The organism is Roseovarius sp. THAF9, assembly GCF_009363715.1.
In the GTDB taxonomy this organism is placed as follows: domain Bacteria; phylum Pseudomonadota; class Alphaproteobacteria; order Rhodobacterales; family Rhodobacteraceae; genus Roseovarius.
Map to the genome: position 1 here is coordinate 3,657,474 of NZ_CP045404.1, position 54,939 is coordinate 3,712,412.

Annotated in this window: 59 protein-coding genes, 1 tRNA gene and 1 riboswitch (2 of these 61 running past the window's edge); of the genes, 35 read left to right on the forward strand and 25 right to left on the reverse strand. The window is 65.2% G+C overall.

All coding sequences use genetic code 11. The features are described 5' to 3' along the window. On the forward strand, positions 1-295 hold the final stretch of the coding sequence (locus FIU86_RS17935; RefSeq protein ID WP_152476329.1) for a hypothetical protein. Its footprint begins 1,196 nt before the window's first position; 295 of the gene's 1,491 nt are visible here — the last part of the coding sequence; the start codon falls outside the window, past its left edge; the stop codon is at positions 293-295. Positions 296-415: 120 nt separating this feature from the next. Here the strand turns inward: FIU86_RS17935 and FIU86_RS17940 are convergent, their stop codons facing one another. Together FIU86_RS17940 and FIU86_RS17945 are read right to left on the reverse strand one after the other, a co-directional pair. Continuing rightward, positions 416-1,375, reverse strand: coding sequence for a T9SS C-terminal target domain-containing protein (locus tag FIU86_RS17940; protein WP_152476330.1), 960 nt, complete (start codon positions 1,373-1,375; stop codon positions 416-418). A gap of 752 nt (positions 1,376-2,127) precedes the next feature. Beyond that, positions 2,128-2,204, reverse strand: a tRNA-Arg gene (locus tag FIU86_RS17945). A gap of 203 nt (positions 2,205-2,407) precedes the next feature. Between FIU86_RS17945 and FIU86_RS17950 the strand changes: the two genes are divergently transcribed. From FIU86_RS17950 to rpsO, 6 genes are all read left to right on the forward strand, one after another. Then, positions 2,408-2,896, forward strand: a complete 489-nt coding sequence (locus FIU86_RS17950; protein WP_152476331.1) for a hypothetical protein — start codon at positions 2,408-2,410, stop codon at positions 2,894-2,896. 13 nt (positions 2,897-2,909) lie between these two features. Continuing rightward, a complete protein-coding gene (locus tag FIU86_RS17955) occupies positions 2,910-3,302 on the forward strand; it encodes a hypothetical protein (protein ID WP_152476332.1) in 393 nt (130 codons plus the stop codon). 129 nt (positions 3,303-3,431) lie between these two features. Continuing rightward, positions 3,432-4,460: a LacI family DNA-binding transcriptional regulator gene (locus FIU86_RS17960; RefSeq protein ID WP_152476333.1), complete on the forward strand. Its 1,029-nt coding sequence runs from the start codon at positions 3,432-3,434 to the stop codon at positions 4,458-4,460. 90 nt (positions 4,461-4,550) lie between these two features. Further along, a complete protein-coding gene (locus FIU86_RS17965) occupies positions 4,551-5,504 on the forward strand; it encodes an NAD(P)-dependent oxidoreductase (protein WP_152476334.1) in 954 nt (317 codons plus the stop codon). Positions 5,505-5,671: 167 nt separating this feature from the next. Beyond that, on the forward strand, positions 5,672-6,670 hold the full coding sequence (locus FIU86_RS23055; RefSeq protein WP_152476335.1) for a calcium-binding protein: 999 nt from the start codon (positions 5,672-5,674) through the stop codon (positions 6,668-6,670). A 159-nt stretch (positions 6,671-6,829) separates the two neighbouring features. Continuing rightward, positions 6,830-7,099, forward strand: coding sequence for a 30S ribosomal protein S15 (gene rpsO / locus FIU86_RS17975; RefSeq protein ID WP_103762904.1), 270 nt, complete (start codon positions 6,830-6,832; stop codon positions 7,097-7,099). A gap of 80 nt (positions 7,100-7,179) precedes the next feature. Here the strand turns inward: rpsO and FIU86_RS23060 are convergent, their stop codons facing one another. The 9 genes from FIU86_RS23060 to FIU86_RS18020 all read right to left on the reverse strand — a co-directional run bounded on the left by FIU86_RS23060 (position 7,180) and on the right by FIU86_RS18020 (position 13,745). Next, positions 7,180-8,139 (reverse strand): GGDEF domain-containing protein, encoded by a 960-nt coding sequence (locus tag FIU86_RS23060; protein ID WP_152476336.1) that lies wholly within the window; start codon positions 8,137-8,139, stop codon positions 7,180-7,182. Next, the gene (locus FIU86_RS17985) at positions 8,136-8,714 is read right to left on the reverse strand and encodes a methanogen output domain 1-containing protein (protein WP_152476337.1); all 579 of its coding nucleotides are present in this window, start codon (positions 8,712-8,714) and stop codon (positions 8,136-8,138) included. Before FIU86_RS17985 ends, FIU86_RS23060 begins: the two co-directional genes overlap by 4 nt. Before the next feature lie 143 nt (positions 8,715-8,857). After that, positions 8,858-9,418 (reverse strand): F0F1 ATP synthase subunit B, encoded by a 561-nt coding sequence (locus tag FIU86_RS17990; protein WP_152476338.1) that lies wholly within the window; start codon positions 9,416-9,418, stop codon positions 8,858-8,860. Positions 9,419-9,423: 5 nt separating this feature from the next. Further along, positions 9,424-9,975 (reverse strand): F0F1 ATP synthase subunit B', encoded by a 552-nt coding sequence (locus FIU86_RS17995; protein ID WP_152476339.1) that lies wholly within the window; start codon positions 9,973-9,975, stop codon positions 9,424-9,426. A 207-nt stretch (positions 9,976-10,182) separates the two neighbouring features. Next, a complete protein-coding gene (locus FIU86_RS18000; protein ID WP_057790696.1) occupies positions 10,183-10,419 on the reverse strand; it encodes a F0F1 ATP synthase subunit C in 237 nt (78 codons plus the stop codon). Between the two features lie 94 nt (positions 10,420-10,513). Further along, positions 10,514-11,293 (reverse strand): F0F1 ATP synthase subunit A, encoded by a 780-nt coding sequence (locus tag FIU86_RS18005; protein ID WP_103762901.1) that lies wholly within the window; start codon positions 11,291-11,293, stop codon positions 10,514-10,516. Then, positions 11,283-11,645, reverse strand: a complete 363-nt coding sequence (locus FIU86_RS18010) for an AtpZ/AtpI family protein (protein WP_152476340.1) — start codon at positions 11,643-11,645, stop codon at positions 11,283-11,285. The genes FIU86_RS18005 and FIU86_RS18010 overlap by 11 nt, the downstream gene beginning before the upstream one ends. 234 nt (positions 11,646-11,879) lie before the next feature. After that, entirely contained in the window at positions 11,880-12,416 is a 537-nt protein-coding gene (locus FIU86_RS18015; RefSeq protein ID WP_152476341.1) for a prolyl-tRNA synthetase associated domain-containing protein, read from the reverse strand. 30 nt (positions 12,417-12,446) lie between these two features. Then, the gene (locus FIU86_RS18020; RefSeq protein ID WP_152476342.1) at positions 12,447-13,745 is read right to left on the reverse strand and encodes a hypothetical protein; all 1,299 of its coding nucleotides are present in this window, start codon (positions 13,743-13,745) and stop codon (positions 12,447-12,449) included. A 364-nt stretch (positions 13,746-14,109) separates the two neighbouring features. Between FIU86_RS18020 and ffh the strand changes: the two genes are divergently transcribed. The 14 genes from ffh (at position 14,110) to FIU86_RS18085 (ending at position 22,853) form a co-directional block, all read left to right on the forward strand. Further along, a complete protein-coding gene (gene ffh, locus FIU86_RS18025) occupies positions 14,110-15,615 on the forward strand; it encodes a signal recognition particle protein (protein ID WP_152476343.1) in 1,506 nt (501 codons plus the stop codon). A 144-nt stretch (positions 15,616-15,759) separates the two neighbouring features. Next, positions 15,760-16,329, forward strand: a complete 570-nt coding sequence (locus FIU86_RS18030; protein ID WP_152476344.1) for a GNAT family N-acetyltransferase — start codon at positions 15,760-15,762, stop codon at positions 16,327-16,329. Continuing rightward, positions 16,326-16,868, forward strand: coding sequence for a GNAT family N-acetyltransferase (locus FIU86_RS18035; RefSeq protein ID WP_152476345.1), 543 nt, complete (start codon positions 16,326-16,328; stop codon positions 16,866-16,868). Before FIU86_RS18030 ends, FIU86_RS18035 begins: the two co-directional genes overlap by 4 nt. A gap of 1 nt (position 16,869) precedes the next feature. Then, on the forward strand, positions 16,870-17,472 hold the full coding sequence (locus FIU86_RS18040) for a GNAT family N-acetyltransferase (protein ID WP_152476346.1): 603 nt from the start codon (positions 16,870-16,872) through the stop codon (positions 17,470-17,472). Continuing rightward, the gene (locus FIU86_RS18045) at positions 17,465-17,764 is read left to right on the forward strand and encodes a chorismate mutase (protein WP_152476347.1); all 300 of its coding nucleotides are present in this window, start codon (positions 17,465-17,467) and stop codon (positions 17,762-17,764) included. The genes FIU86_RS18040 and FIU86_RS18045 overlap by 8 nt, the downstream gene beginning before the upstream one ends. 80 nt (positions 17,765-17,844) lie before the next feature. Next, on the forward strand, positions 17,845-18,261 hold the full coding sequence (gene rpsP, locus FIU86_RS18050) for a 30S ribosomal protein S16 (protein ID WP_152476348.1): 417 nt from the start codon (positions 17,845-17,847) through the stop codon (positions 18,259-18,261). A 94-nt stretch (positions 18,262-18,355) separates the two neighbouring features. Then, positions 18,356-18,505, forward strand: coding sequence for a hypothetical protein (locus tag FIU86_RS22640; RefSeq protein ID WP_172977550.1), 150 nt, complete (start codon positions 18,356-18,358; stop codon positions 18,503-18,505). After that, positions 18,502-19,008, forward strand: a complete 507-nt coding sequence (gene rimM / locus FIU86_RS18055; protein ID WP_152476349.1) for a ribosome maturation factor RimM — start codon at positions 18,502-18,504, stop codon at positions 19,006-19,008. Before FIU86_RS22640 ends, rimM begins: the two co-directional genes overlap by 4 nt. 2 nt (positions 19,009-19,010) lie before the next feature. Further along, positions 19,011-19,826 (forward strand): hypothetical protein, encoded by an 816-nt coding sequence (locus FIU86_RS18060; protein ID WP_152476350.1) that lies wholly within the window; start codon positions 19,011-19,013, stop codon positions 19,824-19,826. Positions 19,827-19,857: 31 nt separating this feature from the next. Next, positions 19,858-20,658 (forward strand): tRNA (guanosine(37)-N1)-methyltransferase TrmD, encoded by an 801-nt coding sequence (gene trmD, locus FIU86_RS18065; RefSeq protein WP_152476351.1) that lies wholly within the window; start codon positions 19,858-19,860, stop codon positions 20,656-20,658. A 53-nt stretch (positions 20,659-20,711) separates the two neighbouring features. Next, the gene (locus FIU86_RS18070; RefSeq protein WP_152476352.1) at positions 20,712-20,918 is read left to right on the forward strand and encodes a hypothetical protein; all 207 of its coding nucleotides are present in this window, start codon (positions 20,712-20,714) and stop codon (positions 20,916-20,918) included. Between the two features lie 310 nt (positions 20,919-21,228). Beyond that, positions 21,229-21,612 carry a 50S ribosomal protein L19 gene (gene rplS / locus FIU86_RS18075; RefSeq protein WP_152476353.1) on the forward strand — a complete coding sequence of 128 codons (384 nt, stop codon included), beginning with the start codon at positions 21,229-21,231 and terminating at the stop codon, positions 21,610-21,612. 12 nt (positions 21,613-21,624) lie between these two features. After that, a complete protein-coding gene (gene rpmE, locus FIU86_RS18080; protein WP_103762888.1) occupies positions 21,625-21,846 on the forward strand; it encodes a 50S ribosomal protein L31 in 222 nt (73 codons plus the stop codon). A gap of 197 nt (positions 21,847-22,043) precedes the next feature. Next, on the forward strand, positions 22,044-22,853 hold the full coding sequence (locus FIU86_RS18085) for a division plane positioning ATPase MipZ (protein WP_152476354.1): 810 nt from the start codon (positions 22,044-22,046) through the stop codon (positions 22,851-22,853). A gap of 6 nt (positions 22,854-22,859) precedes the next feature. Here FIU86_RS18085 and FIU86_RS18090 read toward each other — a convergent pair whose 3' ends face one another. The 3 genes from FIU86_RS18090 to FIU86_RS18100 form a co-directional block, all read right to left on the reverse strand. Beyond that, positions 22,860-23,522, reverse strand: a complete 663-nt coding sequence (locus tag FIU86_RS18090) for a 5-formyltetrahydrofolate cyclo-ligase (protein ID WP_152476355.1) — start codon at positions 23,520-23,522, stop codon at positions 22,860-22,862. Beyond that, entirely contained in the window at positions 23,519-24,376 is an 858-nt protein-coding gene (locus tag FIU86_RS18095; protein WP_152476356.1) for a DMT family transporter, read from the reverse strand. The genes FIU86_RS18090 and FIU86_RS18095 overlap by 4 nt, the downstream gene beginning before the upstream one ends. A gap of 169 nt (positions 24,377-24,545) precedes the next feature. After that, positions 24,546-26,726 carry a response regulator gene (locus tag FIU86_RS18100; protein WP_152476357.1) on the reverse strand — a complete coding sequence of 727 codons (2,181 nt, stop codon included), beginning with the start codon at positions 26,724-26,726 and terminating at the stop codon, positions 24,546-24,548. Between the two features lie 154 nt (positions 26,727-26,880). On the opposite strand from FIU86_RS18100, the gene FIU86_RS23125 reads away from it, so the two are divergent. Genes FIU86_RS23125 through pbpC form a run of 4 tightly spaced genes read left to right on the forward strand, consistent with a single transcriptional unit; the run spans position 26,881 to position 34,933 of the window. Further along, positions 26,881-28,749 carry a PAN domain-containing protein gene (locus FIU86_RS23125; RefSeq protein ID WP_368373140.1) on the forward strand — a complete coding sequence of 623 codons (1,869 nt, stop codon included), beginning with the start codon at positions 26,881-26,883 and terminating at the stop codon, positions 28,747-28,749. Next, positions 28,721-32,323, forward strand: a complete 3,603-nt coding sequence (locus FIU86_RS18105; RefSeq protein WP_368373165.1) for an alpha-2-macroglobulin — start codon at positions 28,721-28,723, stop codon at positions 32,321-32,323. The genes FIU86_RS23125 and FIU86_RS18105 overlap by 29 nt, the downstream gene beginning before the upstream one ends. Then, positions 32,320-32,898: a putative glycolipid-binding domain-containing protein gene (locus FIU86_RS18110; protein WP_152476358.1), complete on the forward strand. Its 579-nt coding sequence runs from the start codon at positions 32,320-32,322 to the stop codon at positions 32,896-32,898. Before FIU86_RS18105 ends, FIU86_RS18110 begins: the two co-directional genes overlap by 4 nt. Next, positions 32,885-34,933, forward strand: a complete 2,049-nt coding sequence (gene pbpC / locus FIU86_RS18115) for a penicillin-binding protein 1C (RefSeq protein WP_152476359.1) — start codon at positions 32,885-32,887, stop codon at positions 34,931-34,933. Before FIU86_RS18110 ends, pbpC begins: the two co-directional genes overlap by 14 nt. A 62-nt stretch (positions 34,934-34,995) precedes the next feature. On the opposite strand, the gene FIU86_RS18120 is transcribed toward pbpC, so the two are convergent. The 6 genes from FIU86_RS18120 to FIU86_RS18145 form a co-directional block, all read right to left on the reverse strand. Further along, entirely contained in the window at positions 34,996-36,171 is a 1,176-nt protein-coding gene (locus FIU86_RS18120; protein WP_152476360.1) for an acetyl-CoA C-acyltransferase family protein, read from the reverse strand. A gap of 68 nt (positions 36,172-36,239) precedes the next feature. Beyond that, on the reverse strand, positions 36,240-36,938 hold the full coding sequence (locus FIU86_RS18125; protein WP_152476361.1) for a metallophosphoesterase family protein: 699 nt from the start codon (positions 36,936-36,938) through the stop codon (positions 36,240-36,242). A gap of 41 nt (positions 36,939-36,979) precedes the next feature. Continuing rightward, complete coding sequence (locus tag FIU86_RS18130; RefSeq protein ID WP_152476362.1) at positions 36,980-37,591, reverse strand: dimethylsulfonioproprionate lyase family protein; 612 nt, start codon at positions 37,589-37,591, stop codon at positions 36,980-36,982. Between the two features lie 281 nt (positions 37,592-37,872). Then, positions 37,873-39,465, reverse strand: a complete 1,593-nt coding sequence (gene serA / locus FIU86_RS18135; RefSeq protein ID WP_152476363.1) for a phosphoglycerate dehydrogenase — start codon at positions 39,463-39,465, stop codon at positions 37,873-37,875. A gap of 98 nt (positions 39,466-39,563) precedes the next feature. Then, positions 39,564-40,046 (reverse strand): hypothetical protein, encoded by a 483-nt coding sequence (locus FIU86_RS18140; RefSeq protein WP_152476364.1) that lies wholly within the window; start codon positions 40,044-40,046, stop codon positions 39,564-39,566. After that, positions 40,046-41,200, reverse strand: coding sequence for a phosphoserine transaminase (locus tag FIU86_RS18145; RefSeq protein WP_152476365.1), 1,155 nt, complete (start codon positions 41,198-41,200; stop codon positions 40,046-40,048). Before FIU86_RS18145 ends, FIU86_RS18140 begins: the two co-directional genes overlap by 1 nt. A gap of 448 nt (positions 41,201-41,648) precedes the next feature. Here FIU86_RS18145 and serB point away from each other — a divergent pair, with 448 nt between their 5' ends. The 4 genes from serB (at position 41,649) to FIU86_RS18165 (ending at position 46,154) form a co-directional block, all read left to right on the forward strand. Continuing rightward, complete coding sequence (serB, locus tag FIU86_RS18150) at positions 41,649-42,521, forward strand: phosphoserine phosphatase SerB (RefSeq protein ID WP_152476366.1); 873 nt, start codon at positions 41,649-41,651, stop codon at positions 42,519-42,521. A gap of 281 nt (positions 42,522-42,802) precedes the next feature. Continuing rightward, a riboswitch (TPP riboswitch) is annotated at positions 42,803-42,914 on the forward strand. Positions 42,915-42,947: 33 nt separating this feature from the next. Then, the gene (gene thiB / locus FIU86_RS18155; protein WP_152476367.1) at positions 42,948-43,940 is read left to right on the forward strand and encodes a thiamine ABC transporter substrate binding subunit; all 993 of its coding nucleotides are present in this window, start codon (positions 42,948-42,950) and stop codon (positions 43,938-43,940) included. Next, positions 43,916-45,472 (forward strand): thiamine/thiamine pyrophosphate ABC transporter permease ThiP, encoded by a 1,557-nt coding sequence (locus FIU86_RS18160; protein ID WP_152476368.1) that lies wholly within the window; start codon positions 43,916-43,918, stop codon positions 45,470-45,472. The genes thiB and FIU86_RS18160 overlap by 25 nt, the downstream gene beginning before the upstream one ends. After that, a complete protein-coding gene (locus tag FIU86_RS18165; RefSeq protein ID WP_152476369.1) occupies positions 45,459-46,154 on the forward strand; it encodes an ATP-binding cassette domain-containing protein in 696 nt (231 codons plus the stop codon). Before FIU86_RS18160 ends, FIU86_RS18165 begins: the two co-directional genes overlap by 14 nt. Positions 46,155-46,340: 186 nt before the next feature. Here FIU86_RS18165 and FIU86_RS18170 read toward each other — a convergent pair whose 3' ends face one another. Both FIU86_RS18170 and FIU86_RS18175 read right to left on the reverse strand, forming a co-directional pair. Then, positions 46,341-46,574, reverse strand: a complete 234-nt coding sequence (locus tag FIU86_RS18170; RefSeq protein WP_152476370.1) for an EF-hand domain-containing protein — start codon at positions 46,572-46,574, stop codon at positions 46,341-46,343. A gap of 258 nt (positions 46,575-46,832) precedes the next feature. Then, on the reverse strand, positions 46,833-47,831 hold the full coding sequence (locus tag FIU86_RS18175; RefSeq protein WP_254703880.1) for an asparaginase: 999 nt from the start codon (positions 47,829-47,831) through the stop codon (positions 46,833-46,835). Between the two features lie 202 nt (positions 47,832-48,033). Between FIU86_RS18175 and FIU86_RS18180 the strand changes: the two genes are divergently transcribed. Beyond that, complete coding sequence (locus tag FIU86_RS18180) at positions 48,034-48,561, forward strand: hypothetical protein (protein WP_254703881.1); 528 nt, start codon at positions 48,034-48,036, stop codon at positions 48,559-48,561. A gap of 13 nt (positions 48,562-48,574) precedes the next feature. Here the strand turns inward: FIU86_RS18180 and FIU86_RS18185 are convergent, their stop codons facing one another. Beyond that, positions 48,575-49,531: an L-threonylcarbamoyladenylate synthase gene (locus FIU86_RS18185; RefSeq protein WP_152476371.1), complete on the reverse strand. Its 957-nt coding sequence runs from the start codon at positions 49,529-49,531 to the stop codon at positions 48,575-48,577. A gap of 133 nt (positions 49,532-49,664) precedes the next feature. Between FIU86_RS18185 and FIU86_RS18190 the strand changes: the two genes are divergently transcribed. The 4 genes from FIU86_RS18190 to FIU86_RS18205 all read left to right on the forward strand — a co-directional run bounded on the left by FIU86_RS18190 (position 49,665) and on the right by FIU86_RS18205 (position 53,104). Then, entirely contained in the window at positions 49,665-51,380 is a 1,716-nt protein-coding gene (locus FIU86_RS18190; protein ID WP_152476372.1) for an acyl-CoA dehydrogenase, read from the forward strand. Then, complete coding sequence (locus FIU86_RS18195; RefSeq protein WP_152476373.1) at positions 51,380-52,414, forward strand: MBL fold metallo-hydrolase; 1,035 nt, start codon at positions 51,380-51,382, stop codon at positions 52,412-52,414. The genes FIU86_RS18190 and FIU86_RS18195 overlap by 1 nt, the downstream gene beginning before the upstream one ends. Before the next feature lie 13 nt (positions 52,415-52,427). Beyond that, positions 52,428-52,883, forward strand: coding sequence for a hypothetical protein (locus FIU86_RS18200; protein ID WP_152476374.1), 456 nt, complete (start codon positions 52,428-52,430; stop codon positions 52,881-52,883). A gap of 83 nt (positions 52,884-52,966) precedes the next feature. Continuing rightward, positions 52,967-53,104, forward strand: a complete 138-nt coding sequence (locus FIU86_RS18205; protein ID WP_152476375.1) for an aa3-type cytochrome c oxidase subunit IV — start codon at positions 52,967-52,969, stop codon at positions 53,102-53,104. Between the two features lie 96 nt (positions 53,105-53,200). On the opposite strand, the gene FIU86_RS18210 is transcribed toward FIU86_RS18205, so the two are convergent. Beyond that, positions 53,201-53,524 carry an AzlD domain-containing protein gene (locus FIU86_RS18210; RefSeq protein WP_172977551.1) on the reverse strand — a complete coding sequence of 108 codons (324 nt, stop codon included), beginning with the start codon at positions 53,522-53,524 and terminating at the stop codon, positions 53,201-53,203. Then, the gene (locus FIU86_RS18215) at positions 53,524-54,237 is read right to left on the reverse strand and encodes an AzlC family ABC transporter permease (RefSeq protein WP_152476377.1); all 714 of its coding nucleotides are present in this window, start codon (positions 54,235-54,237) and stop codon (positions 53,524-53,526) included. The genes FIU86_RS18210 and FIU86_RS18215 overlap by 1 nt, the downstream gene beginning before the upstream one ends. A 62-nt stretch (positions 54,238-54,299) precedes the next feature. Between FIU86_RS18215 and fdhD the strand changes: the two genes are divergently transcribed. After that, a protein-coding gene (fdhD, locus tag FIU86_RS18220; protein ID WP_254703882.1) for a formate dehydrogenase accessory sulfurtransferase FdhD crosses the window boundary here: on the forward strand, positions 54,300-54,939 show its 5' portion. It continues 245 nt past the right edge of the window; 640 of the gene's 885 nt are visible here — the first part of the coding sequence; its start codon is at positions 54,300-54,302; its stop codon lies off the right edge, out of view.

Genomic DNA, 54,939 nt, shown 5'->3' on the forward strand with positions numbered 1-54,939 from the left:
GCTGAGCCTCGGTCTCGCCTCCTCTTGCCTTGGCGTCGTCATGTCGATCAACCTGATCGACCAGATTCCCAATGCGACGGTCAGTCCGATCGTCTGGCTGATCGCCGGTTCCATGATGGGGCTGTATCAGACAGCTCCGCTGCGGGGTACCACCACAGAGCAGGCTCCCGAGTCCGCGCCGAACACGGATCCAGCGCCACCGCCAGAGCTTGCATACCGCCGAGAGTTCACAAAAGCATCCCGGCGACACGTTTCATCATCGAACAAGACCACACGCTTCGAAAATCGGGATTAACATGACTTTCATGCACAGCTTCTGCTGCAGAGCGTGATCGGCACAATCAAGACCTTCAGCCGTCGGTCAGAACGCTCTTCGTCATCGTGTCTACGCCACGACGCGCGGCGGCTCGGCAGCTCAGCCTCCAAGGGCCGCGACTATTTCGGCATAGTTTGACCGTACAAGTGGATGCACGCTTGGCGGCACGGCAAAATCCGTGGGAGGCAGCTTGCCATAGGTGCCGACATAGGTCACGAGGCTCGCGAGGAAGTATTTTGTCGGCGTTCCGTGTGGGGCGTCATCCTCATAGAGGTCGGTTGGCGACAACTGGTTGAGCGGGCTTTGGGTCAGCAAGGTGGACAGGGCCGATGAGACCGGAATCAACCGGATATCGACATCCGGCCGGGCGGCTTGCAGTTCGCGAACATACTCGAGATACCATTCATGGTATTCGCCGAGATTGTAGGCATGATACTTGGCGAACGCCCTTGGCGACGGTGGAAAGTCGCCCGAAACGAACGGCCCCATATCCGCCCAGCCCTCGTAGATCAGCACCTCGATCCCCGGTTCCGCCGCCGTCACAACGTCGATCACCTCAAGAGTAGCGCCAACTGGCGTTCCGTTGTCGTCCCAGTAGGGCTCGGTCGGTCCGCGCCACTGAACATAGTTGAGCGGGTTGATCTGGACCGAGGTGAAATCCGCATCGCCAAAGCTGACCCCGCCATCAGAATTCCAGGCACTGGTCACGCCGTTGAAGGACCAGGTTGATTCCGGCCCCTTATCTTTGAATTCGCGGAGCAATGTGTAGGTGCCGGCCATCGCATAGGTGTTGCCATCCTGCCGGGCAAGCCGCGCGAGCCAGTAGGGCACCGAGGTCAGGTCCGAACCCCGGCCCGCCTCATGGTTCACCAAGCTGTTGCCGATTATGAAGCTGCGCACATGCGTCTTTGGCGTGGTATTGCCCGACAGCAGGTTGGCCAACACGACATCGCTTGAGCGCGCGCCGTTCTCCGCCGTAAGGGGTAAACGATCCGTAAAATACCCGGCCCCCAGAACGGAGGTTGCGACCGCAATCACTAGCAAAAGAACGACTTTCATCGGATTGGTCCTCTTCGGTATTGTGGCGCCCACGCAATTGCACCATGAATGGCGCAGAGAAAAAGGTATACTGCGCAGATTGGGTCTGTCCACTTTGACTTCTCCCGGCGGCATAGCGCCAACAACCTTCCAACCGCGTGCAGAAGCCCGGTCCAGATCACTCTTTATAGCCCCCGGCTCTACGGCGCCGCTTCGGCCTGAAGCCGGGTGCCATCAAAGGGTGTGGTCTGCCATAGAAGGCTGAAATGTGAATCGGCGACTTATCACAGTAGTTTGCAGAGCCCGGCGTCGCCAGAACAGTGTTATCAAAGAGTTCCACCGGCAGCAGGCCATTATGAAAGGGTTGAAGTCCAATTTCTTGAACGAAAGACTAGCGCTCTTGTGCTAGGCGCGCATGTAGGGTTTATTTAGCTCGACGTATAGCTGATATTCACCGAGCTATCATCTGGTTCTCTAATCTCTGTTGCGACTACCCAATATAGGTTTTGCCGTGGCTTTGTGACCCGCGAAGCTAACACCAATTTTTTGGTACTGCTGTATTACCAAAGCCGACTTTGACAAAACTGCAGCCAAATGGTGCTTCCTCCGCATAGCGGACAGTACCAACCTCCCTAGCGAATGACGGCTATTCGCCCACCCGGCAAAAAGTGAGAACACGATCAGAGACCAATGCATACTTGGCGGAACTATTGGAGGGTCGAAAAAACATATACTATATTTGCTTATAAAATCTGTGTTCTAAATCAAATATCTGGCGACCCCGGCAGGATTCGAACCTGCAACCTGCCCCTTAGGAGGGGGCTGCTCTATCCAGTTGAGCCACAGGGCCGCTGGGGCTTTCCTAGCCCAATCGTGGGCGCGTGTCACGATGGCGCTGACACACTCTTGCCGTGCACCGGCGCCACGGCCACCGGCTGGCAGAGCTAGGCCACGGCGGAGCGGGCACAGGCGTTCAGGCATCTTGCCAGCGCGCGCGCTGTGCGGTCCACGGCGGTCGGGGAAGGTGCCGTCGCGACCGGAGAGCGGTCTCTGTTGTTCGGCAACTTTGCAACGGCGACGGCCATCAACGAAAACCAGTTCGCTCTCGGCAATCCGCAAAACACCTACGCGTCGCCCGGCATCAACTTGGCTGACAGCACAGCGGCTCAAGGCCCCGTTGTGGACTGCCCGACGACGGACGCGGCGGGCAATCTCGCGGTCGACACCTCCGCGCTGCCGACGGCGGCACTGACCAGCGCGGTACAGGCCAACGCAGGATCGATTGCCGCCAAATCCAGGGAGATTGCGTCGAACGCGCGTGGCATCTCAAGCAACAAGGAAGGTATCGCGACGGCGATGGCCCTCGATACGCCTTACGTGTCCAGCGGCCGGACCTTCGCATTGTCGACTGGCGTCGGCGCGTTCGAGGGCAAGACCGCTTTCGCGCTTAACATGGTCTGCCGCGCGAGCGACACCGCGCAGTTCGAGGCCGGTCTCGCCCACGGCTTTGAAGGAACCAGACCGGTGGCCGTGTCGGGGTGACATGGTCTTGGTCATGGTAACACGTCTGGCATTGAAAAGAACATCACAACGCATCGTTGCGGCCCTTTTCGCCCTCGCGCTCATAACCGGGGATGCGGCAGCTCAGGAGATGGTAGAGCGCAGCTTCGCCGTCGCGCTGATCCGGGACATCATGACGACCGTGAACCACGACAACTGGACAGGCAACGATACGGTGCTGAGAGATTATGCCCCGCCCGAGTTTTCCGCCATAAAAGATCCAACCCGGCTTGCCGGGCTTTTCACGCCGGTGCGCGAGGCTGGTCTCGACATGCTGCCGGTCCTTGTGACCGAGCCCGAAATCCTCAGGGCCCAGATATCCGCCGGGGGTCAGCGAAGGTCGGCGTTGAGTCATGCTCGATACTTCGGTGGAGGCTTTCGATCCTAACTCGCCCCCTGCCCCGCACGCGGATGAGGCAGACCCAGACCCGACGCCGGATGCATAGTAAGCCCTGCTTGCAGGGGTAACGCCGGTTCGGCTAGGATCGCCCGACCCCTGACAGGAACGCCCCGTGCAATGACATCACACGACACCCGCCCCCTGACCCTGCGCGACGTCTCCGAGGCTTCGGGCGTGTCGGAAATGACGGTCAGCCGCGTTCTGCGCAACCGCGGCGACGTGTCGGACGCCACACGCAAGCGCGTGCTGGAGGCGGCGCGCGCCCTTGGCTACGTCCCCAACAAAATCGCCGGCGCGCTGGCCAGCCAGCGGGTCAACCTCGTCGCGGTCGTCATCCCCTCGATGTCCAACATGGTTTTTCCCGATGTCATGACAGGCATCTCCGAGGCGCTCGACGAGACCGAGCTTCAGCCCGTTGTCGGCGTCACCGGCTACCGGCCGGAGAAAGAAGAGAAAGTCCTCTACGAAATGCTCTCCTGGCGCCCCTCGGGCGTGATCATCGCAGGGATGGAGCATTCCGACGCGGCGCGCGCCATGCTCCGCGCCTCGGGCATCCCGGTGGTCGAGATCATGGATGTGGACGGCACCGCGATCGACTCGGTGGTCGGCATATCGCACCGCCGTGCCGGGTCGCAGATGGCACAGGCGATCATCAAGGCCGGGTACCGGCGCATCGCCTTTCTCGGCACCAAGATGCCGCTCGACCACCGCGCCCGCAAGCGCTTCGAGGGCTTCACCGAAACCCTCGCAAAGGCCGGGATCGAAATCGAGGACCGCGAATTCTACTCCGGTGGGTCGGCCCTGAAGAAGGGCCGCGAGATGACCCGCGACGTGCTGGCCCGCAGCCCGGACCTCGACTTCATCTACTATTCCAACGACCTGATCGGCGCGGGCGGCCTGCTCTATCTGACCGAGCAGGGCATCGACATTCCCGGCCAGATGGGCCTTGCCGGTTTCAACGGCGTCGACCTGATCAAGGGCCTGCCGCGCGAACTGGCGACGATGGAGTCCTGCCGGCAGGAAATCGGCCGCCGCGCCGCCGAACTCATTGTCGCCCGCGCCTCCGGCACAGATAGCCCGGGCGTACCGTCGCGGATCGTGCTGGAGCCGACGCTCACTTACGGCGATACCCTGCGCCGCCATTAGGGCGCTCCCCGCCCTTGCCCTGTCGCGGACAGGCCAGACCCCGCCCTGTTCGCCCCCCACCATACTTGGAAAGCAATGGGGGCATTAACCATGAAAACCGGCTTTATCGGGCTCGGCAATGTCGGCGGCAAGCTCGCGGGCTCGCTCCTGCGCAACGGCGTCGACCTGACCGTGCATGACCTCGACCCCGACCTCGTTGCCGGCTTCACCGCGCGTGGCGCACAGGCCGCCGAAAGCCCGGCGCAGATGATGCAAGACTGCGATGCCGTCATCACCTGCCTGCCCTCGCCCGCCGCCTCGGACGCGGTGCTGCGCCAGATGCTGCCCCATATGGGCCCCGGCAAGATCTGGATGGAGATGTCCACCACGGACGAGGCCGAGGTCAAACGTCTCGGCAGCCAGGTCATCGCCGCGGGCGGCGCGGCCGTCGACTGCCCCGTCTCGGGCGGCTGCCACCGGGCCGATACCGGCAATATCTCGATCTTCGCGGGGTGCGACCGCGCCACGTTCGACCGCATCCTGCCACTGCTGAAAACCATGGGCCGCCGCATTCTGCATACCGGCGATCTGGGCAGCGCGTCGGTGCTGAAGGTCATGACCAATTACCTGGCCACCGCCAACCTTCTGACCTTGTGCGAGGCGCTGGTGACCATGAAAGGCGCCGGCATGGACCTTGCCACCACGTATCAGGCCATCGCCATCAGCTCCGGCACCTCCTTCGTGCACGAAACCGAAAGCCAGGTCATCCTTAACGGGTCCCGCGACATCAACTTCACCATGGATCTCGTGAAAAAGGATATCGGCCTGTTTCAGGCGATTGCCGACCGTGCCGGTGTGCCGCTGGAAATCTCGCCCTTGATGATCTCTATCCTCGAGGACGGCATCCGCCGCTACGGATTGCGGGCGCAGTCCGATGACATTATCCGCCGGCTGGAAGAGGCCACGGGCCTCGACATCACCGCGCCAGGCTTCCCCGCCGAAATGGTCGATGACGAACCCGAAGAAACTGGCTACGAAGTGTATGCCCCCGGCCGGATCAGCTAACGCAAGAACACGTCTGGAGACCGAGAATTAATCGGATCTTAACGTTTGTTTGACACAGCCGTGCCAAGGATAGAGCCGGCGACCTGTTAACCATGGCGCGCGGTTTGAATTGAAGAATCGTCCCGGCCGTGGCTTTTTCGACCGGGGGTTTTCGTGGGTCTTTTGCAATGCTTTTCCTTGCTGGTCTGATCGGTATGGTGGCCGTTAGCACCGCAGCCATGTGGGGGTTCGAAGAGCTCTCCACGGAAAATGCGCGCGACGAGGTCACCACGCCCGGCGACACAGAACAGCCCGAAATGACGACCAACAGCAGCGCACTGCTCGACATCGCCACCGGACCCGAGGATGCGGCAGACGACCCCGAGGGCGACGACTACGGCGTCTCGCGCGGCACCACCGTAGCAGACACTCTCTCGGGCACATCGATCAACGAATTTCTCGACGGCCTCGACGACGACGACACGATTCTGGCAGGCGACGGCGACGATGTCGCAAACGGCGGTGACGGGAATGACGCCGTTTCGGGCGACCGCGGCGACGACACCCTGCATGGCGGGGCCGGGAATGACACGGTCTCAGGCGGTGACGGAAACGACAGCGTCCTTGGCCACGACGGTGATGACTTGCTTGACGGCGAGGATGGCGACGACAGTCTTCTGGGCGGCGAAGGCGACGACACCCTGTCGGGCGGCGCCGGAAATGATGCGCTGCACGGCTATCTCGACGACGACACGCTCGACGGCGGCGCCGGGTCCGATACGCTCTTCGGCGGCGACGGCAACGATCAGCTCAGCGGCATCGCGCCCGGAGGCACCCCGCCCGAAGACGACCAGGATTACCTGAACGGCGGCGCCGGCGACGACCGGATCTCGCTTGGCGCGGGCGATATCGCCACCGGCGGCAACGGCGCCGACAGCTTTATCCTCCGTGACTGGCTCGATGCCCAGCACCAGGGCCAGATCGTTGATTTCAATACTTCCGAGGACAATCTCGTGCTGCTTTACGACGACACCGGCGATGCCGCTCCGGATGTCTCGATCGAAGGTGGTACGGATGTGCCCGGCCTGCATCGCATCCTCCTGGACGGAGAGGTGGTGGCCGAGGTGACCAGCGACGCCGCCCTGACGCTGGCGCATATCACCCTGATCCCACAGACCGAGGGCTGATCCGCACTCCCAGGGCCGCCCACGCAAATCCCCCTTTCCAAACGGACAAGAATCTCCTATACGCCCGCATCTGCCGCTGAAACGGCAGGTATCTCCACAGGACCTTGCTGGACGACATCCCGGCTCGTGCCCTTCACCCCTCAACCAAAGGAGACCCCGATGTCGATCACTGTCGAAGAAAAAGCCAAGGTGCTGAAAGAATTCGCGACCAAGGAAGGCGACACCGGCTCGCCCGAGGTTCAGGTCGCGATCCTCACCTCGCGCATCACAACCCTGACCGAGCACTTCAAGACCCACAAGAAGGACAACCACGGACGCCGTGGCCTTCTGAAGATGGTCGCCCAGCGCCGCAAGCTGCTGGACTACCTCAAGGGCAAGGACGAAGGCCGCTATCAGGACCTGATCAAGCGTCTCGGCATCCGCCGCTAAACGCACCGATCACCCGGACTTCACGACGAATGCCCGCTCCGCCGAGCGGGCATTTTTCGTCTGAACCCTCCCTTGTCCTGTCAGGCCTCGATCCGGGGAGGCGCTGAACGCGCGTCTGGCCAGTCACAGACCCGCAACCGCGCCTTTTCGGCGTACATCCGCATATCCGCACAGGCCATCAACGCCTCGAAGTCGCCACCATCCTCGGGGGCGACGGCCACCCCGACGGAAACGCCGACTGCCACCTGCTCCCCTTCGCCAAGGGGAAAACGCTCCGCGCAGGACCGCACCACCGCATCCGCGCCGACCGCCGCTTCGGCCCGTCCGACCGCGGGCAGCCAAGCCGCAAACTCGTCCCCGCCGATGCGTCCACAGATCCCGTTCGCCTGGAACACGTCGCGCAACCGCAGCGCGGCCTGCTGCAACACGCAGTCCCCCGCGCGGTGGCCCAGCCGGTCGTTCACGGCCTTGAAATCATCCAGGTCGCAGAAAAGCAGTGCGCCGGGCCCGCTGCGCAGACCGTTGCGCACCGCCTCTTCAAAGGCGCGCCGGTTCAGCAGGTCGGTCACCGGATCGATCCGACCCAGCTCGCGCAGCCTTCGCGCCTCGCGGCGCAGGTCCTCCTCCCGCCGCTTGCTGAGTTGAAGCGCACCATCCCGCGTCTTCACAAGCTCGCTCGCTTTCAGGATCTTGCCGACCATCACCGCGTTCTGATCCTCCAGCATAAGGATAAGCCGATTCTGCGCCGGACACATGCCGTCCAGCCGTTTCAGCTTGAACACGCCCGTCGCATGTCCGTCGCGGCAGAGTCGCAGAAACGACGCGCCCGTGGTCCGCACCACGCGCCTGAGTTCTGCCAGCACCTGCCCGCGCGAAGCGGCGGCCAGATCGACAATCCCGCCGGGCCGCCCCGTCGCGTAGCGCGCCCGCGCCGGCCGATTGTCGAGCAGGATGGTCCCGGTCGCGTCGACGACCATCGCCGCCTGTGACAGCGCGTCCAGCGCGATCCCCACACCTGCCAGCCTTGGATCGGTCGTCATCTGAAGAACTCGACCCCGTCACCTTCCCGGTCATCGACCAATCGGACCCGCACGCGACAGCGGTCATGCGCCATCGCCAGCGATTCCTCGATCTTCACGCTGGCATACCCGTTGCGATCCGCCACCACGCGGCCGAAGACCATGGTCGTCATCATGCAAAGCGAGCTGCGCCCGAAGACCTGCGCGCCGAACGGACACCGCCCGTTGGTCAGGACGATCTCGCCGTCGTCGCAGGACTCGATCTCGAATGTCCCGCCCAGCCTTGCTTTCAAATCCACCAGGATCCGCGCCAGAGCCTCGGGGTCTTGCGACAGGTCACCGCCCGCCGCGCAGGCGTATTTCTGGCTGATGTCCTCGCCCATCTGGTCCCCGACCACACCGACAAAGGCCGATGCATCCTCCAGCCCGATTGTATTTTCCAGCGTTCCGGCCAATGTCGCACTGATCGTGTTGAAAAACCCGCAAGGTTCAAGGGCGAGTGCGGGCGCAGACCCGTCATCCGCCGTCACTCGCACTGGCCCGTCCGCCGCGTCCACCCGCGCCAGACCGTCTTCCATACCGTTTACTCCGTCCAAATCCCTGCTCCTTAAGACACGTTAAGATGCAGAGAAGAGGGTCTTTCTTAAGATCCGGTAAATCGAACTGAGGCCTATGCAGAAAAACAAGACCCGGCACCTTTCGGCACCGGGTCCTTGTCATTTTCGGATTTGCAGAGGCGTCAGTGCAGCTTGGCCTCGACCTCGCCAATCGACTGATCGATCAGCTTGCTGTTGTCTTCCTCGGTCATATTCTTGGCGACCACGTCCTTGGCGGCGGCCACGGCCACGGCAATCGCCTGGTCGCGGACGTCCTTCACGGCGCTGGCCTCGGCCGAGGCGATCTGCTCCTCGGCGGCCTTGATCCGGCGCTTGATGGACACTTCCAGATCCTTCTTGGCCTGCTCGGCGGCTTCGGCGGCTTCGGTCTTGGCATGGGCCACGATCCGGTCGGCCTGGTCCTGCACTTCCTTCTGCTTGCGCTCATAGCTCGCAAGCAAGGTCTGTGCCTCCTCGCGCAGCGCGCGCGCCTCGTCCAGCTCCGACTTGATGCCGTCGGCCCGCTTGTCCAGCATCTCGCCGATCTTGCCGGGCACCTTCAGGTAGACCAGCAGCGCGATGAACAGGATGAAGGCCAGCATCACCACGAAGTTGGTGTTGCCCAGCGACAAGAAAGGCCCGGTAGCGGCCAGCGCGGGGCTGGCAGCAACCATGGCAGTCAGGGTTGCGATCAACTGTTTCATGGCGCTCACCCTTTCAGCCGCGAATTGACGGCCGACGTGACGGTCCGCGCATCGGCCTTGACGCCCATGGCGGCGACAAGCTCCTTGGCGGTGTCCTTGGCCACTTCCTTGACGCTCTCCATGGCGGAGGCGCGGATTTCCGCGATGGCCTTTTCGCCCTCGGCGGTCTTCGCCGCGATCTCGGCATCGGCCTTCTTGGTGGCCTCTTCCAGCTCCGCGTTCATCTCCGCCTTGGCCTCGGCAATGATCTCCTGCGCCTGCGCGCGGGCATCGGCGAGGGCCTTGTTATAGGCGTCTTCGGCGTCAGAGGCCTTTTCCTTCAGGTCTTCCGCCGCGGCCAGGTCGTTGGTGATCGTCCCCTGACGCTCGGCCAGCACCGCCGCGATCCGCGGCAGCGCGATGCGCGACAGGATGAAAAAGATCACGATCAGCGCGATGACCAGCCAAAAGATCTGGTTGCCCATCCAGTCCGGGCAAAGCTGGGGAAGGCCGATTGCTCCACCGCCTGCGTCGACGCAAGCGCTGGCAGCACCTTCTCCTAGGGTATCGGTCGCCATCTGCGTTCTCCTTGTTGCGCCTGCCCCCTTGTATCAGGTTTGCCGGCCAATGTCCGGCACCGGGGCTGCGCAAGGCTCAATGTTCGTGTCGTGGTGCCAGGCCCGCTATACGGACGCGGCAAAAGGCCGGTCGGGCTTTCCTTGCGGACGCCGGGGGACAGGCACAAAGCCCCTCGCCCCGGTCCGTAAGGATCACATCCGTCTGGCTTAGACGGCGAACATCAGCAGAAGCGCGACGAGGAACGAGAAGATCCCCAGTGCTTCCGCGAACGCGATACCGATGAACATGGTCGCGGTCTGGCCACCGGCGGCCGAGGGGTTGCGCAGGGCACCGGCCAGGTAGTTGCCGACCACGTTGCCCACACCGACGGCCGCGCCGCCCATGCCGACAGACGCAAGGCCCGCGCCGATGAATTGACCCATTTGTGCGATATCGCCTTCCATGTCTTTTCTCCTTACGATGGAATTCAGTGATCTGTTGTTGGTTGCAGGCGCCGGAAACCGCCGCCGTAGGGTGGGTGACAACCCACGCTATCTCCTAATGATGCGGGTGCAGCGCGTCCTTCAGGTACACGCAGGTCAGGATTGTGAATACGTAAGCCTGGATGAACGACACCAGCACCTCCAGCCCGTAGACCGCCGTGATCGCCAGGATCGACAGCGGCGTCACCACAAGGCCCACCCCGGTCGAGATCAGCACCAGCGGCGCGAAGGCGGCAAACACCTTCATCACGGCGTGGCCCGCCATCATGTTGCCGGCAAGACGGATCGAGTGGCTGACCGGGCGGACGAAGTAGGAAATGACCTCGATCAGCGCCAGGATCGGCCGCAGCACCAGCGGCGCTGAGCTGATCCAGAAAAGGCTCAGGAAGCTCGCGCCGTTCTTGACGAAGCCCAGCACGGTCACGCCGATGAACACCATCATCGCCATCACGGCGGTCACGCCGATATGGCTGGTCGATGTGAACGATCCCGGGATCAGGCCAAGGAAGTTGGCGAAGACGATGAACATGAACAGCGTCATGATATAGGGGAAGTACGGCAGCGCGTCCTTGCCCGCCACGTCCTCGACCATCTTGCGGATGAATCCATAGGCCAACTCGGCGACCGACTGGATGCGGCCCGGAATCACCGACCTTGCGGACGTGCCCAGCACCATCAGCGCGAACACGGCCAGGCAGGTCAACGCCATCCACAGCGTGACGTTGGTGATCGTGAACAGGCCCACCGGGCCGTCGCCCGCCAGCGGCTTGATGATGAACTGATCCATCGGGTGGAATACCAGCCCTTCGCTTTCGCCATGCGCTTCAGTGGCCATCTGTCATCCTCTTCTCGTCACCCTCTCGGGCTCGCTCTGCGTCCAGCGTTTCCGCCGCATTCTTCAGCTGGATCTCGTTGGCGCTGCGCATCATCGTCTTGATGCCCGCCGCAAGGCCCAGCAATGTAAACAGCACAAGGAAGATCGGGATTGTCCCGAACAGGTAATCCAACCCGTACCCCATGCCAAAGCCGATCCCCAGACCAGCCACAAGCTCGATCACCATCCGCCAGGCCAGCTGCGCCTGGGAATAGTGGTTCTCCATGTGGGGCGTCGGCGCATCCACGCCTTTCAGCGCGTTGATCCTGTCTTCAAGCCGCTTCAGCCGCTCGTGTCGGTCAGGATCATCCACGTTTGCCCCTCCGGAACCGTTGCGCTGTTGCTATGCCGCACCCGGCTCCGAGTCAAGCTCGCGGCGACCCTCATCAACCCATTGATAAAGCTATGATTTACCGATCTGCGCCGCTGCGCCGCAGCCCCTATCGCGCCCCGCAAACCGGATTCCGCATATTCAACCAAGCGGTTGAGATTGTGCGCACCGCCCCGTTTTCACTGTTCCTCAAATACTCAAACTCCGCCGCCGGCCCTAAAGCTCCAGCCAAGCCAGGTCGGCGCCCCACTCTTCCAGTAGCGCAACCAGATCGGCAGGCCGGATCGCCACCGTCCGGTCATTGACCAGCGGATGCGCATGGACGAACCCCGCGTCCCGCACCGCCGCGTCCATCCACAGCTGCACGCCAGCCCCGGCCCCGTTGACCATCGCCAGCGGGCTGACCGCGCCGGGCCGCACGCCCAGGAACTCCATCAACCGCTCCGCCGAGCCGAAGGACAACCCCGCAACGCCCATCTGCGCACCCAGCGCCTTCAGATCCACCTCCCGGTCCTGTTCCAGCACCACAAGGTGGTTCCGCTTTTTGCGATCCCGCAGGTAGAAATTCTTGATGTCGATCCGCCCGTCGCCTGCCGGAACGGCCCCGCCCTGCACCGTCTTGGCGTCCTCGACCGTGCGCAGGGGGATATGCTCGTAAAACTCGAAATCGAGGCCCGCCGCGCGCATCCGCGCCAGCAGGTCATCGGAACTCACGGGCAAGCTGTCCTGAAAGGCGGAAGAGGCATCGACCATATCCAAGGGTTCCTTGACCGGGAAAGGCGGCTATTCCGCCGGGTCGTCCTTCTCGAAGAACGACTTCAGCCTGTCAATAGCCCCCGGCTTCTCCTCCGTCGGCTCTTCAGGCGCTTCGGACACGTCATCCTCTCGCAAAATCCCGCCTTCCATCACGCCAGCCAGCACCGTGTCCCAAAAAAGATCGATGTCTCCCTCCCGCAATCGCGCCATCTCCTCGGCATCCAGCTGCAACTGGTACCGGAACTCCGCGTTCCCGCCCTGCAGCGCCACCAGCTTGCCCAGGCCACCGGCCAGCATACGTTCGGTGCGCGCCGCGCCTTCGGGCACGCTCACCGTCATGTCCCGCGCCGCCAGCCGCCAGTTCATGTCGACGAAATCCTCAGACAGGCTCCAGCGGTCCTCGACCATCACCGTCGCCCGGCCCTCGTCGATCCATGTCAGCGGCGCGCGTGGCACCAGCCGCTTCAGCTGTGCCGCGTCCACGTCCTCGAAGGCCCAGCGCGTCTCGCGCCCCTGCTCGGTGATCTCGCGCGTCTCCACCAACAGCGGCTGGCCCGCCACCTCGGCCTTCAGGTTCGACCGGAACAGCAAGTCGAACAACGCCAGCCCGCTCCGGAACGGCGCCACCTCTCCGGTCTCGATCGCTAGCGCGTAGGGCTCTTTCCCGCGTGGCCGGATCTCGACGTCGACACCTTCGACCGCCAGCCTGTCGGCCCTGAACGCCCGGCGCGGTTTGGGAAGGCGGCCGTCCTCGCCCGCCGCCTCCTCCTTGGGACGCGGCGGGATGACATACCCTTCCACCCCCGCGACCTGCCCCAGCTCCAGCCGCGGCGTGTCGCCCAAGAGGCTCCACAGGTCCACATCCGCCTCCGCCCGCGCCACGCGCAGATCGAAGGCTAGCCCGGTCTCGTGCGCCCGCGCCATCTCCAGCCCTTCCAGCACGACGTGCCCTCCCAGAAGCGATCCGCTGGCCCCGGCATAGCTCACGCTCATCCCCGCCTTCTCGCTCGCGATCTCGATCACCGTTCGCAGGATCGGCTGGAAAAACACGTATGTCGCCACGACCCCCAGCACGCCCAGCACCGCGCTGCCGCCGGCCACCCAATGCACCACCTTGCGCGGGATCAAAGGCTTGCGTGGCGGCGAGGATTTGCCCCTGGCCGAGGCACGCCGCGCCCGCCGGGCCTGGACCCATTCCGCGAACACCCCGCCGAACAGCAGAAAGATGCCTTCGATCACCGCCCCCACGACGGCGCCCAATATGGCGATCACCGGCGCCATGCACGCCAGGATGATCTCCGCAAAGATAAGAACCAGCGCTTCCATCGCGAAATCCCCTAAAGCAATGGCCGAAGTCTATCCCTGCCCGACGCACCCTGCCAACGCCTTACACGTCCATGACGTCAGCTGGCCTCGCGCGGTGGCGGTCCTGCATCAGCACCAGTGCCGCCAGGTCCGGCCCGACGCGCTGCACTATATTGACTCGCCCCCCGCAAAAGCCTATCAGCCGCCCAACATCACGGAAGACAGCGCTCTTCCGGTCCCTTGGGCGCGGCCCGGGATCGCCCCCCACCAGCGAGTGTCGCCCGTGGGGGCGCTTCTCGTTTGAATGCCGTGGGGGCGTTTATCGTTTGAACCGTCATCCCTATGTTGGGACGGCATGACAGAAACCGGCGAAGGAGGCCGAGGCATGTTTGAAAATCTTTCCGAACGTCTCTCCGGCGTCTTCGACCGGCTGACGAAACAAGGTTCGCTCAGCGAAGAGGACGTCAAGACCGCCCTGCGCGAGGTCCGCGTGGCCCTGCTCGAGGCCGACGTCTCGCTGCCCGTCGCCCGCGACTTCGTCAAACGCGTGCAGGAGCAGGCCACCGGCCAGGCCGTCACCCGCTCCGTCACGCCCGGCCAGCAGGTCGTCAAGATCGTGCACGACGCGCTGGTCGACACGCTCACCGGCTCCGAGGACCCCGGCGCGCTTAAAATCGACAACCCGCCTGCCCCGATCCTCATGGTCGGCCTGCAAGGCTCCGGCAAGACCACCACCACCGCCAAGCTCGCCAAGCGCCTCAAGGACCGCGATGGCAAGCGCGTGCTCATGGCCTCGCTCGACGTCAACCGCCCCGCGGCCATGGAACAGCTCGAAATCCTCGGCCGCCAGATCGGCGTCGACACCCTGCCCATCGTCAAGGGCGAGGACCCCGTCACCATCGCAAAGCGCGCCAAGACGCAGGCGGGTCTGGGTGGCTACGACATCTACATGCTCGACACCGCCGGTCGCCTGCATATCGACCAGGAACTGATCGCCCAGGCGGCGGCAGTTCGCGACGTCGCCAACCCGCGCGAAACGCTTCTGGTGGTCGACGGCCTGACGGGCCAGGACGCCGTCAACGTCGCCACCGAATTCGACGACAAGATCGGCGTCTCCGGCGTCGTGCTTACCCGGATGGACGGCGACGGCCGCGGCGGTGCGGCCCTTTCGATGCGCGCGGTCACCGGCAAACCCATCCGCTTCGTCGGCCTGGGTGAAAAGATGGACGCCATCGAGACCTTCGAGCCCGAGCGCATCGCGGGCCGCATCCTCGGCATGGGCGACATCGTCTCCCTCGTCGAGAAGGCGCAGGAAACCATCGAGGCCGAACAGGCCGAAAAGATGATGCGCCGCTTCCAGAAGGGGCAGTTCAACATGAACGACCTCAAGATGCAGCTTGAACAGATGCAGAAGATGGGCGGCATGGAAGGTGTGATGGGCATGATGCCCGGCATGGGCAAGATGGCCAAGCAGATGGAAGGTGCTGGCATCGACGACAAGGTCATCGCCCACCAGATCGCGCTGGTCAATTCCATGACCAAGAAAGAACGCGCCAACCCCAAGCTCCTGCAGGCCAGCCGCAAGAAACGCATCGCGCAGGGCGCGGGGCTGGAAGTCTCCGAGCTCAACAAGCTTCTGAAAATGCAGCGCCAGATGGGCGACATGATGAAGAAGATGGGCAAGGGCGGCATGCTGAAACAGGCCATGAAAGGCATGTTCGGCAAAGGCGGCCCCTCGCCCGAGGACATGGCCCAGGGCATGGACCCAAAGGCGCTCGAAAAAGCCGCCAAGCAAATGGGCAAAGGCATGCCCGGCGGCGGTTTTCCCGGCATGGGCGGCGGCGGTTCGCAACTGCCCCCCGGCCTCTCCGGCTTCGGGAAGAAGAAGTAACCGCATGGCTTTTTCTTGCCCCAAATACTCAATCCGGCCCTTGCCGCCCACGCCCCGGCCCGCCCCGGCGCGTCACGGCGCAGCCCTTTGTATGAAAGCCGCGCGGCAGCGCGTCCTTTTGGCCAGACCCACGGCAGGTGCCGCATGACCCTCCGCCTCGACATCCCCCGGATCGAGACCGACCGCCTCGTCCTGCGCGGCCCGGAAGCCAGCGATTTCGAACCGCTGGCCGGGTTCCTGCTGGACCGCGACCGCTCCTGGGGGTTCGGCACGGAAAAAAACATGTCGCGCGCCTGGCGCTGGTTTGCCATGTCCATCGGCCACTGGGCGCTGCACGGCTTCGGCTATTTCACCATGGAATGGAAGGAAACCGGCCAGCCCTGCGGAATCACCGGCATCTGGGCGCCCGAGGGCTGGCCCGAACCGGAACTTGGCTGGGTCGTCTATGAAGGGTTCGAGGGCCGCGGCATCGCCTTCGAGGGCGCCGAACGCGCCCGCCGCTGGGCCTATCAGGACCTTGGCCTGACCACGCTGACGTCCAACATCGTGCCCGGCAACACGCGTTCCATCGCGCTGGCCGAACGCCTCGGCGCGCAGTACGAGAAGACCTACCAGAATGTCGAGATGGGCGAGGATTACCTCTACCGTCATCCCGGCCCGTCCGAACTGGGGCTCGATTGCGACGCCGACGGTTCCCCCGAGGCCTACGCATGAAAATCACCGTCGACATCCCCGTGCTGCAGACCGAGGACCTGATCCTGCGCGGCTATGACGAGACCGATTTCGAGGCCTTCGCCGCCTTCGGCACGTCCGACCGTGCGTCCTTCGTCGGCGGCCCGCACACCCGCTGGGACAGCTGGCGCGCCTTCATGGCCGCCATCGGCCACTGGGCCCTGCGCGGCTACGGCATGTGGATGATCGAACACCGAGAATCCCGCGTGATCGCGGGCCGCGTCGGCATGATCCTGAACGACGGCTGGGACGAGCCGGAACTCGGCTGGCATATCTACGACGGGTTCGAGGGCAAGGGGTATGCCTACCAAGCCGCGCTTGCCGCCCGCGAACACGCCGCACGCTATTTCGGCCTCGACGGCGTCATCTCATATATCGACGCCACCAACGCCCGTTCTATACGCCTCGCAGACCGCCTCGGCGCGCAGCACGAACGCGACGGCACCCTTCTGGGCAAACCCTGCCAGGTCTGGCGCCACCCACGCGTGGCCCATCCCTCAATACACCCGGCGGAGGCCTGAGATGGGACATCGCGACATCCCCATGCTGGAAACCCAGCGCCTCGTGCTCCGCGGCCCCGCGTCCGAGGACTATCCCGATTTCAAGGCCACCTTCGCCTCCTACCGGTCCCGCTTTATGGGCGGCCCGCTCAACCCCTACGAGGCGTGGATGCTCTACGCCGCCGAGATCGGCCACTGGGAAATCCGCGGCTACGGGATGTGGATGATCCACCTGCGCGACACCGGCGAGACCGTGGGCATGGCCGGCGGCTGGTTCCCCGCCAAGTGGCCGGAGCGCGAAATCGCGTGGATCATCTGGCCCGAAAAGGCCGGCAAGGGCTACGCGCTCGAAGCCACGCACAAGGTGCGCGATCACTTCTATGCGCAGGGTTGGGACGGCGCGGTCAGTTATATCGACCCCAAGAACCTCGACTCCATCCGCCTCGCCGAACGGCTGGGCTGCACCAAGGACCACGAGGCGCCCAGCATCGACGGCTCCGACGCGGTCTACCGTCACCCGTCGCCCGAAACGCTCAAATCCGGCCAGATCCGCGACGGGATCGAACTGGAAATCGGCCATTACAGCGACCCGCTCTTCAAACCGAAGGGGATGCCCATTGACTGACGCAACCACCTCCCGCGCCGCGGCCCTTCTGAAGGAGCATCGCGAAAGCATCGACCGTCTCGATGCAATCCTTGTCTACACCTTGGGCGAGCGCTTCAAACACACCCAGGCCGTGGGTGCGCTCAAGGCCGAACACGACCTTCCCCCGTCCGATCCCGCCCGCGAGGCGGCCCAGATCGCACGGCTCGAAGACCTGGCGCACCGCGCCGACCTCGACCCGGAATTCGCCAAGAAATTCCTCAACTTCATCATCGCTGAAGTCATTCAGCACCACAAGCAACACCAGACCTGACGCGGGATCCTCCCGCCAGACCAACCCGTAGGGTGGGGTTTCACCCCACTACAGCAACGCCATTCAAAAGGAGAACACCAATGGCCATGAAAATCCGCCTTGCCCGTGGTGGCAGCAAGAAACGCCCTCACTACTCGATCGTCGCCGCCGACAGCCGCATGCCGCGCGACGGCCGCTTCATCGAGAAGCTGGGCACCTACAACCCGCTCCTGCCCAAGGACAGCGAAGACCGCGTCAAGATGAACATGGAGCGCGTTCAGCACTGGCTGGACCACGGCGCACAACCCTCCGACCGCGTCTCGCGCTTCCTCGAAGCCGCCGGCGTGCTGGAAAAGAAAGAGCGCGCCAACATGAAAAAGGCCGAGCCGGGCAAGAAAGCCCAGGAACGGGCCGAAGAGAAAGCCGCCAAGGCCGCCGAAGCGGCAGAAGCCGCCAACGCTCCGGCCGAGGAAGCCCCGGCCGAAGAGGCCGCCGCGGAAGAAACCGGCGAAAGCTGATCCGCCCGCCGCTTTCGGCGACAAGAAAACCGTGCCGCCACCGCGCCCGTCGCCCGGGGCGGCACGCACCGCTTTCGCTTTCGGGACATCCGCAATGTTCGGCCTGATCCGCCTTTTCGTTCTCAGTTCCCTGACCTTCGTCGCGGGCGTCTTCTTTGAACGCCACAACGTGTCCGAGGCCTGCACGGCGCAGGGTGGCCTGCCCACCGACGGGCTTTGCCTGGTCACGGGGGGCCAGCAATGACCGACCGCATTTGCATAGGCGCCATCGCCGGCGCATTCGGCGTCCGGGGCGATTTGCGGCTGAAATCCTTCACCGCCACGCCCGAGGATATCGCCACCTACGGCCCCGTCACATCCGAGGACGGCAGCCAGAGCTTCACGATCACCCTCACCGGCCAGACCACCAAGGGGGCCCTGATCGCCCGCCTCTCCGGCGTCGCCACCAAGGAACAGGCCGAAGCCCTGCGCGGCCTGCGCCTGTTCGTGGACCGCGCCCGCCTGCCCAACTTGCCGGACGACGAATACTACCACGCCGACCTCATCGGGCTCGAGGTCTTCGACACCGGCGGCACCTCGCTGGGCCGGGTCAAGTCGGTCCTGAACCACGGCGCATCGGACATCCTTGAAATCCACGGGCCGGGGCTCAAGTCCACCGTCCTGCTGCCCTTCACGCTCGAGGCCGTGCCCACCGTCGATCTCGCCTCAGGCCGCATCATCGCCGATCCGCCCGAGGGGCTCTTCTGAGCATGCCGCGAATCCTGCTGCATCCGGGCTTTCACAAGACCGGCACGTCCTCCCTGCAACGCGGCGCGGCGGAAGTGCAGCGCACCCTGCGTCCCCACCTGCGCCTGATCTTCACCCATGACCTCATCGACGCCACGCGCATGGCCAAACGTTTCTCGGCCTACCGGGAACAGGCCGACCTGCGCCGCTTTGCCGAAGCCTTCACTGCCGCGATCCGTGACACCGATGCGGACGAGCCCCGCGCGCTGATGATCACCTCCGAGGATCTCTGCGGCTACATCCCCGGCAATCACGGCGTCACAACCTACGCCGCCGCGGCACCCCTGATGAACGTCGCCACCGCCGTGCTCGCCGCTCATTTCGGTCCCGAAGCCCCGATTGGCGTGCTGTTCACCACGCGCGCGCCCCGCGACTGGCAGCGCAGCGTCTGGTGGCAGAACCTGCGCGCCCTGCGCCTGACCGAGGATTTCGAGACCTACCGCACCCACCTGTCCAGCGCCGCCGACCTCGACACCATCGTCGACAGCGTCGACGAACGTGTCAGTCAGCGCGCGACCGTGCTCGACGCGCCGATCGAAGAGTGCGGCACCGATCCGCTCGGCCCGCTCGGCGTGGCGCTCGACCATCTCGGCGTCCCCCGCGACGGCCTCGCGCCGCTGCCCGCCCATAACGTCCAGCCCGAGGGTGCGGCCGAGGAGCTACTGGCGCTCAACCGCTCCGCACTGTCCGACGCCGAGCTGGCCGAGGCCAAGCGCGACGTGCTCAAACGCTACCGCGCCGCCGGCGCCACGCGCCAGACCCGGGCCACGCCCGCTTGACGCCGCCCGGGTTTGCACCGCACATAGCCCCATGTCCGACCCCGCCTCGAAATCCCACGGCCGCAAGTCGATCACCGCGTCGCTGAAACCGCGCAGCCTGATGAACGGCCCCGAACGCCTCGCCCGCGCCTGGTCGGCGCAGATCATCACCCTGCTGCCCGACGCCTTTCCGGGCATTCTCGGGCACAGCCTGACCGGCAAGGCGCTGAAGGACGGTCTCTGGCAACTCGACACGATCGACCTGCGCGTTTTCGGTGAGGGCAAGCACCGCAATGTCGACGACACCCCCGCCGGCGGCGGTGCCGGCATGGTGCTGCGGGCCGACGTGATGGGCCGCGCCCTCGACCACGCCCTGCCCAAGGCGCCCAAAGGTGCGCCGCTGGTCTATCTCAGCCCGCGCGGCACGCCCTTTACCCAAGGCATGGCCCGCGACTGGGCCACCCGGCCCGGCGTGACCATGATCTGCGGCCGGTTTGAGGGCCTCGACCAGCGGGTCATCGACCACTACGACATTCAAGAGGTCTCGCTCGGCGATTTCGTCCTCACCGGCGGCGATATCGCGGCGCAGGCCATGATCGACGCCACAGTGCGCCTACTGCCCGGCGTGCTGGGCAACGAAAGCTCGACGGAAGAGGAAAGCTTCTCCGACGGCCTTCTGGAACATCCGCACTACACCCGCCCCGCCGAATGGCAGGGGCGCAAGATCCCCGACGTGCTGATGTCCGGCCACCACGGCGAGATCGCCAAGTGGCGCAAGGCCAAGTCCGAGGAGTTGACGCGGGAAAGACGACCCGACCTCTGGTCGGCACTGACATTGAGCGAAGACCCGTAATCCGATACGCTCTTTTTCTACAGTGATACGTTTACGAGCGGTTGAGGATGCGCATGACGGCAAATCAGGTTTTTATGATCCTCGCTCCGATTGCGTTGCTCTGCCTTGTCGCGATCTATGCGTTCCTGCTTCGCCGCAGGCATCAGATACTCGCGTCGGAAAAACAATCGCACAAAGCGCACGCGCCGTCCGCCGGATACAACGCTTACGATATCGCCCGAAGCAAAGGCATGGGACAGGCCGACGGCGGCGACGGCTGACGCTGGATGCCATAAGACGTGGTGCCCGAAACGAACTGAACGACAGCGCTTCAAGTGACTTGATCGACAGCCCATTTACTCCTATACACCGCCCGTCCGGGGCTCTTTTGAGTCGTCCGGACCTGTTTGTTTGGCACATTGGGACGCTTTCTTCGGCACCCACCCCGCCCGGCAGACAGACCCGAGACAAAAGACATGACGACCTGACCTCCGGCGGGCACTTCCAAGTGGACCCGATAGAAGACCAGGAGCTCTCAAGGCCGCGCATCACCTTTGCGGACCAACCGCAAGCAACATAGGAGTGGATCAGATGGACCTGATCGCTGAAATCGAGGCGGAACAAATCGCCGAACTGGGGAAAACCATCCCCGATTTCAAAGCCGGCGACACCGTGCGCGTCGGCTTCAAGGTGACCGAAGGCACCCGCAGCCGTGTTCAGAACTTCGAAGGCGTCTGCATCAGCCGCAAGAACGGCGAAGGCATCGCCGGCTCGTTCACCGTACGCAAGATTTCCTTCGGTGAAGGCGTGGAACGGGTGTTCCCGCTCTACTCGACCAACATCGACAGCATCGCGGTTGTGCGCCGTGGCCGCGTCCGCCGCGCCAAGCTTTACTACCTGCGCCAGCGCCGCGGCAAGTCGGCCCGTATCGCAGAAGACACCACCTACAAGCCCAAGTCGGGCGCCAACGCGTAAGGAGCGGACCAGATGAAAAAAGATCTGCACCCCGATTATCACTTCATCGACGTGAAGATGACCGACGGCACCGTCGTCCAGATGCGCTCGACCTGGGGCAGCGAAGGCGACACCCTGTCGCTCGACGTCGATCCCTCCGTCCACCCCGCCTGGACCGGCGGCGGCACTCGCCTGATGGATTCCGGCGGCCGCGTGTCGAAGTTCAAGAACAAGTACGCCGGCCTCGGCTTCTAAGCCACCCGTGTCCGCGACATCGAAACGCCGCTCCATCCGGGGCGGCGTTTTTCGTTCCGGCCCCGGCATGGCGCAAATGCAATATTTTCGCGCGATCGTCTCAAACCGGCTTCAACCGGACCTTCATACACCATAAAGTAGCGTCCAAACCTGCAAGGCAGTTCGCCGGATCACAAGCGGGACACAAGGGCACGGGCATGGCACATATCATCGTCGTCGGAAACGAAAAGGGCGGGGCGGGCAAATCCACCGTCTCGATGCATGTCGCCACGGCACTCGCCCGAATGGGCTTCAACGTCAGCGCGCTCGACCTCGACTTGCGGCAAAAGACCTTTGGCCGCTACGCCCACAACCGCAAGGCTTACCTCGAAAAAGCCGGGCTCGACCTGCCCGGCCCGCATTACCACGACCTGCCCGAGGTCGATCCCGACAAGCTTAAACCCGGCGAGAACGTCTATGACCGTCGTCTCTCGGCGGCCGTGGCGGAACTCGAACCCGACAGCGATTTCATCATCATCGACTGCCCCGGCTCGCACACACGGCTCAGCCAGGTGGCGCATTCGCTCGCCGACACCCTGATCACGCCGCTGAACGACAGCTTCGTCGATTTCGACCTGCTCGCCCATGTCGACACCGACGGGCAGAAGATCCTCGGCCCCTCGGTCTATTCCGAGATGGTCTGGAACGCGCGGCAGCTGCGCGCGCAGGCGGGTCTGAAACCGATCGACTGGATCGTTGTGCGCAACCGGCTGGGCGCGCAGCAAATGGTGAACAAGGAAAAGATGGGGGCCGCGCTGGAAAACCTCGCCAAGCGCATCGGCTTTCGCACCGCGCCGGGCTTCAACGAGCGGGTCATCTTCCGCGAGCTTTTCCCACGCGGCCTGACCCTCTTGGACCTCAAGGATATCGGCGTGAAGGGGCTCAACATCTCCAACGTCGCCGCGCGTCAGGAACTGCGCGATCTGGTCAAGGCCCTGAACCTGCCCGCCGTGACCGTCGATTTCTGACGGTGCTCAGCCGTCCCGGCGCACATGCGACCCGTCGCCCAGGATCACCTCATCCATCGGCACGTCCCAGGGCTGGGGAAAGATCGTCTGCACGGGGCAAAAATCATGCCCCACCCCGATCACCCTTGGCGGCGGCGTCAGCCCCGCCAGCGTCATGTCGTAATACCCGCCGCCATTACCCAGTCTGTAACAACCGTCATCGACCCCTAGCAGCGGCACGATGAGGATATCGGGCGTGACCGCCTTCGCCTCGGCCGGGACGGGTATGTTCCAGATGCCGCGCGTCATCTTCGCGCCGGGCCGCCAAAGATGAAACTCCACCGCACGGCCCGTTTCCACCACCACCGGCAGCGCCACCTGCGCTTCCGCCTCGCCGGCCCGGCCAAACCACGACCGCAGGTCCAGTTCCCCACGGATCGGCCAGTACCCGGCCACTGTCTTGCCCCCCACATCCCCCAGAACACGGTCGAGCGTCGCCATCACCGCCGCCGCCTGCCGGGCCAACTCGTCCTGCGACAGCTCTTTGCGCAGGGCATAAAGCCGGGCGCGATCGCTCTTGCGAAACTGCGCCACGTCGGCCCATGTCTGCGCATCCACGACATGGCCGCCCACCACGTCCTGTGCGAAACAGGGTGCCTCCCCACCCGTGTCATCCTCCGCGCCGGTCATCGCCGCCGCCTGAGCGCCACCATGTTCGACACCAGCAGCGCCCCGATCACCACGGCGCCCCCCACGATGGCCCAGCGCCCCGGGTCCTCGCCCACCACGGCCCAGACCAGCAGCGGCGCCAGCACCGATTCCAGCAAGATCAGCAGCGACACCTCCGCCGAGCTGATATAGCGCGGCCCCAGCGTCAGAAAGCAGGTCGCGACCGCAATGAAACCCCCGTGCAGCGCAAACAAATGCCATTGCGCCGCGACCGGCACCCACGGTGACACGAAGGGCAGCACCACCAGCCCCGCGCCGATATAGGCCACCGGAATGGCCGGGATCATCGAGATGTCCTTCAACTGCCGCACTGCCGTCAGCGCGCCTGCGTAAGAGGCGCAGACGATCACGGCCCAGACGTCGCCTTTCCAGCTGGCAATCTCGTTCTCGCCCGAGCCATAGGCGATGATCGCCAGGCCCGCGAACACCCCCAGCATGGTCAGCACCATGCGCTTGCTGATCCCTTCACCCAGGAATACCTTGCCGAAAATGGCGGCAAAAACCGGCATCGAGGCAAAGATGAAGACCACGTTCGCCACGCTGGTCTGCGTCACCGCCAGCACGAACCCCGGCGCGGTCGAGCCCATCAGCACGATGTAGATCACGCCCGGCCATCCGGTGCTGAGCGCGGCGCGGGTCGCGCCGCGCGGCATGAACGCCAGCACGCCCACCAAGATGAAGACCCCCGCGGTGATCCCGCGCCAGAAGGCCACGACCAGCGGCTCGGCCTCGATCAGCCGCACGAACAGGGAATCGGGAACCACGAACAACACGCCCAGCGTGGTCAGCAGCAGCCCCTTGAGATGCGCATTCATGCCGCGAAACTGCCCGGAATTTGATCAGAAAGTAAAGCCCGGCGCCGCGGATTTCATCACGGCCCGGCAAAACGGCGTAGGGTCCCCCCATAGCCTGTTCCACCGAGCCGGTTCGCTATTGCGCCCCCTCAAGGCACGGTCCCTCCCGCATGCGTCCCGTCTCCCCGTACTACGCCGCGTTCTGGCCTTCCTGCGGCGGGCGCACGCCCTCGGGGCAGGCGGCGCTCACATGGTCTATCAGCGCCTGTTTCGACAGCGGCTTCGACAGGTAGTGATCTATCCCCGCCGACAGGATGTCGTCCTCATCGCCATCCATCGCGTGCGCCGTCATCGCCACGATGGGCACATGCACGCCGCCATCCGCTTCGATCTCGCGAATGGCGCGGGTGGCCTCCTTGCCGTCCATCTCGGGCATCGAGATGTCCATGAACACGATATCGGGCGCGAAAGACCGATAGAACGCCACCGCCTCCTCGCCGTTCACGGCGAATTTCAGGTCGATATCCAGCGCCTTGACCATCTTGGAAAAGACCAGCCGGTTGGTCTTGTTGTCCTCCGCCGCCAGCACGCGCATCACGCGGCTGGGCTCCTGGGGTCGCTCGGGCGCGGCCACGCCGCCCGCCAGCGCGCCCGACACCTGCGTCAGCGCGGCGAAAAGCTCGTTACGGGGGAAGGGTTTCTGCAGTACCGCGTCAACGTAAACCCGGCCCGGGTCCTGATCCACGCTGCCGGTGTTCCCGCTCAACAGCAGAACCGGCGCCGCGTGCCCGTCGCCTTTCAGTGCCTCGGCCAGTTCGATCCCGTCCATCTGCGGCATCACGTGGTCGGTTATGACAAGGCTGACATCTTCGCCCATCACCTCCAGCGCGCGCGCCCCGCTGTCGCAGCACACGACCTCGACCCCCAGCGCCGCGAACAGCCGCTCCAGGATCGCGCGGTTCAGCGCGTTCGTCTCGACGATCAGCACCTTGCGCAACCCATCGGGCACGCTGAAATCCTGTTCCGCATCCGGCTCGGCCAGCGGCAATTCCACGGCAAAGCCAAAGGTCGAGCCCTGACCCTCCACCGAGTCGACCCAAATCTCGCCGCCCATCAACTTCACTAGCTTTTCAGAGATCGCAAGGCCCAGCCCGGTGCCTTCGAACTTGCGATTGCTCTCGTCATCCACCTGGTTGAACTCGCCGAAAATGTGCCGGACCTTGTCGTCGGGAATGCCGATCCCGCTGTCCTCTATCGTCACGTGCAGGCGTGCTGCGCCCTCGGTGCCGGCCTCCACGCCCACGACCCGCACCATGACATGCCCCTGCTCGGTAAACTTCACCGCGTTGCCCAGCAGGTTCGTCATGATCTGCCGCAACCGCCCCGGGTCGCCCACGAAACGCGTCGGCAAAAACAGGTCGTAATCCACCAGCAGGTCGATCCCCTTATCCCGCGCATTGGCCTGCATCAGCATGATCAGCTCGTGAATGCAGCGTTCCAGGTCGAACGGCTCTTCATGCAGAACCAGCTTTTCCGCCTCGATCTTGGAGTAATCCAGCACATCGTTGATGATGACGAGCAGCGCCTCGCCCGAATTCTTGATCGTGTTGGCGTAAAGCAGCTGTTCCTCGTCCAATTCGGTGTCTTTCAACAGCTCCGCCATCCCCACCACGCCATTCATCGGCGTGCGGATCTCGTGGCTCATGTTGGCGAGGAAAGACGATTTCGCCCGGCTCGCCGTTTCCGCCTTGCGCCGCGCCTCTTTCAGCCGTTCCTCGTACCGGATCGTGTCGGTGATGTTCAGCGCCAGGCTCACCACGTCGCCGGTCTGCCCACGCTGGTCAATGAGCTTGATATAGGCCCCGTTCCACAGACGTATGATCTCCGGCTCGGGCGCCACGGTCTGCCAGCGATCCAGCATCCTCTCGCGCCACGCGGCGGGGTCGGCATCCCCGATATCGATGACACCCTCCTCGGTCACGCATTGCAGGATCTCGACGTAGCTGATGCCCGGCTTGACGTCCTCCAGCCCTTCGAAAACACCCAGCCAAGCGTGGTTGGCGGCGATCATCCGGCTGTCGGCGTCGAAAAAGGCAAACCCGTCCTGGATCGTCTGGATCGAATGCCACAAGCGCCGCTCGGCAATCGCCACCTTCTCGTTGGCCACGTTCAGGTCGGACTTCACCCGCGCGTTCTCGTCGCGCACGGTCTGCACCTCGGCGCGGGTCTCGTTAATTTCCTCGCTCAGCGCACGGGCGTGGCGGCCCAACTTGCGGTTCGCAGCCTGAAGCTCCGCCTGTTTCTGTTCCAGCAGACGTTCAGCGGCCAACCGGGCCCGCCGTTCCTCCGCCAGTTTGTTGGCAAGGCTCATGCCCCAACCTCCGCCTTTGCCGGTGACTCTTGCGCCTCAACTTCCCTTATTATGATGAACAAGTGTTTAAATCCTGACCCGGATCAGCGGCGGGAATCGTTGTCTTGGCGCGGGGGCCGTGGCAGCATGTCGCCATTCGTTGAAGGAGGGTATTATGCTCCAACGCTTTTTTGCCGCCGTTGTCCTCTGCCTTTCTACCGGCCTCGTCGCCCCTGACGCGCTGGCTCAGGATGCCGTCCCCGAGCGGCGCGAGGTGGTCACCAAGGACGTCGATTTCTTCGGCTCCGATCTCGACCCGCTCTTCGACACCACGCTTCAGGCCTGCCGCAACCTCTGCTTTTCCAACACGGCCTGCCGCGCCTATACCTTCAACAGCCGCTCCAATTCCTGTTTCCCCAAAAGCGCCCTGTCCGAGACCAAACCCTACGACGGCGCGATTTCCGCCGAGGTCTTCAACACTGACGCGCGCGTCCTCGCGGATGCGCCCGCCCGCGCCGCCGATCTGGATTTCCTCAACCCCGACGATCTGAACCAGGCGCGAGCCCAAGCCACCGGCATCGGCGCGCGCCATCCCGGCGGCCAATGGGACGTGCCCGCCATGGTGAATGCCGCGCAGGACCGCATCGCGCAGCAGGATTACCTGAATGCCATGCGCTGGATGGGCGCCGCCGTGGCCCGTTCCGACGCCGCCGACCAATGGGCCGAGTACGCCCGCCTGTCGCTGCTGATCCCGACGCAGAACAACTCCGAGAAACGCAATTACGCAAACCGCGCCTTTCAGGCTGCGACCAATGCCTACCTGCGCGCACCCAGTGACCCGGCTCGCATCAACGCGCTTCTGCTCATGTCCCAGGCGCTCGAAACGATGGGCCGGGGTCAGGCCACCGTGCCCACCCTGCGCCTTGCCGAATCTATCCAACCGCGCGACGACGTGATGACCGCGCTCGATGCCGCCATCGCCAAGTACGGCTTTCGCATCACCGATCACCGCGCCGACAGCGACAGCGCCCAGCCGCGCCTCTGCGCCGAATTCTCCGAGCCTTTGGTCGAGGCCGGCACCGATTACACGCCCTTCGTCCGCCTGCCCGATCCCGGCCTCGTGGTACAGCCAGACGGCAACCAGATCTGCATCGCCGGCGTCCAACACGGCGAACGCTACCGCGTCACCTTCCGCGAGGGGCTGCCCGCCGCCAGCGGCGAAACCCTTCAGCGCGACACCGACATCACCCTTTACGTCCGCGACCGCTCTCCGCGTGTCAGCTTTCCGGGCCGGGCCTACATCCTGCCCAAGGCCGCCGACACTGCCCTGCCGATCGAGACCGTCAATCTCGACGAGGTCGAGCTGCTCCTGCGCCGCGTCTCCGACCGCAACCTTCTGCGCACCATGCAGGAGGATTACTTTGGCCGCCCTCTCAGCCAGCACCAGGAGCGCCAATTCAACTCCGAAATCGCCGAGGAGGTCTGGACCGGCACCGGCGACGTGCAGAACACGCTCAATCGCAACATGACCACCCGCCTGCCGCTGGGCGAGGTGCTGGCCGACCAGCCTCCGGGCATCTACGCCCTGACCGCCAGCATCGAAGGCGCCGACAGCTATGACAACCCCGGCGCCACGCAATGGTTCGTGCTGACCGACCTTGGCCTGACCACGCTTAAGGGCAATGACGGCCTGCATGTCTTCGTGCGCGGGCTGGCCGATGCACAGGCGGAATCCGGCGTCGAACTCTCCCTGCTCTCGCGCTCCAACCGCGTGCTTGGAACGGCGACGACCGACGACCAGGGCCATGCCCTTTTCGCGCCCGGCCTGACCCGTGGCACCTCCGGCGCCGCCCCGGCGCTGTTGCTGGCCAAGGCGGGCGACGATGACATGGCCTTCCTGTCGCTCACCGATCCCGCCTTCGACCTGTCGGATCGCGGCGTCGAGGGTCGCCGCCCCGCGCCCCCCAATCGACGTTTTCCTCGCCACCGACCGCGGCGCCTACCGCCCGGGCGAGGTGATCCACGCCACAGCCCTTGCCCGTGACAACGTGGCCGAGGCGATCCCCGGCCTGCCTCTGACGGCCATCCTGCGCCGCCCCGACGGCGTGGAATATTCCCGCCAGCTTTCCGGCGATGACGATGCGGGCGGCCATGTCTTTACCCTGCCCGTCGGCACATCCGTCCCCACCGGCAGTTGGACACTCGACATCTTCTCGGACCCCGAGGAACAACCGCTGGTCAGCCGTACCCTGCTGGTCGAGGACTTCCTGCCCGAGCGCATCGACTTCGACCTTTCGCTGCCCGAGGGCCCCATCCGCCCCGGCGACACGCCGCCGCTCACAATCGACGCACGCTATCTCTTCGGCGCCCCCGGTGCCGGGCTGGTGGCCGACGGCAACGTGCGCCTCTCGGCGCGCACCACGCTCGACGACTTCCCCGGCTACAATTTCGGCCGTCACGACGACCTGGTCGGCACGCGTGTAAGCTACCTGCCCGGCGGCAAGACCGGCGCGGATGGCCAGCTTCAGATCGCCGCCGAAATTCCCGAATTCGACGTCACCGACCGCCCGTTCGAGGCCGACATCACCGTCACCCTGCAAGAGGGTTCCGGCCGCCCGGTCGAACGCAGGCTCAATCGCATGCTCGCCCCCGCCGGCCCCATGATCGGGATCAAGCCGATGGCCGACGGCGTGGTGGCCGAGGGCAGCCAAGCCCGTTTCCAGATCATCGGCATCTCGCCCGACCTCACACCCGTCCCGATGGACGTGAAATGGACCGTCAACCGCGTCACCACGCGCTACCAATGGTACCAGGATTACGGCTCGTGGAAGTGGGAGCCTATAACGACACGCGAACAGGTCGCCACCGGCGATGCCGCGCTGGGGTCCGATCCCCTGACCGTCTCTGCCCCCGTCGAATGGGGCCACTATGAACTGGTCGTGGAACGCACCGGCGGCGACTACGTCTCGTCCTCCACCGATTTCTACGCCGGCTGGTACGCCCCCGCCGACGCCAGCGACACGCCCGACACGCTGGATCTGTCACTGGACCAACCCGAATACACCCCCGGCGACACCGCCCAACTGCGCGTCGTGCCCCGCTATGCCGGCACCGCGCTGATCACCGTCATGTCGGGCCACGTCATCGAACGCCAGGCGGTCGAGGTCACCGAGGGCGAGAACACCATCCCGCTTTCCGTGACCGAGGACTGGGGCGCGGGCGCCTATGTCACAGCCCAGGTCATCCGCCCGATGAACGTCAGCGCGGGCCAGAACCCGGCGCGCTCGCTCGGCCTCAGCTACGCCAAGATCGCCCCGGGCGACAAGCAGCTGACCGTCTCCATAGACGCCCCCGACACCGCCGCCCCGCGCGGGCCGCTGGACATCACCGTCAACGTCGACGGGTTGGCGGATGGTCAGACCGGCTATGTCACCCTCGCCGCCGTCGACGTGGGCGTGCTCAACATCACCGGCTTCCAGTCGCCCGACCCGTCCGAGCACTACTTCGGCCAGCGCCGCCTCGGCGTGGAAATCCGCGACCTCTATGGCCGCCTCATCGACGGCATGAACGGCGCCGAGGGCCAGGTCCGCTCCGGCGGCGACGCGGGCAACCCCCTGTCCGGCACCCAGCCGCCCCCCACCGAGGACCTCGTCGCCTATTTCACCGGCCCGCTGGAAATCGGCCCCGATGGCACCGCGCTGGCCAGCTTCGACATGCCCGACTTCAACGGCACCGTCCGCTTCATGGCCGTCGCGTGGTCCCCCACCGCCGTGGGCCAGGCCGAGGACGAGACCATCGTGCGCGACCCCGTCGTCGTCACCGCCTCCCTGCCGCGCTTTCTCGCCCCCGGCGACGAAAGCCGACTGCTGCTGGAAATCCAGCACACCGAAGGGCCCACGGGCCGCATGGGCCTCGACGTCTCCGGCACCGGCCTCACTTTGGGTGGCGCCATCCCCTCCGGCCTCGAACTGGGCGAACAGGAGAAAACCACGCTCTCCCTGCCTATCACGGCGGGCGACGTGGGCGACGCTTCCGTGCGCATCGCCCTCACCACGCCCGACGGCAAACACCTGACCAAGGACATGCCGCTGGGCATCCGCTCCAACGATCCGGTCATCGCCACCACCCGCCGCTTCTCGCTCGGCGCGGGCGACAGCTTCACGCTGGGTGACGACGTCTTCGCAGACCTGCGCCCCGACACGGCCAGCGCCATCCTCGCCGCCGGGCCGCTTGCGAAACTCGACGCGCCCCGGCTTCTGGCCGCGCTCGACCGCTACCCCTACGGCTGCACCGAACAGGTGGTCAGCCGCGCCATGCCGCTGCTTTACTTCAACCAGGTCGCCGCCGCGATGGGCCTCGCCTCCGAGGCCGATGCGCAAAAGCGCATCGACCAATCCATCGCCCGCATCCTGACCCGGCAATCCTCCGGCGGCAGCTTCGGCCTCTGGCGGGCAAGTTCCGGCGATTTCTGGCTCGACGCCTATGTGGCCGACTTCCTATCGCGCGCCAAATCCGAAGGCTTCGACGTCCCCGACACCGCGTACACCATGGCGATGGACAACCTGCGCAACCGCGTCAACTACGCCCCCGACTTCGACTCCGGCGGCGAAGACATCGCCTACGCCCTCATGGTCCTCGCCCGCGAGGGGGCCGCCCGCATGGGCGACCTGCGCTACTACGCGGACGTCAAGGCCGAGGCCTTCGCCACGCCCCTGGCCCAGGCCCAGCTTGGCGCCGCCCTTGCCTTCTACGGCGACCAGACCCGCGCCGACCGCATGTTCGCCGCCGCGCAACAACGCATCAATCAGACCTCCGGCGACGAAGGCCAGGTCTGGCGTGCTGACTATGGCACCCGCCTGCGCGACCGCGCCGGCGTTCTGACCCTCGCGACCGAGGCGGGCAGCAATGCCGTCAACACCGACGCTCTGGCCAGCGCCATCACCGCCGAAGGCCCGCACATGTCGACACAGGAACAGGCGTGGTCCCTTCTGGCCGCCCGCGCGCTTCTCAGCGACCCCTCCGTCTCGGGTCTCTCGCTTGGTGGCGAGCCGGTCTCGGGCCCCTTCGTGCGCAACATCTCCGCCACGTCGCTCACGCCGCAGACCCTCACCAACACCGGCGCGAACGCCACCGACATCACGCTCACCACCCTCGGCGTGCCTCTGACGCCGCCCGCGGCCGGCGGCTATGGCTATGCCATCGAACGCAGCTATTTCGACATGGACGGCACGCCCGTGGACTTGTCGACAGTGCCCACCGGCACCCGCCTCGTCACCGTCCTGACGGTCCGCCCCTTCGAGAAAGGCGAGGCGCGGCTCATCATCGACGACCCTCTGCCCGCCGGGCTGGAGATAGACAACCCGAACCTGCTGCGCTCGGGCGACGTGAACGCGCTCGACTGGCTCGACCCGGCCAATGCCGAACATTCAGAGTTCCGCGCCGACCGCTTCATTGCCGCCGTCGACTGGCGCTCGGACAAGGCCTTCCGCCTCGCCTATATCGTCCGCGCGATCAGCCCCGGCAGCTATCACCACCCGGCAGCCTCGATCGAGGACATGTACCGCCCGCAATACCGCGCCCGCTCGGCCACCGGGCGGATGACGGTCACGGCAGAATGACGGGCAAGACCGTCGCCACGATCACTTGGCGCGCGCTCTATTGCGAGGGGCAGGACACCTGCCGCCTCGCCCGCGCCGATCACGGCTGGCTGCTGGTCGGCCACGCCCGTTTTCACGACGATGACGGTTTCGCCGCGCTGGATTACGTCGTGCGCTGCTCTGAGGACTGGCAGACCCTCGACGCCGATATCGCCGGCACCCATGGCGAGATGGACGTCCGCCTGCATATCGACCACCGCAATGGCGAATGGCTGCTGAACGAGACACCGCAACCCGGGCTGAAGGACGCAACCGACATCGACCTCAGCTTCACCCCCGCCACCAACCTCATGCCCCTGCGCCGCCTTGCGAAACAGCAGGACGACACCCTGACCACCCGCGCCGCGTGGCTGCGCTACCCCGCTGCCACGTTGGCGCCGCTGGATCAGACCTATAAACGTACGCAAACGTATGGCGTGATCGACTACCGCGCCGAACAGACCGACTATACGACTACGCTCGAGGTAAACGACGCGGGCTTCGTCACCGACTATCCCGGCCTCTGGCACGCGGAAGACCAGCATGTTCCGCTTTGACCGCCTCCTCCTCTTGCTGGCGCTCACGCTCTTCGCCGCCGGCCTCGGGCGCGACAAGCTCGACAGTTGGATCGCCGCCACCGACCTCCCGCCCCTCCTGACTCCGCTTTCCACCGAGGTCCGCGACCGCAACGGCAAACTCCTGCGGGTCTACACCGTCGAGGAAGGCCGCTGGCGTCTCGGCGCCACGCCCGACGCGGTGGACGCGGGCTATCTCGACATGCTCATCGCCTACGAGGACAAACGCTTTTACACCCATTCCGGCGTCGACCCCCGCGCCATCCTCCGCGCGACCGCGCAGGCCATCTGGAACGGCGAGGTCGTCTCCGGCGCTTCCACCCTGACCATGCAGGTCGCGCGGCTGCTCGAGGACAGCGGCACCGGCCAGCTCAGTGGCAAGCTCCGACAGGCCCGCGTCGCGCTGGCGTTGGAGCGTCGTCTCACCAAGGCACAGATCCTCCAACTCTACCTCGAACGCGCCCCCTTCGGCGGCAATATCGAAGGCGTCCGCGCCGCCAGCTACGCATGGTTTGGCAAGGACCCCCGCCGCCTGACACCCGCCGAAGCCGCCCTCTTGGTGGCCCTGCCCCAATCGCCCGAATCCCGCCGCCCCGACCGGCACCACTTTCAGGCCGCCGAGGCCCGCGCCCGCGTCCTCGCCCGCGCAGAACGCGACGGCCTGCTGACGCCCGGCGCGGTCACGGCCGCCCTGACCGAGCCGGTGCCTCACACCCGCCGCGCCTTCCCGTCCCTCGCGCCGCACATGGCCGACCGCGCGGTCTCGGACGATCCCGCGCGCCTGCGCCATGACCTCACGCTCGACGCACCCCTGCAAGCCTCCCTTGAACGCCTCGCCACGCACAGCCTGCGCGACCTGCCCGCCGATGTCTCCATCGCCATGATGATCGCCGACCACCAGACCGGCGACATCCTCGCCTCCGTCGGCTCCGCCACTTATGGCATCGGCGACGCACGCTCCGGCTTCGTCGACATGACCCGCGCCAAGCGCTCCCCCGGCTCCACCCTCAAGCCGTTCATCTACGCCATGGGTTTCGACCGCGGCCTTGCCCATCCTCAGACGCTGATCCACGACCGCCCCGTCGCCTTCGGCACCTACGCGCCACAGAATTTCGACGGCGCCTTCCGGGGCGAGCTGACCGTGGCCGACGCCCTGCGCCAGTCGCTCAACATCCCCGTAGTTCTTCTGCTGGACGAGATCGGCCCCGCCCACCTGCTCGACACCCTGCGCCGCACGGGCGTGCGCACCGAACTGCCCGGCGACCAGCCCGGCCTCGCCGTCGGCCTTGGCGGCCTCGGCATTACGCTCGAAGGCATGACCACCGCCTACGCCATGCTGGCAAATGGCGGCCACACCCGCCCGCTGAACTGGCGTCAGGGCGCCCTCAAACATACGCCCTCGAGTGTTTTGAACCGCGCCGCCGCTTGGCACGTGGCCGACATCCTCGCGGGCCTCGCCCCACCGCCCGGCGCGCCCAAGCGCCGCCTCGCCTACAAGACCGGCACCTCATATGGCCACCGCGACGCCTGGGCCGTGGGCTTCGACGGCCGCCACGTCGCCGTCGTCTGGATCGGCCGCCCCGACGGCACGCCCGTCCCCGGCGCCTTCGGCGGGGACCTCGCCGCGCCGGTGCTGTTCGAGGCGTTCCAGCGCCTGAAACCCAAAGCCGACCCCCTGCCGCCGCCTCCGCCAGAGGCGCTGCTATTGCCCACCGCCCGCCTGCCGCAACCGCTGCGCCGCTTCGCCGGCCGCGACGCGGTGTTCCAGCCGTCCGAGGATGCGCCCAAGCTGATCTTCCCCCCCGCCGGCGCCCGCCTGCCCATTCAGGACGGTCGCCTGACGGTCAAACTGCGCGACGGCAAGCCGCCCTTCACATGGCTCGCCAACGGTACGCCGCAGAAAACCGGTACCCGCCGCCGCGAGGCCGAATTGACCGGCCTCGCCCAGGGCTATTCCAAGCTGTCGGTGATCGACGCGATGGGTCGCTCCAGCAGCGTCACCGTCTGGATCGACTGAGGCACCCGATTTCTTGAAAAGAAATCGCCCCGGAAACTTTCAAAGATTCCGGGCACGGCGCATCACATCCGCTCGATGGCCACGGCAATCCCTTGCCCGCCGCCAATACACATCGTGATCAGAGCCATTTTGCCGCCGATCCGCTCCAGCTCGTGAAGCGCCTTCACTACAAGGATCGCCCCCGTGGCCCCCACCGGGTGGCCCAGCGCAATCGCGCCGCCATTGGGGTTCACCTTGTCCGTATCCAGCCCCAGCCCGCGATTCACCGCAATCGCCTGCGCCGCAAAGGCCTCGTTCGATTCGATCACATCGAAATCCCCGGCGCTCAGCCCGGTCTTTTTCAGAAGGCTTTCCACCGCCGGCACCGGCCCGATCCCCATCACCTCGGGGCGCACACCCGAATGGGCATACCCAAGCACGCGCGCCTTGGGCTTCAGCCCCGCCTTCTCGGCGGCCTCGGCGCGGGCAAAGACCAGCGCCGCGGCGCCATCATTGATCCCGCTGGCGTTGCCGGCCGTCACCGTGCCGTCCTTCTGAAACGCCGCGCGCAGCCCGGCCAGCCCCTCGGCGGTCGTCGGCTTGGGATGCTCGTCCGTCTCGAACGCCACCATGTCGCGCTTCACCCGTACCTCGACCGGCACGATCTGGCTGGCGAAGTGCCCCGCCTCGATGGCCTTCGCCGCGCGGTTCTGGCTTTCCAGCGCAAATGCGTCCTGATCTTCGCGGCTGACGTCATGCTCGGACGCCACGTTCTCGGCGGTCACGCCCATATGCCCCGTGCCAAAGGGACAGTTCAGCGCCCCCAGCATCATGTCCAGTGTGCGCACGTCGCCCATCTTGGCGCCCCAGCGCTGATCCGGCACGATAAAGGGCGAGCGGCTCATGTTCTCGGCCCCGCCCGCGACGCCGAACTCGGCATCGCCCAGCATCAGCGATTGCACCACCGAGGCCACCGCCTGCGCGCCCGACCCGCAAAGGCGGTTCACGTTCATCGCCGGCGTGGTCTCGGGTATGCCCGCCTCCATCGCCGCGACCCGGCTCAGGTACATGTCGCGCGGCTCGGTGTTGATGACATGGCCGAAAACCACGTGGCCGACCTGCCCCGGCTCTACGCCCGACCGCTCCAGCGCGGCCTTGGTTGCGATGGCCCCCAACTGCGCCGGCGGCGTGCCCGCCAGCGATCCGCCAAATGTGCCGATGGCGGTGCGCGCACCATCCAGAAGAACGATATCCGTCATGAGAGCCTCCCTATATCATTATTCCGATCATCGCCGCCAACTGCACATCCCGCAACCCCAACGTGCCGTCACGGCACCAGCGGCACCGGGCCGTCTTCCGCCAGGACCCACGCATCCCGCCCCTCGAACACGGCCAGTTGCAAGGGCCGCCCCCAGCCCGTGCCGCAATCCAGCGCGACGCGGTTGCCGTGATGCTCGGGCGCATTGACCGGCGTATGTCCGTGCACCACCAGCTTGCCATGGTCGCGGGTGTCGTAAAGGAACGGCTCGCGGATCCACATCAGATCTTCCGGCACCTGGCGCTCCAGCGGCGTACCCGGCGAAATCCCGGCATGGCACAGGAACAGGTCGTCCGTCTCATGGGTGTACGGCAAGGTACTCAGGAATTGCCGATGCAGGCCAGGTATCTTCTCGCGCCAGTCGCCTTCATACGTGGGCTTATACTCTCCGTAAGAGGCCAGCGTTTCACGCCCACCCAGGTTTCCCTGCATCCACCACTGAAAGCGCTCGGGTTCCATCCGGCCTTCCAGCGCATCCAGAAACATCTGATCGTGATTGCCCCTGAGCGCGGTCCAGTTCCGCCCCGCCGCGATCCCGTCGATCAGCGTCTGCAACACGCCACGGCTGTCCGGCCCCCGGTCGGTGTAGTCGCCAAGGAACACGATTCGCGCGTCCTCACCGCCGTTCTGCGCCACGCGGTCCAGCACGCGGTCAAGCTCGGTTCGGTAGCCATGAATATCGGGGATCACGTATATCGGTTCGGTCATGCCACAGACTTAATGCGCCACGGCCCGGCTGCAAACCCGTCTCAGGCGGCGACGGCCCCGAACGCCTCTGCCCCGTGATGCACGCGGTAGCTGTCGATGCCGATATCCCCCGACCAGCGCCACAGCGCAACCACGCCCTCGTCGCCGGTCTGGCACGCATGGGGCAGGTAGGTCGTATGATGCACCGAATGCCCTGCCATCATCTCGCGCTGCGCGTCGCCCGCCGTCCAAAGCGCCCGGCCTGCGATGATCACATAGGTCTCGACGGCGGCATGAGAATGCAGCCCATAGCGCGTATTGGGGCGCTGATAATAGAGACCCGCCCGCAGGGTCGGACAATACAGCGGCGCCTCAGGGCCCATCAGGTCCACCACCGAGAACAGCGCCTCGTCCTCGGGCTTCATCTGGCTCGACACCGGGTTATGGCCCCAGGGCAGCTCATCATACGCCGCCAAGGCCGCCCGGGCCACCGCCAAGGGCGAAGCCGTCAGCAGGACGCAGATCGCGTCCGTATCGCCGGGCGAGTCGTTCTTCAGCAGCGCAACCTCGGTCGCCGAGAGCAGCGCCGCGGCAGTCTCGGTGGCACACTCACGCCCCTCGGCGCGAAACACCGCCGCCATCTCGAACAGGAACTTCTGGAACGGATCGTGCATCGGAACCTCTTGGAGCGAATGCACCTTCCTTAGCGCGAACGGGCCGCCACGGCTTTCGCAGCAGCGACCCGGATATGGTCGTTTTTCGCAGGAGGACCCTTCAAGCAGTGCGCATCCGCGCGGAATCAAGGGCCGTCAGGCCCGCCGCGCGATCGCCCGCTGACCGAAAGGCGATTGCTCGCAATCGCCGAAAGGGGGGCGCCCGTCACGCCGGAGGCGTGCCGACTATGAACGGCGCACCTCTGGTGCGACGGGCTGGCAATCACGCGACACCCTCGCCCTCACCCCACATCGAACTCCAGCGCCCGGATCTGCTGAAACAGCCCCGTCTGGTGCAGCTTGGCAATGACGTCATCCGGCACCGGCGCATCCACGTAAAGCAGCGCAATCGCCTCGGCCCCCGCCGCCGACCGGCCCAGGGTAAAGTTGGCGATGTTCACACCATTACCGCCCAGCGTCTGGCCCAGCGCGCCGATGATGCCCGGCTCGTCACGGTTCGTCGTGTACAGCATGTGCTGCCCGATCTCGGCGTCGATGTTGATCCCCTTGATCTGGATAAAGCGCGGCTTGCCGTCGCTGAACACCGTCCCGCCAATCGACCGCTCGCGCTCCGCCGTCACGACGGTCAGCTTGATGTAACCCTCGAACGCGCCCGACTTGTCCTGCTTGGTGGTCGAGATCTTGATGCCCCGTTCCTTGGCGATGAGCGGCGCCGAGACCATGTTCACCTCCGGATTGACCGCCTTCATGATCCCCGCCACGGCCCCGGAGGTCAGCGCCTCCAGGTTCATTTCGCTGACCACGCCATCGTAAAGCAGGTTGATCGCCTTGATCGGCTCGTCCGTCATCTGCCCGATGAAATTGCCCAGATGATCGGCCAGCTTGATCCACGGTCCCATCACCTTGGCTTCCTCGGCGGTCACCGACGGCATGTTCAACGCGTTGGTCACGGCCCCCGTCAGCAGGTAATCCGACATCTGCTCGGCCACTTGAAGCGCCACGTTCTCCTGCGCCTCGCTGGTCGCAGCCCCCAAATGCGGCGTGCAGACGACGTTGGGCAGCCCGAACAGCGGGTTCTCTGTCGCCGGTTCCTCGGCAAACACGTCAAGCGCCGCGCCCGCCACATGCCCCGATTGCAGCAACTCCGCCAGCGCGGCCTCGTCCACCAGCCCACCTCGGGCACAGTTGACGATCCGCACACCCTTCTTGGTCTTGCCAAGGTTCTCACGGCTCAGGATGTTGCGCGTCGCATCAATCAGCGGCGTGTGCAGCGTGATGAAATCCGACCGCGCCAGCAGCGTATCGAGGTCCACCTTCTCGGCCCCCTTCTGCGCGATTTTCTCCTCGCTCAGCGTCGGGTCATAGGCGACCACCTTCATCTTCAGCCCCCGCGCCCGCTCGGCCACGACACCGCCGATATTGCCGATGCCGATGATGCCCAGCGTCTTGTTGGTCAGCTCGACCCCCATGAACTTGGACTTCTCCCACTTGCCGGCATGGGTGCTGGCGCTCGCCTCGGGGATCTGGCGCGCAACGGCGAACATCATCGCGATGGCGTGCTCGGCGGTGGTCACCATGTTGCCGAAGGGCGTGTTCATCACGATCACGCCTTTCTTGCTGGCCGCCGGCTTGTCGACATTGTCGGTGCCGATCCCGGCGCGACCGATGACCTTCAGGTTCCTGGCCGCCTCCAGGATCGTCGGCGTCACCTTGGTGGCCGAACGGATCGCCAAGCCGTCATAATCGCCGATCACCTCGGCCAGTTTTTCCTTGTCCTTGCCCAGTTCGGGCATGAAATCCACCTCGATCCCCCGGTCGCGGAAGATCTGCACGGCGGTTTCGGAAAGTTTGTCGGATACGAGTACCTTGGGCATGAGAAGCTCCGTGTCTTGCGGTGGTCCTGCCACCGCGTCGTTTGAAATGTAAAAGGCGCGGGCCCCTCAGCGGGCCGGCGCGCAATCAGGGTCGCCCGCTACCGGACCCAGCGGTCCATGTGCGGGAAACAGCGTTTGCCCTCCGCGTGGGGCGCATGGGGATCCGTGGTCAGCTCCAGCCACCCCAGAACCGGCACACCGGGCCCGCCACCGTCGCGAAACGCGTCCACGAGGTTGCCGGCCCCGCCTTGGTAGCCGTCGCCGTGAAACACGGTTTCCTCCGGAAGGCCCAGGTTCCGCACGGCGGCATAGGACCATGCCATGGCGGCCATTTCCTCTGCCTGTGTCGGCTTCAGCGCCGGCTGGTCTCGCCGCGCGGCATCGGCAACGGCAATATGACCGGCCTCGTGCAGGATATCGCCCGGATAGGCCAGCCGCGCCGCGTCGATGCACAGCGCGCCATCCCGGATGTCCAGCCCGGGAAGGAAGGTGGGTTCCGGCATGTCCACGGCCCGCACCTCGATGCCGATGCTTTCCACGAAATCGGCCAGCTGGCGCACCAGCGGATCGGCGAAGGTCATCAGACCGTTTCCGCCAGTGCCGCGATCTCGGCGTTGAACGCCCATTCGATCCACGGCATCAGCGCGGCCACATCGGCCGTCTCCACCGTGCCCCCGCACCAGATGCGCAGGCCCGGAGGCGCATCCCGATAGGCGCCCACGTCATAGGCCACGCCCTCGGCCTCCAGCCGCTTGGCCACGGCCTTGGCAAACGCCGCACCGTCGCTGATCCGGTCATCGGTGAACTTCAGGCAGACGCTGGTGTTCGACGCCGTGGCCGGGTCCTCGGCCAGGAACGCGACCCACTCATGCGTGCCGACGAAATCCGCCACCGCCTTGGTGTTGGCATCCGCCCGCGCCATCAGGCCACTCAGCCCGCCGACCGAGCGTGCCCAGTCGAGCGCCAGCAGGTAATCCTCCACCGCCAGCATCGACGGCGTGTTGATCGTCGCACCCTCGAAAATGCCCTCGTTCAGCTTGCCACCCTTGGTCAGTCGGAAAATCTTCGGCATCGGCCAGGGCGGCGTATAGCTCTCCAGCCGTTCCACCGCGCGGGGGCTCAGGATCAGCATCCCGTGCGCCGCCTCGCCGCCCAACACCTTCTGCCAAGAGAACGTCACCACATCCAGCTTGTCCCACGGCAGGTCCTGCGCAAACGCCGCAGAGGTCGCGTCACAGATCGTCAGCCCCTGACGGTCCGCCTTGATCCAATCGCCATCCGGCACGCGCACGCCGCTCGTCGTGCCGTTCCACGTAAAGACCACGTCATTGTCCGTATCCACGCCGTTCAGATCGACGATCTCGCCATACTCGGCTGTCTTGACCTCGGCATCGAGCTTCAGTTGCTTCACCGCATCGGTGACCCAGCCCGCGCCAAAGCTTTCCCAAGCCAGCATCTCGACCTTGCGTTCGCCAAGCAGGCTCCACATCGCCATCTCGACCGCGCCGGTATCGGACGCGGGCACGATGCCGACCTTGTAGTCGTCGGGAATCCCCAGCACCTCGCGCGTGCCGTCAATCGCGGCCTTCAGCTTGGCCTTGCCCACGGCGGCACGGTGCGACCGGCCCAACGGGGCGTCGTTAAGCTTGCTCAGGTCAAAAACGGGGGGTTTGGCACAGGGGCCGGAGGAAAAACGCGGATTCGCCGGCCGCGTCGCCGGGTAGTCAGTAGCCATTGCTGCTATCCTTCCAGATAAGCGCCCCTCGTTGGGGAGGGGTGTCCCAATTGTCTGGATACGCCTGTCGCCCGCAGCCCGCAAGCCTAGAAATCGCTTGCCAGCGGCAGTTCAGTGTACGGATGCGACCCGGACGGCTATCATAGGAAACTTCGTTTCGGCGCGCGTAGGGTGGGTGAAAACCCACGCGCTCCATCCCAAGCCGCGTGGTCGCCAGACCGCGGGATGGCGACCGCCAGCACTTCAGGGCACTTTATGTCAGCTAAATCCGGAAAACTTTTGATCGGCGCGCCGACGTCTCCCAATCGCCAGCTCGTCCGGGCGGTCTGGCGATCGCGCGGCAGCGCAGTGAGCTGCGCCTTGATTCCGCGCGGCCAATCATCCCCACCTAGAACCCCACCCCAACCTGCGCTATGCCGCACCTTAAGCGCACAGCGGAGACGCCCCCATGTTCACCACCACCCTCATCGCCCCTCCGGGCACACTCGACCCCGCCCTGGTCGAGAACCTGCGCAACGCCTGGGGCGGGTTCGACGCCCGCTGGCTCTCGCCCGACGAGGCGGCGGAGTTCGACATGGCCGCGCTCCCCGACAACCAATGGGAGGTCTGGGACAACCTGCAAACCCTGCGCACCGACCTTGTCGTCCAACCGTCCGAAAACCGCCGCAAGCGCATGTTGCTGGCCGACATGGACAGCACCATGATCCAGCAGGAGTGCATCGACGAACTGGCCGAGGAGGCCGGCGTCGGCGCTCATGTGAAAGACATCACCGCCCGGGCCATGAACGGTGAACTCGACTTCGAAGGCGCCCTTCTGGAACGCGTCGCGCTTCTGAAAGACCTTCCCGAAGACGTCATCGCCGAGGTGCTCGACACCCGCATCACCCTCATGCCCGGCGGCGCCACCCTGCTCGCTACGATGAAGGCCCACGGCGCCTACACCGCCCTCGTCTCGGGCGGCTTCACCGCCTTCACCTCGCATATCGCGACATTGCTCGGCTTTGACGAGAACCGCGCCAACACCCTGCTTGTCGAGAACGGCAAGCTCACCGGCGACGTTGCCCGTCCCATCCTGGGGCGCGCGGCCAAGGTGCAGGCGCTCGCCGACATCACCGCCCGCCTCAACATCTCCGACATCGACGTGCTGGCGGTGGGCGACGGCGCGAACGACCTCGGGATGCTCGCCCGCGCCGGCAGCGGCGTCGCGCTCCATGCCAAGCCCTCCGTCGCCGCCGAATGCGATCTGCGCATCAACCACGGCGATCTCACGGCGCTCCTTTACCTGCAAGGTTACGACCGCAACGATTTCCAGATCCTGTAGGGTGGGCGAAAGCCCATGCGCCCTCGGTCAGCCCGCAACAGTCCGCACACCCCGTCCCGGGCGTGACCCGGAACCTCACCGGCTGTGGCAACCGTCAACCTGCTCTTACTTCGCCGCAACCCCGCGCTGTACGTTTACTCTGCTACCAGCGACGCCAACACCGACGCGATACCACCCGAATACCGACGCGATACCGACGTCATTCCGGGCCTTCCGACGAGATTAACCTTCCGATTCGCCAATTCGCCTTGTCCCGCCCACGGCTTGCCCCTACGTTCCTCTTTGAAACCTCGGGGTGTCGACCGGCCAAGACCCGGCGACTGAGATGCACATCGCGAACCCGTTGAACCTGAACCGGCTGACACCGGCGGAGGGAAGGTCATGCACCCGCATCGCGCCGCCCCTTCCGCCGAAAGGGAGGATGCCATGAAACGCCTTGTTTTCACTGCGGGATGTCTGCTCACCGCCACGTCCGCGATGGCGCAGGACTCAAGCGGGACGCCCGAACTGACCGTCTACACCTATGACAGCTTCGTCGCCGACTGGGGCCCCGGCCCGCAGATCGAAGAGGCGTTCGAGGCCACCTGCAACTGCGATCTCAATCTCGTCGGCGTCGAGGACGGCGCGGCCCTTCTCGCCCGCGTCCGGCTGGAGGGGCAGAATACCGACGCCGACATAGTCCTCGGCCTCGACACCAACCTGATGGCCGCCGCCAAGGACACCGGCCTTTTCGCCGAACACGGCCAGTCCCCCGACCTCGATCTGCCGATCTCTTGGGACGACCCGGTCTTCCTGCCCTACGACTGGGGCTATTTCGCCTTCGTCCACGACAAGGACATGGACGCGCCCAAAAATTTCAAGGCCTTGGCCGACAGCGACACCTCCATCGTCATCCAGGATCCGCGCTCTTCCACGCCCGGCCTGGGCCTGCTGATGTGGGTCAAGACCGCCTATGGCGACGAGGCCCCGGCGATCTGGGAAGGCCTGTCGGACAACATCGTCACCGTCACCAAGGGCTGGACCGAAGCATACGGCCTTTTCCTCGAAGGCGAGGCCGACATGGTGCTTTCCTATACCACATCGCCCGCCTATCACCTGATCGCCGAGGAGGACGCCAGCAAGACCGCCGCCGCCTTCGACGAGGGCCATTACATGCAGGTCGAGGTAGCCGGGAAACTGGCCTCTACTGACCAGCCCGAACTGGTCGATCGCTTCCTCGCGTTCATGCTGACCCAGGACTTCCAGTCCGTCATCCCGACGACCAACTGGATGTATCCGGCCAAGGAGCTTGAGGGGGGCCTGCCCGACGGATTCGACACCCTGATCCAACCGGAAAAATCCCTGCTGCTCAGCGCCGAAGAGGCCGCCGCCGCCCGCGATGCAGCGCTGGATGAATGGCTGAACGCGCTCAGCCGCTAAGCGCCAGACCGGGATGGAGCGCCGCCGCCCTCGTGGCGGTGCTCATCTTCGGGGCGCTTCTGGCGGTCGCCCTGCGCGCCGAAACCGGGCGCGGCTTCAATGCTGCCGACTGGGCCGCCCTGCGCTTCACGCTGGTACAGGCCACCCTATCAGCCTTGTTTTCCGTGCTTCTGGCCATCCCCGTCGCCCGCGCCCTCGCCCGCCGCCGGTTCCGCGGCCGTAGCCTGCTGATTGCCCTTCTGGGCGCCCCGTTCATCCTGCCCGTGATCGTCGCCGTGCTCGGCCTGATCGAGGTCTTCGGGCGTGGCGGCTGGGTCAGCGCGGCCCTCGGCACGCTCAGCCTGCCTCCGGTGCAGATCTACGGGCTTCACGGCGTGGTCCTCGCGCATGTGTTCTTCAACCTGCCGCTTGCCACCCGCCTTGTCCTGCAAGGCTGGCAGGAAATTCCCGCCGAACGTTTCCGCCTTGCCACGCTTCTGGGCATCGATGGCTGGTCGATGTTCCGCGTGATCGAACTGCCCATGCTTCTGCGTCTAGTCCCCGGCGCCTTCACCGTGATTTTCGCCATCTGCCTCACCAGCTTTGCGGTCGCGCTCACCCTCGGCGGCGGGCCGCGTGCCACCACGATAGAACTCGCCATTTACCAAGCGTTCAGGTTTGACTTCGATCTTGGGCGGGCCGCGCTTTTGTCCGCCGTGCAGCTTGGCCTGACGGTTTTCGCCGGTGGCATCGCCCTCTGGCTGGCGCGCGGCGAAGGGTTCGGCTCCGGTCTCGACCGCGGGTTGCGCCGGTTCGACGGAAAAACGACCACCGCGCGGTGCATTGACGCGCTGTTCATCCTTGTCGCGGCAGTCTTCCTGCTCGTGCCGCTCATGGCCATCGCTCTGTCCGGCCTACCCGGCTTTGCCGACATGCCGGGCCAGGTCTGGACCGCCGCGCTCACCTCCCTATGGGTCGCCGCGCTCAGCACGGTCCTGCTGCTGTGCATGGCCTTGCCCATGGCCACCGCCATCGCGACAGAACGGGGCCGTATGGTTGAAATCGCGGGCCTTCTCGGCCTCGCCGCCTCGCCGCTCGTGATCGGCACCGGGCTCTTCATCGCCATCCGGCCCTATGCCAACCCCCAAGCCTTCGCGCTTCCCGTCACCGCGCTGGTCAACGCTATCACCGTCCTGCCCTTCGCGCTGCGCATCCTCGTGCCCCGCGCCCGCGATATCATGGCGCGCCAAGGCCGTCTCGGCCTGTCTCTCGGCATGGCCGGTTTGCCTTTTTTGCGCCATGTCCTGCTGCCCCGCCTGCGCCCGCAGATCGGCTTTGCCGCCGGTCTGGCCGCCGCCCTCTCGATGGGCGATCTCGGCGTCATCACGCTCTTTGCCGACCCGGACGTGGCCACCTTGCCATTGCAGATCTACCGCCTCATGGGCTCCTACCAGATGGAGGCCGCCGCCGCCGCGTCCTTCCTTCTGCTGATCCTGTCCTTCGGAGTCTTCTGGCTGCTGGACCGTGGGGGGCACCGCCATGCTGAAACTTGAGGGCGCGACCATCCGCAACGGCAGCTTCGCGCTGACCGCCGACCTCACCGTGCCAGACAGCGCGACCGTCGCGGTGATCGGCCCCTCCGGCGCGGGCAAGTCCACCCTGATCGAAGGGATCGCGGGCTTCCTGCCCGTGAAGCATGGCCGCATCACGTGGGACGGCATCGACATCACGGATCAGCCCCCGGGCGCCCGCCCCGTCGCCATGCTCTTTCAAGAGGACAACCTCTTTCCCCACCTGACGCTCGCGCAGAACGTGGGCCTCGGCCTGTCGCCCAACCTGCGCCTGTCGCAGGACGACAGGACCCGCGTCACAGCCGCGCTCGACCGTGTCGGTCTCGCCGGCATGGACACCCGCAAACCCGGCGAACTGTCGGGTGGCCAGCGCAGCCGCGCCGCACTGGCTCGCGTCATGCTTCAGGACAAGCCGCTGTTATTGCTCGATGAACCCTTCGCCGCGCTCGGCCCCGCCCTGCGGATGGAGATGCTCGACCTCGTGGCCGAGATCGCGGGGGAAACCGGCGCGACGATCATGATGATCTCCCACGCGCCAGAGGACGCCCGCCGCATCACGGCGCAGGCCATTCTCGTGGCCGATGCCACCGCTCACGCCCCGCAGCCGACCGCCGATCTTCTCGACGATCCGCCGCCGGTCCTGCGCGACTATCTCGGCTCCTGAGCCTTCATTTCAAAAGAAAAAGCGGCACGGGCCTCGGAGAGGTCGGGCACAGATATGATCATCTGGGGAATGTGCCCGCTTGCCGGCCCGTGCCGCGCCCCGGGATTTCATAAAAGGTTCCGGGGTATTAATTGGGGCGTGCGCAAAGGATGGGGAAAAACACGCACGCCCCGGCCGAGTGGCGGCTTATGCCGGCAGGATGCCCGCCTCTTGCCCGGCGGCGATCTCGTCTTCGCTCAGCAGGCCATCTGCGTTCGCATCCAGCTGCTCGAACGTGCCGGTCGGTGCTTCGGGCATCGCGGCCTGGAATTCTTCCATCGAGACCATGCCATCGCCGTCGGTATCCGCATCCATGGCAAAGGCCATCGCCGGGACGGTCAGGGCAAACGCGAACGTCGCTGCAGAAAGTGTCTTGGTCATCTTTGGTTTCCCTTTTCTGGGTTCAGGTTGTCCGGGGCGTTGCTGCCCGCGGACCCTCAACATGGGCGCACCATTCCATCCCCGGAAGACACGTCGCCGGACAGGCGGTGATCGCGCGAAAACAGGCCCAAAGCGCCCGGTTTCCTCGGCACCGTACTGCCGGCAATCGGCAGGGAAACGCCACGGCGCGGAAAGCAGCGCATGGCAGATACGGCAATCGGCAGAATGTCGTCAAACGCGCCGCGACACCTTGCAGACTCAGGCCAGCAGCCCATCCACCGGCTTTACGATTCCCGTCCGCACCTTGCGACGGTTCAGGATCGGCGCGTTCATGAATTTCAGGGTCGCCGGATGCTCGGCCTCCAGCACCCCGATCCGCACCAGCAGGGCCGCGATGGTGCAATTGGCCGCCCGCGTGCTGCCATCGGCGGCCTTCAACGCGATCCCCAGTTTTTTCGTCGGCGCGATGGCCACGAAAAAGCCCTCGGCCCCGGTCTTCAGCGCCACAGGCTCATGGCAGGCCTTCATCAGCTCGGTACAGGCGCGTTTCTCGCCCGCCACTAACAGGGGGTTGGCAATCATCGCCTCTCGCAGCCGCACCGCAGCATCCTGCCGCGCACCGCCGCCCGTCGTGGCATTGGCGAACCAGCCCATCGCCCGGCCGATCCCCCGCATCGTGGTGATCGAATTGGGCGCGTTACAGCCATCGGGGGCAAAACCCGGGCTGCGCTCTCCGGTCAGTTCCTCGAACGCCTCGAAACAGGCGCGCTGCACCGGGTGGTCGGGATCGACATAGTCCGGCCCGCCGTTCAGGTGCTTCGACAAGGTCATGAACCCTGCATGCTTGCCGGAACAGTTGTTATGCACCTGGCAGGGCGAACCGTCGGTCTTGATCAGGTGGTTGAACGCTTCGCGGTCCTGCGGCATCTGCGGGCCACAGCGGAAATCGTCATCCGTGTAGCCCAGACCGTGAATCCACTCGGTCACCGCATCCGTATGCACCGCCGCGCCCTGGTGCGACGCACAGGCCAGCGCCAGCTGCTGCTGGGTCAGGCCAAAGGCATCCGCCGCGCCACTGTCCACCAGCGGCATCGCCTGGATCATCTTGGCCGAGCTGCGCGGATAGATCACCGCATCCGGGTCCCCCCACGCCTCGATCACCTCGCCCTGTCCGTTACAGATCACGGCATGGCCCAGATGCAGGCTTTCCACAATGTCTCCGCGCCAGATTTCGGTCAGGGGAACGGCATTGGTCACTTGGGGCCTCCGGTCGTCAGGCAGGTCTTCTCGGCGCATCATTCCTGCGGCGAAAATTCGCCAATTGCACCTTTCATGTCTCGCGTGTTTCAGGCTAGTATTGCAATGTCGAGAAAGAAATGGCTGCACGTGCAGAAAATTCCGTCAGGGGATGGGGCAGCCAAGGACAATTGAGGTTTAGGACAGCTTGGAGGCTGGACAAATGGGATCACTGAAAGCATTCGGCATCGCCGGGGCCCTTATGGCCATGGCCGCGTCGGGCGCAAGCGCACAAGAAGAAAGCACCAATCAGGTCGCCGCGAAAACCGCGTGGAGCGTGTTCGAGGATTCCGACCCGAAAGAGTGCTGGGCCGTCAGTTCACCCACTGAGACGGTCAACACCAAGGATGGGCGCGTTGTCGCCGTTCGCCGTGGCGACATCCTGATGATGACGTTCTTCCGGCCCGGTGCCGGCGTGAATGGCCAGATCACCTTTACCGGCGGCTACCCCTTCGCGGGCGGCTCGACTGTGAACGTGAATATCGGCGGAACCGAGTTCGAAATGTTCACCGAAGGCGAATGGGCCTGGCCCGCCAGCGCGTCCGATGATGCCAAGATCATCGCGGCGATGAAGCGCGGTGTGGATGCCGTTCTGACGGCGCGGTCCTCGCGCGGGACGGTCACCAAGGACACGTTCTCGCTCTTGGGCTACACCGCCGCTCTCGAAGAAGCCGAAAAGCGCTGCCAGTGACCCCTACTATTCGCTAGCCAATGACGTCGCGCGGAGCTGCCGCGCGGCGCAACCGGTCGTTTATGGCGCGGCCAAGCCCCGTGTCGGGGATCGGGGCCACGGCTATACCGACCGCATTCGCGGCGTCCAGCCTGTGCAGATAGCCAAAGAGGTTTGCCGCCGCTTCCACAAGATCGCCGGTGGGCGACAGGTTCAGGTCGCTCTCCACCGGCCCGAAGCCCAGCATCACCTCGCCCTCTGCCGCCTGCGTCGCGTTCAGTCGCACCGCCGCCCCCGGCGCGTAATGCGAGGTCATCTGCCCCGGCGCGGTCAGCGTACCGCCCTCGATATGCCGCTGCAGCGATGTGCCCAGCGCGGCCTCGATCGCTTCTGCCGGTATGCCGCCGGGTCGCAACAGGGTTGGCGCGCCCTCCAGCCCCAGAATCGTCGATTCCAGCCCTACATCACAGGCCCCGCCTGCGACGATCGCCTCGATCCGGCCTGACAGGCCCGCCGCCACATGCGCCGCCTCGGTCGGGCTGATCCGGCCCGACGGGTTGGCCGACGGCGCCGCCACCGGCCCGCCGAATGTCCGCAACAGGCTTTGCGCCACCGGATGCGCCGGCACCCGCACCGCCAGCGTCGGCAGCTCCGCTGTCACCAGCGGCGACAGGCCCGCATCGCCCCGGATCGGCAATACCAGCGTGATCGCCCCGGGCCAGAAGGCCGAGGCGACGATTTCCGCCGCGTCGGACCACTCCACCAGCTTCTGCGCCGTCGCGATGTCCGGCACATGCACGATCAGCGGGTTGAACCGGGGCCGCCCCTTGGCCTCGAAGATCCGCGCAACCGCATGATCGTTCCGCGCATCAGCCCCTAGCCCGTAAACTGTCTCGGTCGGAAAGGCGACAAGCCCGCCGTCGCGCCAGACCTGTGCCGCCTGCGCATAGCCGTCCGCATCTGCGGCAAGGTGTCGTGTCTCAAGTGTCATGCTCGGTCTGACGCCGCGTTTCGGTTGCCGTAACAGGCCGTTGCAATAGAGTTGCCCCAAGACCCACGACACAGTTACAGATGCGCGTGCCGGATTCCAAGCCGCGCCGCCCATCGCCATTCGGGAGATACCGATGCCCTACCGCGCCCCTGTCGAGGATTTCCAATTCCTGTTCGATCACGTGGTCGGTCTTGACCGCGTCACCGCCACCGACCGCTTTGCCGAGGCGACGCCGGACGTGACCGCCGCGATCCTCTCCGAGGCCGGCAAGCTGTGCGAAGAGGTGCTGGCCCCCCTGCAACGCCCCGGCGACCTGCATCCCGCGAAACTGGAAAACGGTGTCGTGCGCACCAGCCCCGGCTTTGCCGAGGGCTACAAGGCGATTGCCGAGGGCGGCTGGGTCGCCATCGCCGCCGATCCAGACCATGGCGGCATGGGCCTGCCCATGACCGTAACCACCGCCGTGAACGACATGATGTCCGCCGCCTGCCTGTCCCTGCAACTCAGCCCGCTGATGACCCAAGGCCAGATCGAGGCGCTGGAGCACCATGCCAGCGACGCGCTCAAGCAGACCTACCTGCCCAAGCTGGTCAGCGGCGAGTGGACCGGCACCATGAATCTGACCGAGGCGCAGGCCGGCAGCGACGTTGGCGCGCTTTCCACAAAGGCCGTGCCCAACGACGACGGCACCTACGCCATCACCGGCCAGAAGATCTATATCAGCTGGGGCGACAATGATTTCACCCCCAATGTCTGCCACCTTGTGCTGGCCCGCCTGCCCGACGCCAAGCCCGGCACCAAGGGAATCAGCCTTTTCCTCGTACCCAAGTATATCCCGGACGAGAACGGCGAACCGGGACAGGCAAACGATCTCAAGGTCGTCAGCCTCGAACACAAGATGGGCCTGCACGGCAGCCCCACCGCGGTGATGCAGTATGACGGCGCCACCGGCTGGTTGGTGGGCGAGGAACATGACGGGATGCGCGCCATGTTCACAATGATGAACAACGCCCGGCTGGGTGTGGGCACCCAAGGCGTCGGCGTGGCCGACGGCGCCTATCAGCACGCGCTGGCCTATGCGCAGGACCGCAAGCAGGGCCGCAGCACGATCCAGAACGGCACCGGCACCATCATCGACCACGCCAATGTCCGGCGGATGCTGGCCACGATGAAGGCCGAGACCTTCGCCGCCCGCGCCATCGCGCTCACCTGTGCCGCCGCCATCGACATGGAAACCGCCACCGCCGCGCCCGACTGGGCCGCGCGGGCCGCCTTCCTGACACCCATCGCAAAGGCGTTTGGCACCTATACCGGCATCGCGGTCGCCAACATGGGCATCCAGCTGCATGGCGGCATGGGCTTCATCGAGGAAACCGGCGCCGCGCAATACCTGCGCGACGTCCGCGTGACGGCCATCTACGAAGGCACCAACGGCATCCAGGCGATGGACCTGGTGGGACGCAAGCTGATGGACGGGGGCGAGGCCGCCTATGCCATCCTCGACGAGATCGAAAGCACCGCCGAAGCCGCCCGCGCCAAGCACCCCGATCTGGCAGAACCTGTCTGGCAAGCCACCGAATCCCTGCGCGAGGCGACCGAGTGGATGGTCGCCCAGAACGACATGAACAACCGCTTCGCCGGGGCCGTGCCGTTCCTGCGGGCCTTCGCGCGCGTCCTCGGCGGCCACGCGCACCTGCTGGCCGCGATGCACGACACCGACGGTAGCCGCAAACGGCTGGCGCGGTTCTACATCACCCGCATCCTGCCCGAGGCGCAGGCGCATATCGCTCACGCCACCGCCGGGGCCGACGACCTCTACGCGCTTGCACCAGAAGACTTCGCAGCCTGATGGCCGACGGAAGCAAGATCACCACCCCTTGGGACGAAGCCCCTGACCACGGTAAAGCTGTCGAGGTCGCGCCCGGCATCCTCTGGATCCGCCTGCCCCTGCCGATGGCACTTGATCACGTCAACATCTACGCGCTGGACGAGGGCGACAGCTGGACCATTGTCGATACCGGCGTGCGCACCAAACGCTCCATCGCGCTTTGGGAGGACGCGCTGACCGGGCCGCTGCAAGGCAAACCGGTCTCCCGCGTGATCCTCACCCACCACCACCCCGATCATATCGGCATGGCGGGCTGGCTGATGGACCGCTTCGGTGCGGACCTCCTGATGACCCGCACCGCCTACTTGATGGCCCGGATGCTGATCCTCGACGTCGAGGAGCGCCCCACGCCCCAGGCGCTCGAATTCTGGCGTCGCGCGGGCATGGACCCCGAGATCTTCGAGGCCCGCAAGAACGACCGCCCCTTCAACTTCGCGGACAGCTGCGCGCCCCTCCCGGTTGGCTATACCCGCCTGCAACAGGGCGGCATGCTCACCGCCGGGGGGCGCGATTGGGACATCCATGTGGGCCACGGCCACGCGCCCGAACATCTTACGCTCTGGTCCCGCGACGACGCGCTGGTGATCGCGGGCGACCAGATCATCTCGTCGATCAGCCCCAATATCGGCGTCTACCCGACCGAGCCCGACGCCGACCCTTTGGGCGAATGGCTGGAAAGCTGCGACCGCCTCTCTGCGCTTGCCAGACCCGATCAACTGGTTCTGTCGGGTCACAAGCTGCCTTTCACCGGCCTGCCCACCCGCATGCGGCAATTGGCCGACAACCATCACGGCGCTCTGAACCGGCTGGAAAAACACCTTGCCACCCCCCGCACCGCAGCCGAATGCTTCCCCCCGCTCTTCAAGCGCAAGATCGACAGCGGCACCTACGGCCTTGCACTGGTCGAGGCGGTTGCACACCTCAACCATCTATATCAGGCTGGCCGCATCACGCGTCAGCTGAACGCGGAAGGCGCGTGGCTCTGGAAAGTTTAAGGGGTACGCCAATATGGACGAAGTAATCGAAACGACGGCAGAATATGCAGAGAGCGCCGTACTCGCCCGATGCCACGAGGTGCATGTCGATCCGAACACACCCTGTACCGAGATTCCCGACAACCTGGTCAATGAGAACGCCGGAATCGCCAAGAGCCCCGCACAATGGGCCTACGAACGGCTGATTCTCTACATCCAGAACTTCGAGAAGACGCTGGACAACGAGCATGAGGTCGCCATGGGCTTTGCCGGCGGCGGCCCCGGGACACTGCGCATCGAGGGCATGGGCTATTTCGATCCCGACATCGTCACCTTCTACGGCTCCGACCCGTCGGGCGCCAAGACCCAGCTTATCCAGCATGTCAGCCAGCTTGGCGTGATGCTGCGCGCCCTGCCCAAACCGCCCGAAACGTCCCAACCGACGCGCATCGGCTTCCGCTTGGCGCAGGACCTGGAAACGTCTGCCTGACTGCGACGATCCGGGCCGTGACAGCCGCTTTGAAATCCGTTATAGGTCGCGAACAGTGACAACCGCACACGAGGATCGGGATCATGGCCAACGAACACAAGCACGGCGAAATGGACATCAAGGTCCAGGAAAAGACCTTCGAGGGCTTCATCAAGTGGTCGGCCTACGTCGCGGCCGGCTCCATCATCTTTCTTATCCTGCTGGCGATGATCAACATCTAAGTCACGCATAGGCGCAGCGCCGGTAATGCGACGCCCCCTTGGGAAATTGAGGGGGCGTTTTGTGTTGTGACTCCTGCTCCGCAAAAGCGCGCCGCGTCACCCCACCAGGTACAACATCAGGTAAAGCGCGGCACCGCCCGATAGAATCGCCGCGATGATGTTGCGGGTCCATCCCCCCACGACGACAGTGACCGCCGCCGCCACCAGCCGCGCCGGGTCCGGCTCTCCGTTCGTGGCCGCGGGCCACAGGACCAACGGCGCCACCAGCCCGGGCAGGATCGCAACCGCGGTATAGCGCAGATGCCTGATCAGCCACGGCGGCAGCGGCCTGTCCCCGACGATGCCGATGAAAAAGAACCGCAGCAGGTAACTGCCCAGCCCAAGAAGGACGATCACGGTCCAGACGGTTGCGGTGTCCATCACGCGCCCCCTTCGGGCTGCGTCCGCCGCTCGATCTCGGCGCCCGTCATCATCGCGGCAATTCCCGCCACGAAGAGGCCAAGGTTATAGGGCAAAAAGGCGAAGATCAGCGCCCCCACGACCGAGACCAGCGCCGCCGCCAGGTGCGCGCGCGTGCGCAACATCGGCATGATGATCGCGATAAAGGTGATCGGCACCGCAAAATCCAGCGCCATCCACTCCGGGATCGAACTGCCCAGCACCGCGCCAATGACCGTGAACAGATACCAGAACGGACAGACCGGCACGACCGTCCCCCAGAAATAGACCAGCTTCTGGCGCAACGCCCAGTCCCGGTTCTCCTCGAATCGCATCTGCGCCAACGCATAGCTCTGGTCGACGATGAAATAGGCGGCCAGCGCCCGGTGCCACAGCGGCGCGGCCCCCAGATAGGGCGTCAGCGCAGCGGAATACATCGCCATCCGCAGGTTCACCGCCAGCGCCGAGGCCAGCACCAGGATCACCGGCGCGTTGTCCACCATCAGCGCCAGCGCCGTGAACTGCGCCGCCCCCGCAATCACCGCAAAGGAAAAGGTCAGCGCCTCCAGTACGTTCAGCCCGGCCTCGGTCGCGACAACGCCAAAGAGCGTGGCAAAGGGTGACACGACCAAAATAAAGGGGGCCGCATCGCGTACCCCTTTGAAGAAAATCGACTTGTCGGTTTCCGTTGTCATCCGAACATCTTACGTTACCACTTACCCAAGGGATGCCTATCCTGCAATTAGAGGGATCGCAATTGGCGAAGACCGACAATCTGAACGCGTATATCATCGCGCCCGACCCCAAGGCGCCCCGCCTGACACGGTCTGTGGAAGGCGTGGACCATGACGGCAACCCGACCAACATCGCTGTGGTCGAGGAACGACCCCTGACGATTTTCCTCAACGGTCAGGAAATCGTCACCGCCATGACCATCGGCGACTATCCCGACTACCTCGCCCTCGGCTTCCTGAGAAACCAGGGGATGCTCAAGGATCACGAGACGATCAAGGGCGTCGACTATGACGAGGATCTCGAAACCGTGGTCGTGCGCACCGATGGCGAAACGACCTACGAAGAAAAGCTCAAGAAAAAGACCCGCACCTCGGGCTGTGCCGTGGGCACCGTCTTCGGCGACATGATGGAGGGGCTGGAGGATACGACCCTGCCAGACCTGCGGGTGAAGACATCGGACCTCTACGCGCTGTCGGCGACGATCAACCGCACGCCGTCCCTGTACCTCGAGGCCGGCGCGATCCACGGCACCGTCCTCTGCCAGGGCGATCGCCCGCTTGTTTACATGGAGGATGTCGGCCGCCACAACGCCGTCGACAAGATCGCCGGCTGGATGCTCTCCGAAGGCGTGTCACCCGATGACAAGCTGCTCTACACCACCG

What these genes read in the sequence shown, in the direction of transcription:
- FIU86_RS17940 (WP_152476330.1), bottom strand. Translation starts at nt 1,375, where the DNA reads ATGAAAGTCGTTCTTTTGCTAGTGATTGCGGTCGCAACCTCCGTTCTG.
- FIU86_RS17955 (WP_152476332.1), top strand. Translation starts at nt 2,910, where the DNA reads ATGGTAACACGTCTGGCATTGAAAAGAACATCACAACGCATCGTTGCG.
- FIU86_RS17960 (WP_152476333.1), top strand. Translation starts at nt 3,432, where the DNA reads ATGACATCACACGACACCCGCCCCCTGACCCTGCGCGACGTCTCCGAG.
- FIU86_RS17965 (WP_152476334.1), top strand. Translation starts at nt 4,551, where the DNA reads ATGAAAACCGGCTTTATCGGGCTCGGCAATGTCGGCGGCAAGCTCGCG.
- FIU86_RS23055 (WP_152476335.1), top strand. Translation starts at nt 5,672, where the DNA reads ATGCTTTTCCTTGCTGGTCTGATCGGTATGGTGGCCGTTAGCACCGCA.
- rpsO (WP_103762904.1), top strand. Translation starts at nt 6,830, where the DNA reads ATGTCGATCACTGTCGAAGAAAAAGCCAAGGTGCTGAAAGAATTCGCG.
- FIU86_RS23060 (WP_152476336.1), bottom strand. Translation starts at nt 8,139, where the DNA reads ATGACGACCGATCCAAGGCTGGCAGGTGTGGGGATCGCGCTGGACGCG.
- FIU86_RS17990 (WP_152476338.1), bottom strand. Translation starts at nt 9,418, where the DNA reads ATGAAACAGTTGATCGCAACCCTGACTGCCATGGTTGCTGCCAGCCCC.
- FIU86_RS17995 (WP_152476339.1), bottom strand. Translation starts at nt 9,975, where the DNA reads ATGGCGACCGATACCCTAGGAGAAGGTGCTGCCAGCGCTTGCGTCGAC.
- FIU86_RS18000 (WP_057790696.1), bottom strand. Translation starts at nt 10,419, where the DNA reads ATGGAAGGCGATATCGCACAAATGGGTCAATTCATCGGCGCGGGCCTT.
- FIU86_RS18005 (WP_103762901.1), bottom strand. Translation starts at nt 11,293, where the DNA reads ATGGCCACTGAAGCGCATGGCGAAAGCGAAGGGCTGGTATTCCACCCG.
- FIU86_RS18015 (WP_152476341.1), bottom strand. Translation starts at nt 12,416, where the DNA reads ATGGTCGATGCCTCTTCCGCCTTTCAGGACAGCTTGCCCGTGAGTTCC.
- FIU86_RS18020 (WP_152476342.1), bottom strand. Translation starts at nt 13,745, where the DNA reads ATGGAAGCGCTGGTTCTTATCTTTGCGGAGATCATCCTGGCGTGCATG.
- ffh (WP_152476343.1), top strand. Translation starts at nt 14,110, where the DNA reads ATGTTTGAAAATCTTTCCGAACGTCTCTCCGGCGTCTTCGACCGGCTG.
- FIU86_RS18030 (WP_152476344.1), top strand. Translation starts at nt 15,760, where the DNA reads ATGACCCTCCGCCTCGACATCCCCCGGATCGAGACCGACCGCCTCGTC.
- FIU86_RS18035 (WP_152476345.1), top strand. Translation starts at nt 16,326, where the DNA reads ATGAAAATCACCGTCGACATCCCCGTGCTGCAGACCGAGGACCTGATC.
- FIU86_RS18040 (WP_152476346.1), top strand. Translation starts at nt 16,870, where the DNA reads ATGGGACATCGCGACATCCCCATGCTGGAAACCCAGCGCCTCGTGCTC.
- rpsP (WP_152476348.1), top strand. Translation starts at nt 17,845, where the DNA reads ATGGCCATGAAAATCCGCCTTGCCCGTGGTGGCAGCAAGAAACGCCCT.
- FIU86_RS22640 (WP_172977550.1), top strand. Translation starts at nt 18,356, where the DNA reads ATGTTCGGCCTGATCCGCCTTTTCGTTCTCAGTTCCCTGACCTTCGTC.
- rimM (WP_152476349.1), top strand. Translation starts at nt 18,502, where the DNA reads ATGACCGACCGCATTTGCATAGGCGCCATCGCCGGCGCATTCGGCGTC.
- FIU86_RS18060 (WP_152476350.1), top strand. Translation starts at nt 19,011, where the DNA reads ATGCCGCGAATCCTGCTGCATCCGGGCTTTCACAAGACCGGCACGTCC.
- trmD (WP_152476351.1), top strand. Translation starts at nt 19,858, where the DNA reads ATGTCCGACCCCGCCTCGAAATCCCACGGCCGCAAGTCGATCACCGCG.
- FIU86_RS18070 (WP_152476352.1), top strand. Translation starts at nt 20,712, where the DNA reads ATGACGGCAAATCAGGTTTTTATGATCCTCGCTCCGATTGCGTTGCTC.
- rplS (WP_152476353.1), top strand. Translation starts at nt 21,229, where the DNA reads ATGGACCTGATCGCTGAAATCGAGGCGGAACAAATCGCCGAACTGGGG.
- rpmE (WP_103762888.1), top strand. Translation starts at nt 21,625, where the DNA reads ATGAAAAAAGATCTGCACCCCGATTATCACTTCATCGACGTGAAGATG.
- FIU86_RS18085 (WP_152476354.1), top strand. Translation starts at nt 22,044, where the DNA reads ATGGCACATATCATCGTCGTCGGAAACGAAAAGGGCGGGGCGGGCAAA.
- FIU86_RS18090 (WP_152476355.1), bottom strand. Translation starts at nt 23,522, where the DNA reads ATGACCGGCGCGGAGGATGACACGGGTGGGGAGGCACCCTGTTTCGCA.
- FIU86_RS18095 (WP_152476356.1), bottom strand. Translation starts at nt 24,376, where the DNA reads ATGAATGCGCATCTCAAGGGGCTGCTGCTGACCACGCTGGGCGTGTTG.
- FIU86_RS18100 (WP_152476357.1), bottom strand. Translation starts at nt 26,726, where the DNA reads ATGAGCCTTGCCAACAAACTGGCGGAGGAACGGCGGGCCCGGTTGGCC.
- FIU86_RS23125 (WP_368373140.1), top strand. Translation starts at nt 26,881, where the DNA reads ATGCTCCAACGCTTTTTTGCCGCCGTTGTCCTCTGCCTTTCTACCGGC.
- FIU86_RS18110 (WP_152476358.1), top strand. Translation starts at nt 32,320, where the DNA reads ATGACGGGCAAGACCGTCGCCACGATCACTTGGCGCGCGCTCTATTGC.
- pbpC (WP_152476359.1), top strand. Translation starts at nt 32,885, where the DNA reads ATGTTCCGCTTTGACCGCCTCCTCCTCTTGCTGGCGCTCACGCTCTTC.
- FIU86_RS18120 (WP_152476360.1), bottom strand. Translation starts at nt 36,171, where the DNA reads ATGACGGATATCGTTCTTCTGGATGGTGCGCGCACCGCCATCGGCACA.
- FIU86_RS18125 (WP_152476361.1), bottom strand. Translation starts at nt 36,938, where the DNA reads ATGACCGAACCGATATACGTGATCCCCGATATTCATGGCTACCGAACC.
- FIU86_RS18130 (WP_152476362.1), bottom strand. Translation starts at nt 37,591, where the DNA reads ATGCACGATCCGTTCCAGAAGTTCCTGTTCGAGATGGCGGCGGTGTTT.
- serA (WP_152476363.1), bottom strand. Translation starts at nt 39,465, where the DNA reads ATGCCCAAGGTACTCGTATCCGACAAACTTTCCGAAACCGCCGTGCAG.
- FIU86_RS18140 (WP_152476364.1), bottom strand. Translation starts at nt 40,046, where the DNA reads ATGACCTTCGCCGATCCGCTGGTGCGCCAGCTGGCCGATTTCGTGGAA.
- FIU86_RS18145 (WP_152476365.1), bottom strand. Translation starts at nt 41,200, where the DNA reads ATGGCTACTGACTACCCGGCGACGCGGCCGGCGAATCCGCGTTTTTCC.
- serB (WP_152476366.1), top strand. Translation starts at nt 41,649, where the DNA reads ATGTTCACCACCACCCTCATCGCCCCTCCGGGCACACTCGACCCCGCC.
- thiB (WP_152476367.1), top strand. Translation starts at nt 42,948, where the DNA reads ATGAAACGCCTTGTTTTCACTGCGGGATGTCTGCTCACCGCCACGTCC.
- FIU86_RS18160 (WP_152476368.1), top strand. Translation starts at nt 43,916, where the DNA reads ATGGCTGAACGCGCTCAGCCGCTAAGCGCCAGACCGGGATGGAGCGCC.
- FIU86_RS18165 (WP_152476369.1), top strand. Translation starts at nt 45,459, where the DNA reads ATGCTGAAACTTGAGGGCGCGACCATCCGCAACGGCAGCTTCGCGCTG.
- FIU86_RS18170 (WP_152476370.1), bottom strand. Translation starts at nt 46,574, where the DNA reads ATGACCAAGACACTTTCTGCAGCGACGTTCGCGTTTGCCCTGACCGTC.
- FIU86_RS18180 (WP_254703881.1), top strand. Translation starts at nt 48,034, where the DNA reads ATGGGATCACTGAAAGCATTCGGCATCGCCGGGGCCCTTATGGCCATG.
- FIU86_RS18185 (WP_152476371.1), bottom strand. Translation starts at nt 49,531, where the DNA reads ATGACACTTGAGACACGACACCTTGCCGCAGATGCGGACGGCTATGCG.
- FIU86_RS18190 (WP_152476372.1), top strand. Translation starts at nt 49,665, where the DNA reads ATGCCCTACCGCGCCCCTGTCGAGGATTTCCAATTCCTGTTCGATCAC.
- FIU86_RS18195 (WP_152476373.1), top strand. Translation starts at nt 51,380, where the DNA reads ATGGCCGACGGAAGCAAGATCACCACCCCTTGGGACGAAGCCCCTGAC.
- FIU86_RS18200 (WP_152476374.1), top strand. Translation starts at nt 52,428, where the DNA reads ATGGACGAAGTAATCGAAACGACGGCAGAATATGCAGAGAGCGCCGTA.
- FIU86_RS18205 (WP_152476375.1), top strand. Translation starts at nt 52,967, where the DNA reads ATGGCCAACGAACACAAGCACGGCGAAATGGACATCAAGGTCCAGGAA.
- FIU86_RS18210 (WP_172977551.1), bottom strand. Translation starts at nt 53,524, where the DNA reads ATGGACACCGCAACCGTCTGGACCGTGATCGTCCTTCTTGGGCTGGGC.
- FIU86_RS18215 (WP_152476377.1), bottom strand. Translation starts at nt 54,237, where the DNA reads ATGACAACGGAAACCGACAAGTCGATTTTCTTCAAAGGGGTACGCGAT.